The 57,359-nt window shown below is 61.9% G+C and carries 60 protein-coding genes (1 of these 60 only partly in view); 18 read left to right on the forward strand and 42 right to left on the reverse strand.

The genetic code is table 11. The annotated features are described in order from the left end of the window. The 4 genes in view from R4P64_RS12355 to R4P64_RS12370 are tightly spaced (at most 5 nt apart) and all read left to right on the forward strand, a layout consistent with a single transcriptional unit that may run on beyond the window. Window positions 1-238 carry the 3' end of an SDR family oxidoreductase gene (locus R4P64_RS12355; protein ID WP_317821000.1) on the forward strand. Its footprint begins 554 nt before the window's first position, so the window shows 238 of its 792 coding nt (coding positions 555-792); its start codon lies off the left edge, out of view; its stop codon occupies window positions 236-238. Between the two features lie 5 nt (window positions 239-243). Further along, on the forward strand, window positions 244-1,533 hold the full coding sequence (locus R4P64_RS12360; protein WP_317821002.1) for a sulfotransferase: 1,290 nt from the start codon (window positions 244-246) through the stop codon (window positions 1,531-1,533). Beyond that, window positions 1,530-2,828, forward strand: coding sequence for an alkyl sulfatase dimerization domain-containing protein (locus tag R4P64_RS12365; protein WP_317821004.1), 1,299 nt, complete (start codon window positions 1,530-1,532; stop codon window positions 2,826-2,828). The genes R4P64_RS12360 and R4P64_RS12365 overlap by 4 nt, the downstream gene beginning before the upstream one ends. Next, window positions 2,825-3,991 carry an NADH:flavin oxidoreductase gene (locus R4P64_RS12370; protein ID WP_116104157.1) on the forward strand — a complete coding sequence of 389 codons (1,167 nt, stop codon included), beginning with the start codon at window positions 2,825-2,827 and terminating at the stop codon, window positions 3,989-3,991. Before R4P64_RS12365 ends, R4P64_RS12370 begins: the two co-directional genes overlap by 4 nt. 49 nt (window positions 3,992-4,040) lie before the next feature. Here the strand turns inward: R4P64_RS12370 and R4P64_RS12375 are convergent, their stop codons facing one another. The 3 genes from R4P64_RS12375 to R4P64_RS12385 all read right to left on the reverse strand — a co-directional run bounded on the left by R4P64_RS12375 (window position 4,041) and on the right by R4P64_RS12385 (window position 6,644). Beyond that, window positions 4,041-4,670, reverse strand: a complete 630-nt coding sequence (locus R4P64_RS12375) for a DsbA family protein (RefSeq protein ID WP_245005902.1) — start codon at window positions 4,668-4,670, stop codon at window positions 4,041-4,043. A gap of 70 nt (window positions 4,671-4,740) precedes the next feature. After that, a complete protein-coding gene (locus R4P64_RS12380; protein WP_033236385.1) occupies window positions 4,741-5,394 on the reverse strand; it encodes a response regulator in 654 nt (217 codons plus the stop codon). 35 nt (window positions 5,395-5,429) lie between these two features. After that, entirely contained in the window at window positions 5,430-6,644 is a 1,215-nt protein-coding gene (locus R4P64_RS12385; protein ID WP_317821006.1) for a sensor histidine kinase, read from the reverse strand. A 165-nt stretch (window positions 6,645-6,809) separates the two neighbouring features. Between R4P64_RS12385 and R4P64_RS12390 the strand changes: the two genes are divergently transcribed. Both R4P64_RS12390 and R4P64_RS12395 read left to right on the forward strand, forming a co-directional pair. After that, window positions 6,810-7,325, forward strand: a complete 516-nt coding sequence (locus R4P64_RS12390) for a DUF4352 domain-containing protein (RefSeq protein ID WP_317542780.1) — start codon at window positions 6,810-6,812, stop codon at window positions 7,323-7,325. Next, window positions 7,322-7,798, forward strand: coding sequence for a hypothetical protein (locus R4P64_RS12395; RefSeq protein WP_045068321.1), 477 nt, complete (start codon window positions 7,322-7,324; stop codon window positions 7,796-7,798). Before R4P64_RS12390 ends, R4P64_RS12395 begins: the two co-directional genes overlap by 4 nt. Here the strand turns inward: R4P64_RS12395 and R4P64_RS12400 are convergent. Both R4P64_RS12400 and R4P64_RS12405 read right to left on the reverse strand, forming a co-directional pair. Next, entirely contained in the window at window positions 7,773-8,207 is a 435-nt protein-coding gene (locus R4P64_RS12400) for an OsmC family protein (RefSeq protein WP_317821009.1), read from the reverse strand. The two genes, R4P64_RS12395 and R4P64_RS12400, sit on opposite strands and share 26 nt — an antisense overlap. Window positions 8,208-8,270: 63 nt before the next feature. Next, the gene (locus tag R4P64_RS12405) at window positions 8,271-9,482 is read right to left on the reverse strand and encodes a TetR/AcrR family transcriptional regulator (RefSeq protein WP_317821011.1); all 1,212 of its coding nucleotides are present in this window, start codon (window positions 9,480-9,482) and stop codon (window positions 8,271-8,273) included. A gap of 242 nt (window positions 9,483-9,724) precedes the next feature. On the opposite strand from R4P64_RS12405, the gene R4P64_RS12410 reads away from it, so the two are divergent. Continuing rightward, entirely contained in the window at window positions 9,725-10,501 is a 777-nt protein-coding gene (locus R4P64_RS12410; protein WP_033236383.1) for an enoyl-CoA hydratase, read from the forward strand. Window positions 10,502-10,518: 17 nt separating this feature from the next. Continuing rightward, window positions 10,519-12,108: a fatty-acid--CoA ligase FadD5 gene (gene fadD5, locus R4P64_RS12415; protein ID WP_317821012.1), complete on the forward strand. Its 1,590-nt coding sequence runs from the start codon at window positions 10,519-10,521 to the stop codon at window positions 12,106-12,108. A gap of 68 nt (window positions 12,109-12,176) precedes the next feature. Here the strand turns inward: fadD5 and R4P64_RS12420 are convergent, their stop codons facing one another. The 8 genes from R4P64_RS12420 to R4P64_RS12455 form a co-directional block, all read right to left on the reverse strand. Further along, complete coding sequence (locus R4P64_RS12420; RefSeq protein ID WP_045068315.1) at window positions 12,177-12,656, reverse strand: nucleoside deaminase; 480 nt, start codon at window positions 12,654-12,656, stop codon at window positions 12,177-12,179. An 82-nt stretch (window positions 12,657-12,738) separates the two neighbouring features. Further along, complete coding sequence (locus tag R4P64_RS12425; protein WP_033236331.1) at window positions 12,739-15,282, reverse strand: ATP-dependent Clp protease ATP-binding subunit; 2,544 nt, start codon at window positions 15,280-15,282, stop codon at window positions 12,739-12,741. 308 nt (window positions 15,283-15,590) lie between these two features. Then, entirely contained in the window at window positions 15,591-16,499 is a 909-nt protein-coding gene (locus R4P64_RS12430) for an esterase/lipase family protein (RefSeq protein WP_317821015.1), read from the reverse strand. A gap of 20 nt (window positions 16,500-16,519) precedes the next feature. Next, window positions 16,520-17,461: an esterase/lipase family protein gene (locus R4P64_RS12435; RefSeq protein ID WP_045069608.1), complete on the reverse strand. Its 942-nt coding sequence runs from the start codon at window positions 17,459-17,461 to the stop codon at window positions 16,520-16,522. Between the two features lie 320 nt (window positions 17,462-17,781). Further along, the gene (locus R4P64_RS12440; protein ID WP_317821017.1) at window positions 17,782-17,985 is read right to left on the reverse strand and encodes a hypothetical protein; all 204 of its coding nucleotides are present in this window, start codon (window positions 17,983-17,985) and stop codon (window positions 17,782-17,784) included. Between the two features lie 231 nt (window positions 17,986-18,216). Continuing rightward, window positions 18,217-19,728 carry a lysine--tRNA ligase gene (gene lysS / locus R4P64_RS12445; RefSeq protein ID WP_033236329.1) on the reverse strand — a complete coding sequence of 504 codons (1,512 nt, stop codon included), beginning with the start codon at window positions 19,726-19,728 and terminating at the stop codon, window positions 18,217-18,219. 11 nt (window positions 19,729-19,739) lie between these two features. Continuing rightward, on the reverse strand, window positions 19,740-20,243 hold the full coding sequence (locus R4P64_RS12450; protein WP_317821020.1) for a DUF1772 domain-containing protein: 504 nt from the start codon (window positions 20,241-20,243) through the stop codon (window positions 19,740-19,742). Further along, window positions 20,240-21,073 carry an NAD(P)H-binding protein gene (locus R4P64_RS12455; protein WP_317821022.1) on the reverse strand — a complete coding sequence of 278 codons (834 nt, stop codon included), beginning with the start codon at window positions 21,071-21,073 and terminating at the stop codon, window positions 20,240-20,242. The genes R4P64_RS12450 and R4P64_RS12455 overlap by 4 nt, the downstream gene beginning before the upstream one ends. Window positions 21,074-21,153: 80 nt before the next feature. Here R4P64_RS12455 and R4P64_RS12460 point away from each other — a divergent pair, with 80 nt between their 5' ends. Beyond that, on the forward strand, window positions 21,154-22,131 hold the full coding sequence (locus R4P64_RS12460; protein WP_317821024.1) for an AraC family transcriptional regulator: 978 nt from the start codon (window positions 21,154-21,156) through the stop codon (window positions 22,129-22,131). On the opposite strand, the gene R4P64_RS12465 is transcribed toward R4P64_RS12460, so the two are convergent. The 6 genes from R4P64_RS12465 to R4P64_RS12490 all read right to left on the reverse strand — a co-directional run bounded on the left by R4P64_RS12465 (window position 22,092) and on the right by R4P64_RS12490 (window position 26,466). Beyond that, window positions 22,092-22,514, reverse strand: a complete 423-nt coding sequence (locus R4P64_RS12465; RefSeq protein WP_092806033.1) for a rhodanese-like domain-containing protein — start codon at window positions 22,512-22,514, stop codon at window positions 22,092-22,094. The two genes, R4P64_RS12460 and R4P64_RS12465, sit on opposite strands and share 40 nt — an antisense overlap. A gap of 2 nt (window positions 22,515-22,516) precedes the next feature. Then, window positions 22,517-23,029 (reverse strand): cysteine dioxygenase, encoded by a 513-nt coding sequence (locus tag R4P64_RS12470; protein ID WP_233364049.1) that lies wholly within the window; start codon window positions 23,027-23,029, stop codon window positions 22,517-22,519. Between the two features lie 277 nt (window positions 23,030-23,306). Next, window positions 23,307-24,122: a type III pantothenate kinase gene (locus R4P64_RS12475; RefSeq protein ID WP_033236325.1), complete on the reverse strand. Its 816-nt coding sequence runs from the start codon at window positions 24,120-24,122 to the stop codon at window positions 23,307-23,309. 2 nt (window positions 24,123-24,124) lie between these two features. Beyond that, window positions 24,125-24,571, reverse strand: a complete 447-nt coding sequence (panD, locus tag R4P64_RS12480; RefSeq protein WP_033236324.1) for an aspartate 1-decarboxylase — start codon at window positions 24,569-24,571, stop codon at window positions 24,125-24,127. 28 nt (window positions 24,572-24,599) lie between these two features. Then, a complete protein-coding gene (panC, locus tag R4P64_RS12485) occupies window positions 24,600-25,532 on the reverse strand; it encodes a pantoate--beta-alanine ligase (RefSeq protein WP_317542802.1) in 933 nt (310 codons plus the stop codon). Further along, window positions 25,525-26,466: a Rossmann-like and DUF2520 domain-containing protein gene (locus R4P64_RS12490; RefSeq protein ID WP_317821029.1), complete on the reverse strand. Its 942-nt coding sequence runs from the start codon at window positions 26,464-26,466 to the stop codon at window positions 25,525-25,527. Before R4P64_RS12490 ends, panC begins: the two co-directional genes overlap by 8 nt. On the opposite strand from R4P64_RS12490, the gene R4P64_RS12495 reads away from it, so the two are divergent. Beyond that, entirely contained in the window at window positions 26,447-26,572 is a 126-nt protein-coding gene (locus R4P64_RS12495) for a hypothetical protein (protein ID WP_255285245.1), read from the forward strand. The genes R4P64_RS12490 and R4P64_RS12495 overlap by 20 nt on opposite strands. A gap of 13 nt (window positions 26,573-26,585) precedes the next feature. Here the strand turns inward: R4P64_RS12495 and R4P64_RS12500 are convergent, their stop codons facing one another. From R4P64_RS12500 to dacB, 11 genes are all read right to left on the reverse strand, one after another. After that, window positions 26,586-27,767: a DUF6779 domain-containing protein gene (locus tag R4P64_RS12500; protein ID WP_317821031.1), complete on the reverse strand. Its 1,182-nt coding sequence runs from the start codon at window positions 27,765-27,767 to the stop codon at window positions 26,586-26,588. Between the two features lie 70 nt (window positions 27,768-27,837). Further along, the gene (locus R4P64_RS12505; RefSeq protein ID WP_033236378.1) at window positions 27,838-28,305 is read right to left on the reverse strand and encodes a DUF3180 domain-containing protein; all 468 of its coding nucleotides are present in this window, start codon (window positions 28,303-28,305) and stop codon (window positions 27,838-27,840) included. 17 nt (window positions 28,306-28,322) lie between these two features. Next, window positions 28,323-28,826 (reverse strand): 2-amino-4-hydroxy-6-hydroxymethyldihydropteridine diphosphokinase, encoded by a 504-nt coding sequence (gene folK, locus R4P64_RS12510; RefSeq protein ID WP_033236320.1) that lies wholly within the window; start codon window positions 28,824-28,826, stop codon window positions 28,323-28,325. Further along, window positions 28,823-29,188 (reverse strand): dihydroneopterin aldolase, encoded by a 366-nt coding sequence (gene folB, locus R4P64_RS12515; RefSeq protein WP_033236319.1) that lies wholly within the window; start codon window positions 29,186-29,188, stop codon window positions 28,823-28,825. The genes folK and folB overlap by 4 nt, the downstream gene beginning before the upstream one ends. Window position 29,189: 1 nt before the next feature. After that, a complete protein-coding gene (gene folP, locus R4P64_RS12520) occupies window positions 29,190-30,002 on the reverse strand; it encodes a dihydropteroate synthase (RefSeq protein WP_317821099.1) in 813 nt (270 codons plus the stop codon). A gap of 53 nt (window positions 30,003-30,055) precedes the next feature. Further along, window positions 30,056-30,673 carry a GTP cyclohydrolase I FolE gene (gene folE, locus R4P64_RS12525; RefSeq protein ID WP_033236318.1) on the reverse strand — a complete coding sequence of 206 codons (618 nt, stop codon included), beginning with the start codon at window positions 30,671-30,673 and terminating at the stop codon, window positions 30,056-30,058. Window positions 30,674-30,731: 58 nt separating this feature from the next. Continuing rightward, the gene (gene ftsH, locus R4P64_RS12530; protein WP_317821034.1) at window positions 30,732-33,341 is read right to left on the reverse strand and encodes an ATP-dependent zinc metalloprotease FtsH; all 2,610 of its coding nucleotides are present in this window, start codon (window positions 33,339-33,341) and stop codon (window positions 30,732-30,734) included. A 308-nt stretch (window positions 33,342-33,649) separates the two neighbouring features. Further along, window positions 33,650-34,204, reverse strand: a complete 555-nt coding sequence (hpt, locus tag R4P64_RS12535) for a hypoxanthine phosphoribosyltransferase (RefSeq protein WP_033236316.1) — start codon at window positions 34,202-34,204, stop codon at window positions 33,650-33,652. 3 nt (window positions 34,205-34,207) lie between these two features. Then, window positions 34,208-35,152 (reverse strand): tRNA lysidine(34) synthetase TilS, encoded by a 945-nt coding sequence (gene tilS / locus R4P64_RS12540; RefSeq protein ID WP_317821101.1) that lies wholly within the window; start codon window positions 35,150-35,152, stop codon window positions 34,208-34,210. A gap of 33 nt (window positions 35,153-35,185) precedes the next feature. Continuing rightward, the gene (locus R4P64_RS12545) at window positions 35,186-36,256 is read right to left on the reverse strand and encodes a zinc-dependent metalloprotease (protein ID WP_411742666.1); all 1,071 of its coding nucleotides are present in this window, start codon (window positions 36,254-36,256) and stop codon (window positions 35,186-35,188) included. Beyond that, window positions 36,247-37,656: a D-alanyl-D-alanine carboxypeptidase/D-alanyl-D-alanine-endopeptidase gene (gene dacB, locus R4P64_RS12550; RefSeq protein WP_116104164.1), complete on the reverse strand. Its 1,410-nt coding sequence runs from the start codon at window positions 37,654-37,656 to the stop codon at window positions 36,247-36,249. Before dacB ends, R4P64_RS12545 begins: the two co-directional genes overlap by 10 nt. Window positions 37,657-37,760: 104 nt before the next feature. Between dacB and R4P64_RS12555 the strand changes: the two genes are divergently transcribed. Then, on the forward strand, window positions 37,761-38,252 hold the full coding sequence (locus R4P64_RS12555) for an inorganic diphosphatase (protein ID WP_033236312.1): 492 nt from the start codon (window positions 37,761-37,763) through the stop codon (window positions 38,250-38,252). A 74-nt stretch (window positions 38,253-38,326) separates the two neighbouring features. On the opposite strand, the gene R4P64_RS12560 is transcribed toward R4P64_RS12555, so the two are convergent. Both R4P64_RS12560 and R4P64_RS12565 read right to left on the reverse strand, forming a co-directional pair. Continuing rightward, window positions 38,327-39,157 (reverse strand): crotonase/enoyl-CoA hydratase family protein, encoded by an 831-nt coding sequence (locus R4P64_RS12560; protein ID WP_095888142.1) that lies wholly within the window; start codon window positions 39,155-39,157, stop codon window positions 38,327-38,329. 26 nt (window positions 39,158-39,183) lie between these two features. Continuing rightward, complete coding sequence (locus tag R4P64_RS12565) at window positions 39,184-39,390, reverse strand: hypothetical protein (RefSeq protein WP_092806021.1); 207 nt, start codon at window positions 39,388-39,390, stop codon at window positions 39,184-39,186. A gap of 198 nt (window positions 39,391-39,588) precedes the next feature. On the opposite strand from R4P64_RS12565, the gene R4P64_RS12570 reads away from it, so the two are divergent. After that, complete coding sequence (locus R4P64_RS12570; RefSeq protein ID WP_095888140.1) at window positions 39,589-41,544, forward strand: amino acid permease; 1,956 nt, start codon at window positions 39,589-39,591, stop codon at window positions 41,542-41,544. Between the two features lie 150 nt (window positions 41,545-41,694). After that, window positions 41,695-42,216 carry a 2-oxo-4-hydroxy-4-carboxy-5-ureidoimidazoline decarboxylase gene (locus R4P64_RS12575; RefSeq protein ID WP_219110700.1) on the forward strand — a complete coding sequence of 174 codons (522 nt, stop codon included), beginning with the start codon at window positions 41,695-41,697 and terminating at the stop codon, window positions 42,214-42,216. 58 nt (window positions 42,217-42,274) lie between these two features. On the opposite strand, the gene R4P64_RS12580 is transcribed toward R4P64_RS12575, so the two are convergent. Continuing rightward, window positions 42,275-42,730, reverse strand: coding sequence for a tellurite resistance TerB family protein (locus tag R4P64_RS12580; protein WP_033236309.1), 456 nt, complete (start codon window positions 42,728-42,730; stop codon window positions 42,275-42,277). Between the two features lie 159 nt (window positions 42,731-42,889). Between R4P64_RS12580 and R4P64_RS12585 the strand changes: the two genes are divergently transcribed. Then, on the forward strand, window positions 42,890-43,153 hold the full coding sequence (locus R4P64_RS12585; protein WP_033236308.1) for a helix-turn-helix transcriptional regulator: 264 nt from the start codon (window positions 42,890-42,892) through the stop codon (window positions 43,151-43,153). Window positions 43,154-43,158: 5 nt separating this feature from the next. Here the strand turns inward: R4P64_RS12585 and R4P64_RS12590 are convergent, their stop codons facing one another. From R4P64_RS12590 to R4P64_RS12625, 8 genes are all read right to left on the reverse strand, one after another. Next, on the reverse strand, window positions 43,159-44,739 hold the full coding sequence (locus R4P64_RS12590; RefSeq protein ID WP_317821040.1) for a TerD family protein: 1,581 nt from the start codon (window positions 44,737-44,739) through the stop codon (window positions 43,159-43,161). A 9-nt stretch (window positions 44,740-44,748) separates the two neighbouring features. Beyond that, window positions 44,749-45,651, reverse strand: coding sequence for an SGNH/GDSL hydrolase family protein (locus R4P64_RS12595; RefSeq protein WP_033236306.1), 903 nt, complete (start codon window positions 45,649-45,651; stop codon window positions 44,749-44,751). A 43-nt stretch (window positions 45,652-45,694) separates the two neighbouring features. After that, complete coding sequence (locus R4P64_RS12600; protein WP_141486593.1) at window positions 45,695-47,050, reverse strand: TerD family protein; 1,356 nt, start codon at window positions 47,048-47,050, stop codon at window positions 45,695-45,697. Between the two features lie 28 nt (window positions 47,051-47,078). Then, entirely contained in the window at window positions 47,079-47,966 is an 888-nt protein-coding gene (locus R4P64_RS12605) for a haloacid dehalogenase (protein ID WP_033236304.1), read from the reverse strand. Beyond that, on the reverse strand, window positions 47,963-49,072 hold the full coding sequence (locus R4P64_RS12610; protein WP_317821041.1) for a cysteine protease StiP family protein: 1,110 nt from the start codon (window positions 49,070-49,072) through the stop codon (window positions 47,963-47,965). Before R4P64_RS12610 ends, R4P64_RS12605 begins: the two co-directional genes overlap by 4 nt. Next, entirely contained in the window at window positions 49,069-50,352 is a 1,284-nt protein-coding gene (locus R4P64_RS12615; protein ID WP_317821042.1) for a phosphoribosyltransferase family protein, read from the reverse strand. Before R4P64_RS12615 ends, R4P64_RS12610 begins: the two co-directional genes overlap by 4 nt. Next, on the reverse strand, window positions 50,349-51,506 hold the full coding sequence (locus tag R4P64_RS12620; RefSeq protein ID WP_141486596.1) for an HpcH/HpaI aldolase/citrate lyase family protein: 1,158 nt from the start codon (window positions 51,504-51,506) through the stop codon (window positions 50,349-50,351). Before R4P64_RS12620 ends, R4P64_RS12615 begins: the two co-directional genes overlap by 4 nt. A 112-nt stretch (window positions 51,507-51,618) precedes the next feature. Further along, the gene (locus R4P64_RS12625; RefSeq protein ID WP_033236375.1) at window positions 51,619-52,764 is read right to left on the reverse strand and encodes a hypothetical protein; all 1,146 of its coding nucleotides are present in this window, start codon (window positions 52,762-52,764) and stop codon (window positions 51,619-51,621) included. 243 nt (window positions 52,765-53,007) lie between these two features. Between R4P64_RS12625 and R4P64_RS12630 the strand changes: the two genes are divergently transcribed. After that, a complete protein-coding gene (locus R4P64_RS12630; RefSeq protein WP_033236300.1) occupies window positions 53,008-53,583 on the forward strand; it encodes a TerD family protein in 576 nt (191 codons plus the stop codon). 139 nt (window positions 53,584-53,722) lie between these two features. Further along, window positions 53,723-54,844 (forward strand): DUF475 domain-containing protein, encoded by a 1,122-nt coding sequence (locus tag R4P64_RS12635; RefSeq protein WP_095888135.1) that lies wholly within the window; start codon window positions 53,723-53,725, stop codon window positions 54,842-54,844. A 180-nt stretch (window positions 54,845-55,024) separates the two neighbouring features. Here the strand turns inward: R4P64_RS12635 and R4P64_RS12640 are convergent, their stop codons facing one another. Then, window positions 55,025-55,666 (reverse strand): TetR/AcrR family transcriptional regulator, encoded by a 642-nt coding sequence (locus R4P64_RS12640; protein WP_045068267.1) that lies wholly within the window; start codon window positions 55,664-55,666, stop codon window positions 55,025-55,027. A gap of 68 nt (window positions 55,667-55,734) precedes the next feature. Between R4P64_RS12640 and R4P64_RS12645 the strand changes: the two genes are divergently transcribed. Further along, window positions 55,735-56,838, forward strand: a complete 1,104-nt coding sequence (locus R4P64_RS12645) for a hypothetical protein (RefSeq protein WP_172935955.1) — start codon at window positions 55,735-55,737, stop codon at window positions 56,836-56,838. 16 nt (window positions 56,839-56,854) lie between these two features. After that, a complete protein-coding gene (locus R4P64_RS12650) occupies window positions 56,855-57,328 on the forward strand; it encodes a YbaK/EbsC family protein (protein ID WP_033236297.1) in 474 nt (157 codons plus the stop codon). The last annotated feature ends 31 nt before the right edge of the window (window positions 57,329-57,359 follow it).

Consider the following 57,359-nt stretch of genomic DNA (forward strand, 5'->3'; position numbering starts at 1 on the left):
CAAGGACGGAATTCGAGTCAACGCCATAGCTCCGGGATTGACCGCAACCAAGATGACGGCTGGACTCCAGCAGCGCCCTGAACACAGCAAACCGTCACTCGATCGCACCCCGATGGCCCGGTGGGCAGACCCGTCCGTGGACGTCGCTCCCGTCGTCCTGTTTCTTGCCAGCCCGGCCGCACAATTCGTCACCGGGCAGACCTTGCCTGTCGACGGCGGATTCTCGATCAGAGGATGACTTCGATGCCGTCGTCCACCGCGCAACCTGAAGCAACCTCACCGAAACGCGTGCGCATCACCGACCTCCGTTACCCCGTACTCACCGAATCCCAGCAACAGACGTGGGCCTACGCCGAAGCGAACCCGATAACCCTGTCCGTGGACAGCGTTCTCTCCGCCGCGCGAGAACAAACAGGCCTCGGCGATTTCGGTCCTGACGACTTCCGCGAGCGACTGGCGTTGTGGCTCGACGAGATCGACGCCGACCCCAATCGGTCACCGGTCTCCCGGATGGTTACCCACTCGGCATGCACCCGCTACGCGGCCAACCGACTTCGAGTACTGGATGTCCTGCGTCGCCACCCCGAGATTCACGACGAGGAGATCGTGGCTCCCATCATCGTTGTGGGACTGCCGCGTTCGGGTACCACGCATCTCCTGAACCTCATGTCGGCTGATTCCCGTTTCCGGTCGCTGCCGCTCTGGGAAAGTCAGGAACCCGTCCCCTTCGCGGGTGACGAACTCGGCGTGGACGGCGTCGACCCGAGATTGCTTCGGAGCCAAGAACGTTGGAACCAGATGCAGGCCAAGAGCCCTCTGGTGGCAGCAATGCATCCGATGACCCCGGAACATATTCACGAGGAACTCGAACTCGAAAGCCTCGATTTCTCGAGTTACAACTTCGAGTGGATGTCGTCGATGGCACCTCGCTGGCGCGACTACTACCTCGCCCACGATCAGCGTCCACACTACGACTTCATCAAGACGATGCTCAAACTCCTTCAGTGGCAACGTGGTCCGAACCGTTGGATCCTCAAGTGCCCGCAGCACCTCGAGCAACTCGGTCCACTCATGGACACCTTTCCCGATGCCACGGTCGTCATGACACACCGCGATCCTGTGTCGGTAGTCCAGTCTGCAGCGACGATGGTCGGCTACGGCGCCCGGATGAACTTCCTGAAAGTCGATCTGGATGCGGTGTGCGACTACTGGATCGACCGCGTCAGCCGGTTGCTCGATGCGGGAACCCGCGATCTCGCCCTGATCCCCGACGAGCGGCGAGTGGATGTGCACTTCGACCAATTCATGGCGAACGACATCGGAACTGTCGAGCACATCTACAACCGCGCCGGCCTCGAGATGACCGAGCAGGCGCGAGGAGAGATCAGCGCGTACATGTCCAGTCACAAACGCGGTTCGGGCGGTCAGGTTGTCTACGACCTGCGAGCAGACTTCGGCCGAGAACCGGCCGAACTGCGCACTCGATTTGCCAACTATTTTGACGCATTCCCAGTGAAAGTAGAGGTTCTGTGAACCAGCACATCTCCGACCAAGTCGACAATCTGATCGCACAACGACCGGGAAAGACCCTGCTCGAACCCGAGTACACCGACGAAGCGATCAAGATCAACGACTTCATCTACCGCAGCGGCGGCACCAGCTCGGCGTACATGATCGTCACACCGGCCGGCCGGATCATCGTCAACACCGGCTGCGGGTTCGAAGGACCGCATCATCGAAAGCTGTTCGACGACATCTACTCCGGGCCGACCAGGTACATCATCACCACCCAAGGCCATACCGACCACGTCGGTGGAGTGCACGCCTTTCGTGAGCCGGGCGCCGTCTACGTGGCAAACGAACTGAACCAGGCCGTACAACTCGACGATGCGCGCGTCATCAAGCGGATGCGTCAATGGGCACCCGTATGGTTCGGCCGGGACGCCGACACCGTCGCCCGCTTTGCCGCAGAATTCCCATCCGTGTCCAATGCACAGGACGAGCCGGTCCCGGATCTCACTTTCACAGACTGTCTCGACCTCACGGTCGGCGGACTGGATGTCGAATTACATTCCGGTGTAGGCGAAACAGTCGACGGCGCAATGGTGTGGCTTCCGCAGCATCGCATCGCGATGATCAGCAATCTGCTCGGCCCTCTCTTCGGCCACTTCCCCAATCTCAATACCGTTCGCGGACAACGATACCGCTTTGTCGAGCCGTACCTGAAGACAATTCGCACGCTGCGTGATCTGCGTCCGCAGACACTGATCACCGGCCGCGGCGAGCCCATCGAGGGCGAAGAACTCATCGACGCCGTCTTGAAACGGATGTACGACGCCGTCGACTACGTTCACCGCACGACGCTCTCCGGAATCAACGCGGGTAAGTCCGTCGAATCACTGATGCGCGAAATCGCCTTGCCGCCACACCTTTACGTTGGACAGGGCTACGGTCAGGTCAAGTGGGGAGTCAAGACCATCTGGGAAACCTACCTGGGATGGTTCCATCACGACTCCACCACAGCGCTCTACGATCTGCCCCGAACGAAGACTCTGGCTGATCTCGTCGAACTGGCCGGAGTGGAGCGTGCAATCGAACTCGCCGAAACGAGACTCGCCGAAGGAGCAGTGGTCGAGGCCACCGCGCTGTCCGAGGCTGCTCTCGCATTCGAGCCCGATAACGGACCTGCTACCCGCGTCCTCCTGGCCTGCCACCGGGAACTGCTGACACAGCCGTCCACCGAGGCGAACTTCTGGGAATCCGGGTGGCTGGCACACCAGATCAAGAAGCTCGAAGCAGCTGTCGCAGAGTTGGATACGAGCCGATGACCACGCTAGAGGCCTTCGCGCCTGCGAAGTTGGGACCGGCGACGCTCCGGAACCGAATCATCAAATCGGCCACGTTCGAGGGAATGACACCCAAAGGTGTGGTCACCGACGAACTGATCGACTTTCATCGCAAGTTCGCTGCCGGCGGCGTCGGTATGACAACAGTGGCCTACTGCGCCGTCGCACCGGAGGGTCGTACTTCCGCAGGGCAGCTTCAGTGGACCGAGGAAACCGCACCCGGGTTACGTCGGCTGACCGACGCGATTCACGCCGAAGGCGCGGCCGTCTCCGCACAGATCGGCCATGCGGGTGCCGTCGCAAACCCGAAATCAAACGGCCACAAGGCAATTACATCGAGTAGACACTTTCACCTGACAACCCTCAGCTTCGCCGAAGCCGCCTCCGAGGCAGACATCGATCGGATCGTCGAGGCCCACGCCCACGCTGCCAAAGCCGCCACCGAAGCAGGGTTCGACGCCATCGAACTGCATTTCGGTCACGGTTACCTCATCAGTTCATTCCTGAGCCCAAAACTGAACCACCGCAACGATTCCTACGGCGGAAGCCTGGAGAATCGGGCACGCTTCGCGCGTCGAACCGCACGCGCCGTCCGAGACGCGGTCGGTACGAAAATCGCCGTGATCGCCAAGGTCAGCATGGATGACGGCGTGCCTGGTGGATTCTGGCTCGAAGAGGCAATCACAGTTGTGCGCTGGCTCGAAGAAGATGGAACCCTGGACGGGGTGGTCCTCACAGCCGGAAGCTCACTCGAGAACCCCCTCTACACGTTCCGAGGTGACGCACCGCTACGGGAATTCGGGGCACTCATGCCGCAGCCACAGAAGCTGGGAATCAAACTGGTGGGAAAGCACTTCCTGCGCACCTACCCGTACACCGACGCCTACCTACTCGATCACGCGCGCCAGATCCGCGACGCAGTAGACCTCCCGCTGGTGTTGCTCGGCGGAATCACGGGCAAGGAATCGATCGACCTCGCCATGCGTGAGGGATTCGAGTTCGTCCAAATGGGCCGCGCACTGCTCAGCGACCCGAACTTGATCAAGACGATCGAGGAAGAAGGTCACGGGCAGACGCTCTGCATTCACTGCAACAAATGTATTACCACGATCTACGGGGGAACTCGCTGCGTATTGCGGCCGTGACCCATCCCTGACAGCGCCTCTGCGCACGCGCTGTCAGGGATGTTCGCTGTCAGGCCGGCTCGGAAGCCTGCGTGAGCAGCTGCAGGAACACCTCTTCGGGCTGAGCGCCGGACACAGCGACCGCACGGTTGGCGACGAAGAACGGAACGCCGCTGACCTGGAGCTGGCGGGCCATGGACAGATCCTCGCGCACTGACTCGGCGGCGGCATCGGAGTTGAGCTGCTCACGCACGGTGTCCGCGTCGAGGCCGACGCTCACAGCCAGATCTACCAGCACCTCACGATCGTCGATCACCTTTCCGTCGCTGAAGTGAGCCTTGAACAGTGCTTCGAGGAGTTCGTTCTGTCGCTCACCGGCGAGATGTAGCAGTCTGTGCGCATCAAAAGTGTTGGCGGCGATCACGGTGTCGAAGTCCAGGGTCAATCCGACCTCGGCGGCCGTCGCGCTCACATGCGAGAACATCTGGCGTACCTGATCAGGCGCCATTCCCTTCATCTCGACCAAGGCGTCGAGTTCCGTGCGGCCCTCTCCCACCGGAGTCTCCGGTGCAAGCTGGTACGAGCGCCAGATGACGTTGACGCGGTCCTTGTTCTCGAAACGATCCAGGGCCGAGAGGAACCTGGTCTTTCCGATGTAGCACCACGGACAAGCAACGTCCGACCACACTTCGATGGTCACGTCTTGGTCAATCACGATTTGATCAGTCACCGAAGGTGCAACAACAGCAGCGGCGAGATTAGTCCTTACATCACACGACGAGACCGCACCGGTACGCAACCAACGATGCACGCACCCGATTGTTCACTCCGAGTTTCGAGAACAACGACGAGACGTGCGATTTGATCGTTGTTTCACCGAGGTACATACGCTCCGCGATTTCACCGTTTCCCAGACCTGTGGCCAACTGCACCAGAACTTCGCGCTCACGGTCGGTGAGCACCGCCAACGCCGTCTGGTCCCGAACAGGTTCACGGGGAGTGGACTCGGCGATAGCCCGCAGAGAATCCCGGCTGAACAGCGCATGGTCGGATGCAACGACGCGCACGGCCTGCTGAAAGGCTTCGGGTGCAGCATCTTTCCGCATGAAGCTGTGCGCGCCGGCCTCGACCGCCTCGATCACCAGGCCGTCGACGTCGAAAGCCGTCATTGCGATGACCTTGGGAGGGTTGGGCATCAACATCAACTGGCGAGTTGCTTCCAAGCCCCCGACGCGGACCATTTTGAGGTCCATCAGTACGACGTGGGGACGAAATCGAGTGACCTTGGCTGGCACTTGGTCGCCGTCCTCGGCCTCTGCAACCACCACGATGTCGGGTGTGGCTTCGAGGATGTCCTTCATCCCGCGCCTCACCCAGGCGTCGTTGTCGACAATCAGCGTCGTCACCCGCGAGTCTGTGTTCATGGTGGGCTGAACACTACCGAGCGCCACCGACAAAATTATGCGAACCAGGGCACCCAGCAACTGACGAGGAAGTCCTCCCCCAGCGCGCCGGCCTCGACCTTGCCGCCGATCTCGCGTGCCTGCTCGGCCAATCCGCGGAGCCCCGAACGCGAACCGATCGACGTCATCGGAGGCAGATCGCTGAGCTTGTTGCGTGCCAGAATGCGAATTCCGTCATGCGGTGATCCAGTGACGGAAATGACGAGCATTTGATCGCTCGCGTATTTCTGAACATTGGTGAGCGCTTCCTGCACTACGCGATAACACACGTGACCAGCCAACATTCCCACGTCGCCCGGAAGCAGTTCCGATTCCAGACGGCAGTGAATGCCGGCCGCACGAGCACCGTTGACCAGATCACCGATCGCATCGATTCCCTGGTGCCCACCGTGCTCACGACGATCACCACTTCCCCTGAGCACTCCGACGATGCCCTTCAATTCGTCCAAAGCCTCGTGTGCGGTGGTTCGGATCATGGCTGCGGTATTGACGACCTTCTCCGGATTGTCTGCAGCACTGACTTGCAACCCGCCGGCAAACAACGAAATTCGACTCAAGCTGGCCGCGATAGTGTCGTGCATGTCGCGGGCGATCCGAGTGCGTTCCTCGGTGCGAATCATCTCGTCGCGCATCGCATCGGTCTGTTCCGTCGCCAGATCCCGCACGTGCTCGGCCTCGACGAGTTCGGTTTTGGTACGAACGAGAAGCGAGAGCGCCACCACGACGGCGACCATGACGGCTGCGACCAGCCATGGAATCCACAGCGCCAGGTCGTACTGCGCGAGCTCTGTGCCGTCCTTCGGCGCAGCAGTTCCGATCGTCAGCACCGAAAACTCGCGATCCCGAAAGGCGTCGTAGGTCAACGAGATTCCACATGCGACGTACACGACGGCGCCCGCGACCGCCAATTGATTTCCGCGGGCGATTCGAGCAACTGCAAACAAAGCGATGAGCGCCGCCGTGGCATCTGTCGGAAAAAACAGAGGACCGACCAGCGTGATCGCCAGAACTGCCCAGGGACGTTGACGCCGCCACACCAGCGATATCCCACCAGCCGCGCCGAGAACAAAGCCGATTCCGACCAGCACCGGTGGCACATTTCCCGACGAGCCGGCGATAGTCGCCGTCATGATCGAGCAGAAAATGCTGAATGCGACGGCGACGGTTGTCCATACGCGTCGTCGCACTGCAGTTCCTCGGGTGGTGATCACCGAGTAAGCGTATAGACCACCACCGACTCCTCGAATCAGCCGATTGGACCACCACGCGTGCAAACAACGACCGAAAGGAGGAGATCACCCGATCTTTCGGCTGACGCGAAAGGCATCCCGGACATCGTTGACTAGTGCCATACCCGCTCTCGAAAGGCACCCATCATGCGATCACTCCGCACTCCCCTCGCCGTCCTCGCCGTCGGCGCAGCCCTGTTCGCAACCATCGCGTCAGGCGAAACCGATGAAGCGAAGAAGGTCGACGACAACGGTTCGTCCGCCGCACCCGCTGCCGCTTTCGGTATCGGTGACGTCGTCGAACTCGGTGACTGGCGCGTTCAGGTACACGGCGTTGTCGATCCGTACGTCTCGACCAATCAGTTCATCACCGCTGATCCCGGAAACCGCTACGTCGTGGTTGACACCGAGGTCACCAACAACAGTGACAAGCCCGCCGCGGTGTCGTCGATGATGTGCTTCGAACTGCAGGACTCCGCAAACAAGTCGTACAACATCACGTTCACCGACAGCAGCACGTCGAGCGTCGACGGAGAGCTAGCGCCGGGTGCGGCCAAGCGCGGTGAATTGTCGTACGAGGTCCCCGAAGCCGCCACCGGTCTGCGTTTGCAGTTCAAGTGCGATCTGTTCTCGTCCGGCTCGGCAACCATCAACCTGTCGTGAGGCGTCCGGGCGATCTGCTGCTGAGTCCGTGGGCCCTGGTTTCGGTGGCGATCATTCTGATCAACGACCACGTGCTCAAGGACGCCTTCGGAAACACGATGACGGGCAAGCTGTCCGACATAGCCGGTGTGTTCCTGTTTCCACTGCTTCTGCTCTCGGTTCTCGAGGTGCCCAGACGCAGCCTGGTGGGGCGAGCAGCGATCGCCTGGTCCATCGCAGTCACGGGAATTGGCTTTGCCGCCGTGAAAATGGTTGCGCCGGTTGGCGACGCGTACGAGTGGGTGATCGGCTTTCTCCGTTGGGCCGCAGCAGGATTACGCGGAAACCTCTTGCCGATCCTCGTCGTCCGCGATCCTTCGGATCTGTGGGTGCTCCCGATACTGCTCGCGAGCTACCTGGTGATCAGAGGTGCTCGAGCGCCGAAAACGGCGCCCGAGCACGAGAAGATCAGTCCAGCGCTGCATCCAATGTGATGTCGACGCCTGTCAAAGCCTTACTGACCGGGCATGTTTCCTTTGCGGCCTGGGCCACCTTGGCAAAACCGTCGGCGTCGAGGCCGTCGACCTCGGCGCGAACGGTGAGCTTGATTCCGGTCAGCTTGAAGCCGACCGTGTCAGGGCCCAACGAGACATCCGCCGTGATGTCGAGGCTCTGCGGAGTTCCCCCGGCCTCGGCGATGAGCGCTGACAACTGCATCGCGTAGCAGGACGAATGTGCCGCGGCGATCAGTTCTTCTGGGCTGGTGGTTCCGCCGGCTTCCTCAGCTGCTCGTTTGGGGAACGACACGTCGAATGTCGCGACTCCGGAACTGGTGAGTTCCACCTGCCCCGATCCGGATTCCAAGGTGCCGTTCCAGGCAGTGCGTGCGGTACGATTTGGCATTGGGTGTCCCTACTTCCGTCTGCGGATTGTGTGAAACGCCTTGCCACTCGAACTTACCCGCGACTATCCGAGAAGTGTCACCGACAGAAGTGCCGCGACGCGTTCGGCTTCCGAGAATCGGACGACGCGGCCGACATCGAGAACCAGTCCCAGCGCCGCGTGAACAAGAAATCGAGCCGACGCGACAGTGAGCTCGGGCCGGGCGTCGACGCACAGGTGCGCCCACTCCTCGACATTGCGTCGCTGAATCTTTCGTAGTTCCTTGCCTGCATCGGCAGGGAGATTTCCGACTTCCGCGAAATAGACGGCAAGCAACTCACTCTGAGCAAAGAAGACGGCAACGTACAGCTCAGCAAGTGTGTGCACAGCCTGGCGCGGAGTCTCGGATTCTGCCAGGGCGGAGCCCAACGTGACGGTCAATTGTTCGGACGCCCGATGAAAGGCTGCGGCCAGTAGATCTGCCTTGCTCGGAAAATGCCGGTACACACTCGATGCGGTGATCCCGGCGGCGGCTCCGATTTCCTCGATGCTGACCTCGTGATACCCACGTTCATGGAAAAGCAGCACCGCTTCGTGAAGCAGCACTTCACGTTTCGATGTACGTTCGAGTCCTGGAATCGTATTGCCGCCTTGCAAAGGCGCTACCGACGAGACTCGCCGCGGGAGTTCCATATCGATCACAGACCAGCAGACGGAGAGCATCAAGGACTCGATCTGCTTGGGAGGCAACGCCGATCGATGCCCCGTGACACTACCGATCACACTCAGAATCGCGGCCGTGACGAGGTCGAGATCGGCACGACCGAGCTCCGGGCGGACCGCAGCCAACGGCTCTGACACCCGCAGGCGCAACGCCACCACCTCCAGGCGCAGGTTCTCGCGATCCACCTTCTCGAGGTAGCGGCCTTCCCAACGATAGAGCCCGCCCCGACGCCGATTCTCGAGGGTGACACCGATGACCGCGACCATGACGGCTTGCAACTGTTGCCGTGGATCGTCGCTCTCGCAGTGCGCGGAATCGGCCGCATCGAGCAGTGCCCGAGACAAGTTTTCGACCGCGTGAACGAACAGTGCGTATTTGGTGGGGAAATGGCGGTACAGCGCGGGGCCGGACACGCCGACGGCAGACGCTATGTCGTCGATACCCACCGCGTGGTACCCGCGCTCACTGAACGCCTCGGCTGCAACCGCCGCGATCTGAGCCTTGCGATTCTTCGGCCGCGTACGCGAAGTGGATTCATCGCCACGTGCGACGACGCGTGTCCGTCCGGGCATGAATCCCTCCATTCGTTTCACAGCTACCGTATCGGATTCTCCGAACACCCTTGACACTGCCACTCGAGGTGTTATGTTAACCGCTATTCGCACAATCTCGCAGATAGATTCACCACTGAAGAGACCCTCCTGCGGCACGAGTTACGGCCTACGCCAAGGGAACACATTTCGCCAGATCAACCGTGAGAAGGAAGCTGTGTGCTGATGATTCGCATGTGTTGTACCGTTTCCCCGAGTTCGTCATGACCTCGTCCACAGCGGGTCTCCTGACGGAACTCGACAACGGCATTCTGCGTTTGACCTTCAACCGCCCCGAACGCATGAACGCAGCCGACTTCGAGACCATGAAAAGTCTCATCGACGCTGTTACCGACGCCGGCGACAACCCGGATGTGCGCACCATCGTCATCACCGGAGCAGGCCGCGCCTTCTGTACGGGAGCAGACCTCGCAGCTATCACAACCAATCCGACAGATCCCCAGATCGTCATGGACACCGCAAACACCGTGATTCGCGCCATCACCAGCACCTCCGTGCCCGTGATCGCCGCAGTCAACGGGCCTGCCGCAGGTGTAGGCGTCTCCATCGCCCTCGCCGCAGACCTGACCTATGCTGCCGAAAGTGCCTACTTCCTCATGTCTTTCGTCAACATCGGACTGATGTCCGACGGCGGCGCCAGCGCATTGATTCCGGCAGCGATCGGCCGGGCGCGTGCAGCCGAGATGCTTCTGCTGGGTGAGCGTCTATCCGCCACAGATGCAGCGCAATTCGGGCTCGTCTCCAAAACCCTTCCCGACGATCAGTTCGCTGCACACATCGAGTCCGTCGCGAAGCGCACCAGCGCAGCGCCCCGTCGTGCTCTCCAACTCACCAAAGCCGCACTGAACGCCGCAACACTCGATCGCATCGACTCCGCTCTGGAACTCGAAAAGACCGGTCAAGCAGAACTTCTTGTCGGAGCCGACTTCGCCGAAGGCGCGACCGCAATGCTTCAGAAACGCGCACCCCACTTCAAGTGATTGAGAGGAAACAGTAGATGCCCTCCACCGATACAGCGTCCGAGGTACAGCGCCTGCGACGCACCAACTGGAACAATCAGGTTGCCCGCCACGCGCAGATGATCCCGGACCGCATCGCGCTGCGATTCCAGGGCGATTCCATCACCTGGAGCACGCTGAACGAGCGCGTCGAAAAACTGGCAGACGCGCTCTCCCGGCGCGGCGTCAGTTTTGGTGACCGCGTTCTGATCCTGATGCTCAACCGCCCCGAGTACCTCGAGATTGTTCTCGCGACCAATGCGTTGGGCGCGATCGCTGTCCCGGTGAACTTCCGACTGACCCCACCTGAGGTCGCCTACCTTGTCAACGACTCGGGCTCCAAAGTCATTGTCGCGGAGGGCCCGTTGGCTCCGTTGGCCGCCGCAGCCCGCGCAGCGTCCGAGGGCATCGACATCTCCATCACGGTGGGCGCACCCGCTGAGGGCGACAGCTTGAACTACGAGGACTTGATCAGCGAACCGGGTGAACCTCATGCATTGATCGACATCCCGGACGACACACCGGCTCTCATCATGTACACCTCGGGAACCACAGGACGCCCCAAAGGTTCCGTGCTCTCGCATTCCAATCTCTCGTCACAAGCGTTGACCTGCATTCGTGCCTTCCACCTGTTCAACGAGGATTCCATCGGCTTCTGTGCGTCGCCGATGTTCCACATCGCTGCCCTCGGTTCCATCGCCCCAAGCCTGCAACTGGGCACTACCACGGTGATCCACCCGGTTGGCGCATTCGACCCGGGTCAGCTTCTCGATATCCTCGAAGCCGAGAAGGTCACCAGCTTGTTCCTCGTGCCCGTGCAGTGGCAGGCGGTGTGTGCAGTTCAGAAAGCCCAACCTCGAGCCCTCTCGCTCAAGAACATTTCCTGGGGTGCCGCCCCGTCGTCGGACACGATCTTGCGGGCAATGGCCGAAACCTTCCCTGATGCGTTCAACGTCGCAGTCTTCGGGCAAACCGAAATGTCTCCCATCACTTGCGTACTCGACGGCGATGACGCCATCCGTAAGCTCGGTTCAGTCGGCCGGGTCATCCCCACCATCTCGGCTCGCATCGTCGACGAGAACATGGATGACGTGGCACCCGGCGAAATCGGGGAAATTGTCTACCGCGGACCCACAATGATGAGTGAGTACTGGAATAACCCCCAGGCCACCGCAGATGCCTTCCACGGCGGGTGGTTTCACTCCGGCGACCTGGTCCGCGTCGACGACGAAGGATTTGTGTACGTCGTCGACCGCAAGAAGGACATGATCATCTCCGGCGGTGAGAACATCTACTGCGCCGAGGTCGAGAACGTTCTGTACGAACACGAATTGATAGTCGAAGCCGCAGTCGTCGGGCGTCCCGACGCCAAGTGGGGCGAGGTACCGGTAGCGATCATCGCGATGACGCCAGGTTCAACCGTGGACCTGACCATCGAGGAGCTGAGCACCTTCCTCAATGATCGCCTGGCACGGTACAAGCACCCCAAGGACATCATCGTCGTGGAAGCCTTGCCGCGCAATGCAAGTGGCAAGGTAGTCAAGGGTGAACTGCGTGAACAGGCTCGGGCTGTAGACGTAGTGTCCTGAACGTCATGTCCTGAACGCCATAGAGCGGGCGGCATCTCGATCGTGAGGTGCCGCCCGTTTGCGTGTCGTCAGGCGCCGCGTGAGTGCAGCATGCGGTGCAGTTCGCGAACCTCATCGACCAGCTCCGGAACCGGCCCTTCCACCGGAAGATTCGGCGCAACCTCGTTGATCGAGAGGGATCGTACCGGCCCCGAGGCCACTCCCCACTCCGTAAGCCATTCACTCAACTGCGCAGACGAACACACGTACACGATCCGGCCCAATCCCACCCAGGCATGAGCAGCCGAACACATCGGACAATGCTCGCCGGAGGTGAATACCGTTGCCGTAGAGCGCTCTTCCGTCGTCAGATACTGCGCAGCCCACCGCGCCAACTCGAATTCCGGATGTCGTGTGCTGTCGCCTCCCGCAATTCGGTTTCGATCTTCCGCGAGGAAAGTCCCGTCAGCGGCAGCAAGTACCGATCCAAACGGTTCGTCGCCTTCGTCCAAGGCCTCTCGCGCCAATTCGACACAACGACGCAGATGGCCCATCTCGATCTCGTTCATGAATATGCTCTCTCCCCGTGATACACAAAACGGGCGGCACCGGTAAGGGTGCCGCCCGTTTTCGTTTACAGCTCTGTACTACTTACTCTGCGGCGCTTTCGCTCTCGCCTGCCTTGGACAGTTCGATCGGCGGCGCGTCCGGCACGTCGATCGGCTTCTTCGTAGGCGTGAACGTGAACTTCGCGTCCTCGCCCGAGCCTTCGCCGTCCCAGCCTTCGACGTCGACGAGCACGATGTGTCCCGGTCCGATCTCTCCGAAGAGGATCTTCTCGGACATCTGGTCCTCGATCTCGCGCTGGATGGTGCGACGCAGCGGCCGCGCACCCAGTACCGGATCGAATCCGCGCTTGGCCAGAAGCGACTTGGCCTTGTCGGTGACCTCCATGGCCATGTCCTTGTTCTTGAGTGCCTTCTCGACGCGAGCAAGCATCAGGTCCACCATCTGAACGATCTGCTCGTTCGTGAGCTGATGGAACACGACGATGTCGTCGATACGGTTCAAGAACTCGGGACGGAAGTGCTTCTTCAGCTCATCGTGCACCTTGAGCTTCATCCGCTCGTAGTTCGAGCCGGTGCCCGTTCCCGAGCTGAAGCCCAGGCCGACAGCCTTGGAGATATCCGACGTACCGAGGTTGGACGTGAAGATCAGCACCGTGTTCTTGAAGTCGACGGTACGACCCTGACCGTCGGTGAGACGGCCGTCCTCGAGCACCTGCAGGAGGGTGTTGTAGATCTCCTGGTGTGCCTTCTCGATCTCGTCGAACAGCACGACGCTGAACGGCTTGCGACGGACCTTCTCGGTGAGCTGGCCGCCCTCTTCGTATCCGACGTACCCGGGAGGGGCACCGAACAGACGCGAAGCGGTGAAGCGGTCGTGGAACTCGCCCATGTCGATCTGGATCAGAGCGTCGTCGTCGCCGAACAGGAAGTTGGCGAGCGACTTCGCGAGCTCCGTCTTACCGACACCGGACGGGCCGGCGAAGATGAAGGAGCCCGAGGGACGCTTGGGATCCTTCAGACCTGCACGCGTACGACGGATCGCCTTCGAGACGGACTTGACCGCCTCTTCCTGGCCGATGATCCGCTTGTGCAGTTCCTCTTCCATACGGAGCAGACGAGTGGTCTCCTCCTCCGTGAGCTTGAAGACGGGGATGCCGGTCCAGTTGCCCAGAACCTCGGCGATCTGCTCGTCGTCGACCTCGGCGATGACGTCCAGGTCGCCCGCACGCCACTGCTTCTCACGCTCAGCGCGCTGAGCAACGAGGGTCTTTTCCTTGTCACGCAGGTTCGCGGCCTTCTCGAAGTCCTGCGCGTCGATCGCGGACTCCTTCTCGCGACGCGCGTCGGCGATGCGATCGTCGAATTCGCGCAGGTCCGGCGGTGCAGTCATCCGACGGATGCGCATTCGCGCGCCCGCCTCGTCGATGAGGTCGATCGCCTTGTCCGGCAAGAAGCGGTCGTTGATGTAGCGGTCGGCCAGCGTCGCAGCTGCCACGAGAGCACCGTCCGTGATGGACACGCGGTGGTGAGCCTCGTAGCGGTCACGAAGACCCTTGAGGATCTCGATGGTGTGCTCGACGGTGGGCTCGCCCACCTGAACGGGCTGGAAACGACGCTCGAGTGCGGCATCCTTCTCGATGTACTTGCGGTACTCGTCGAGAGTGGTGGCACCGATGGTCTGCAGCTCACCGCGGGCAAGCTTGGGCTTGAGGATGGAGGCCGCGTCGATAGCGCCCTCAGCCGCGCCCGCACCCACGAGAGTGTGCAGCTCGTCGATGAACAGGATGATGTCGCCGCGGGTGTTGATCTCCTTGAGAACCTTCTTCAGGCGCTCTTCGAAGTCACCGCGGTAACGGCTGCCGGCCACGAGCGACCCGAGGTCGAGCGTGTACAGCTGCTTGTCCTTGAGGGTCTCGGGGACCTCACCGTTGACGATTGCCTGAGCCAGGCCCTCGACAACAGCGGTCTTACCGACACCGGGTTCACCGATGAGGACCGGGTTGTTCTTGGTACGACGCGAGAGAACCTGCATGACACGCTCGATTTCCTTCGAGCGGCCGATGACCGGGTCCAGCTTGCCTTCGAGGGCAGCTTGCGTCAGGTTGCGACCGAACTGGTCGAGCACGAGCGAGGTGGACGGCGTGCCGGCCTCTCCGCGAGTGCCACCGGTTTCGGTGGGCTCTTTGCCCTGGTAGCCCGACAGCAGCTGGATGACCTGCTGGCGGACACGGTTGAGATCGGCACCGAGCTTGACCAGAACCTGGGCTGCAACGCCCTCACCCTCGCGGATGAGACCGAGCAGGATGTGCTCCGTACCGATGTAGTTGTGTCCGAGCTGCAGCGCTTCGCGCAGACTCAGCTCGAGGACTTTCTTGGCGCGCGGTGTGAAGGGGATGTGACCGGACGGAGCCTGCTGGCCCTGGCCGATGATCTCCTCGACCTGGCTGCGGACTCCCTCGAGGGAGATACCCAACGACTCCAACGACTTGGCGGCAACACCTTCGCCCTCGTGAATGAGGCCGAGGAGGATGTGCTCCGTACCGATGTAGTTGTGGTTGAGCATCCTGGCTTCTTCTTGAGCCAGGACAACAACGCGCCGCGCGCGATCGGTGAACCTCTCGAACATCGCTCTCCCTCACACTCTCCGGCGGGCAGGTTCGAGACCGGATGTCTCGTCCCTGGTCGCCGCGTTTCGCTCCGGCACTACAGACTGATCGCCTCGCCGGTCAGCAGACATGGCGTCTACGAATCGACTGAGGTTGCACGACCCCACTTATTACTCTAGAGGGCGCGAAGTCCACCTGCTGCTCCTCCACCCGATTGGCAGGGGATACCGGCTTACTTACATCTCACAACGTCGCAGCTCCGGCAATCGTTTCCCACTTCCTGTACGCCTGAAGCGAACAGGTACGTATATCGAGTTCGGCGCTGAGATCAGCCGATAATCGGGAGCACTCGATCACACGGGATTTCACGGGTCGCCGACGGATCGAGTGCCGCCAGCGTCAACGCTGCCGTTCTCTGTGACGCCACCACGGCAATGTGGTCCGACCGGTCCTGCGGGCAACCATCCTGCACCACAACGTTGGACGCATTCGACGCCGCGAGTATTCCGCTGGTGTACGGAACCACTACTTGGTCGTAGCGAGTCACGATATTGGAGTACTCGACGGTGTCCGCGTACACGCCGGCGTCACGCAGCTCGGACACAAAGCTCACGTTGTCGAAATCCGGACCGCCGACGCCTTTCGGCGGACCGACGTCGGAACCGTTCCACAGCGGGGCTATCGACACGATCTTCGAGACCTTGTCGTCACCGCCTGAGAACTTGGCGTAGTACCCACTGACGGTCGTCCCCTGCGAATGTCCGACGAGATCGACTTTCGAGGCACCCGTCGCCTCCAATACTCCGTCGACGAAGTCCGACAACTGCTGTGCACTCTCCGGCAGCGGCGCGAGGCCACCTGCAGCCGACAACGGCCATGGCAGGTCGAATCGGTTCCCGAACGTGAGTGCAAAAACGCAATAACCCTCGTTCGCGAGAACCGGCGCAAGTACCGCCCAGTTGGTCTGACGGTTTGCCGCGGTTCCGTGGACGAGGACCACGGGATCCGGATGCGCCACCGAAGGCGTGCACGAGTAGTTGTTGGTTCCCGGCACTGATCCCCCGGGGTCGAGCGCTTCCAGCGCAATCCCGCTGGCGAAACCGAACGGAACAGGCAGTGTTGAAGTGACAGACGGTGTAGTCACGGGCGGCGTATCCGCCGACGCACGTTCCGGCGCGGCAGCAGCCCCCAGTACTGCTGCCGCAACCGCCGCGCAGGCTAGTGCCCGTATGCCCATCGCACGCCTCCATGCTCTGCTCAACCCACGATGGGCCACACCGGATGACACGGTACCGGTCGCGGGTGCGATGGATCGAGCGCATTGAGAGCAAATGTCGCAGCGCGCAGCGATGCCGCGATGGCGAGGTGATCGGAGATGTCTTGCTCACAACCGTCCTGGACAACAATGTTGGTGGCGTTCAGCCCAGGCTCGAGACCATTTGTGTACGGAAGAACCAGCTCGTCGTATCGCGTCGTGATGTTCGTGTAGTGAACACCCGACGCGTAGACGCCACCGGCACGAAGATTCTCGATGAACTCCGATCCCGCGCCCATGTTCAAGCAGGCTTTACAGATCGGGAATCCGGCCTGCGCTGCCTCGGACACCCCGAGATCACGCATGGTGCGCCCGATGCTGACCTGCTCGTTTCCGAGCGTTCCCTTCCACAGCGGCGCAACCGAGATGATGTTGTCCACTTTGTCGGCGCCACCGAGGAACTTCGCGTAATACCCGTTGATGATCGTGCCCTGCGAATGTCCGATCAGATCTACCGACGACGCTCCGGTAGCACCAAGAACCTGATCGACAAAACTCGACAATTGCGCTGCACTGGAAGGTATTTCCTGCATCCCACCGATCGCCGACAGCGGCCACGGCTGTTCCGGAAAATTGCCGTAGGTCAGCGCGAAAACGCAGTAACCCTCATTGGCGAGCAATGGCGAATAGGTAGCCCAGTTGGTCGCCCGGTTGCCGGCCGTACCATGCACGAGCACAACGGGATTCGGATGTTCAGCAGTCGGCTTACACGAAAAGTCGTTGGATCCGGGAGCCGAACCACCAGGATTCCCCAACTCCTGGGGAACGCCGGCAAGAAACGCACTGGGAACGGGCAACGGTGCCTGCGCCGACGCCGTCGACCCCATCCCGACGAGGATCGCCGCCGCGAGTACAACTCCCCCGAAAATCCCAGTTCTGCGCACGATCGACTCCTCTGACGGCAGATACAAACCGTGCAGACGCTAACAAACTAGAACGCGTTATCAATCGCTTTTCGGAAAACGTGCCCACAATGTGCTGATTCAACCCTCTGGATCGGCCACCACCGAAGATCGATGTGGAACGCGGCCAACCTCAACCTATCGCCACCAAATTCGGTCTCACCTATGACATTCCACCCGATTGGCGAAATAGCTCAGACTCAGTCGCCGGGTGGACCACCACTGAGGACACCATTATCTTTGGCGCACTTGGGGACTACAAGTACAACTACTGCAGCAAGTCGGACGGCAGCACCCTTGCCCTAACCGGCGCAACCGGTCGCAACGGCGTCGACATCGACACCGTCGCACAAGAATGGGTCCACAAAGCCGATCTCATTTTTTCCGACAAGCACGGCACCCACGCCACCATCGCCTACAGCGAACCAACTCACTTCACCATTTCCGGACGCCACCAACATCCCCCCAGACAACGAATGCGACCCGTCATCAGCAACATTCGACATCGTCGCCACACCTGGATACGCCACGGCGGAAGTGATGATCTTCCTGATCCAGTCAGATCAGGGTCACCCCAAGTCCCTCGACAAGGCAGCGATCGACCAGATCATCTCGACGATCCGAAAGTCGGAGACCACGGACGCAACAGTTCGTTGAACTGGCGGGCCCGAATCCGTCGGGGAACAGAAAAAGGGTTCGACCACAACAGTGTGCGGTCGAACCCTTTTCAGGAAAATCTAGCGAGCAGACGGACGCACGATCGGGAACAGGATCGTCTCGCGGATTCCGAGGCCGGTGAGCGCCATCAGCAGTCGGTCGATACCCATGCCGGTTCCCGTGGTGGGCGGCATACCCTGCTCCATTGCCGCGAGGAATTCCTCGTCCAGCACCATTGCTTCGTCATCGCCGGCCGACGCGAGGCGCGCCTGATCGACAAAACGCTCACGCTGGATGACCGGGTCGACCAGCTCGGAGTAGCCTGTCGCCAGCTCGAATCCGCGAATGTAGAGGTCCCACTTCTCGGTGACACCCTTCTTACTGCGGTGATCACGAGTCAGGGGCGACGTCTCGACCGGGAAGTCCCGCACGAACGTCGGCACGTACAGCTGATCGCCGCACTGGTGCTCCCACAGCTCCTCGACAAGCTTGCCGTGGCCATAGCCCTTGTCCTTGGGAACCTCGAGGCCGACCTTCTCCGCCAAGGCGAGAAGCTCGTCGACCGTCGTATCCGGCGTGACCTCGGTGCCGATGGCAGCCGACAGCGACGGGTACATCTCGAGAACCTGCCACTCGCCACTGACGTCGTACTCGGAACCGTCGGCGAGGGTGAGGACCTGCGTGCCGAATGCTTCCTGCGCAACTTCCTGGACGAGCTCACGAATCATCTTCGCGGAATCGTCGTACGTGCCGTAGGCCTCGTACGTCTCGAGCATCGCGAACTCGGGCGAGTGAGTGGAGTCGACGCCCTCGTTGCGGAAGTTGCGGTTGATCTCGAAGACCTTCTCGATACCGCCGACGACGCAACGCTTGAGGAACAGTTCCGGTGCGATACGCAGGTACAGGTCGATGTCGAGGGCGTTGGAGTGCGTGACGAACGGGCGAGCTGCCGCGCCGCCGTGCAGCGTCTGCAGCATCGGCGTCTCGACCTCGAGGAAGCCGCGGCTCTCGAGCGCATTACGCAGCGCACGGACAACAGCGACACGCTTGCGGGCGTTGTCCCGAGCCTCGGGCCGAACGATCAGGTCCGCGTAGCGCTGACGCACCCGGGACTCTTCACTCATTTCCTTGTGAGCGACCGGCAGGGGACGCAGCGCCTTGGACGCGATCTGCCACGCGTCGGCCATCACGCTGAGCTCACCCCGACGGGAGCTGATGACCTCACCGTGGATGAAGACGAAGTCGCCGAGGTCGACGTCGGACTTCCAGGCGGCCAATGCCTCTTCGCCGACGCCGGCGAGGCTGATCATGGCCTGCAGCTGGGTACCGTCGCCCTCCTGCAAAGTCGCGAAGCACAGCTTGCCGGTGTTGCGCATGAAGATGACGCGGCCGACGACGCCGACAATCACGCCGGTAGCGGTGTCAGCTTCGAGTTCCGGGAACTCGGCACGGATCTGCGCCAAAGTATGCGTGCGATCAACCGAGACCGGGTACGCCTCCTGCCCCTGCGCCAGGATCCGCTCACGCTTCTCGCGCCGGATACGGAGCTGCTCGGGGGTGTCGTCGACTGGCTGGGCTTCTACATCACTCACGGGGTACAAGACTACTGGGCCGTGTCCACCGCGTTTGTTGCTGGTAGCACCGCGGCCACCGCGAGCACGATTCCCGACAACAGGTACAGGCCAACCCTGACGTGATTCCACATCGTCCAACCGGCCTCGTACGACGACCATGCGCCTGCTTCGGTAGCCCTGACCGAGGCAAAAGCGTCGTTGTGAGGGACGTGATAGATCGCCGTCACCGCTAACGCCGCGAGGACGCCGACGCAACCGACAACAGCGAGCACCCAACCGTCCGGTCTCGAGATCGATGCCCAGATTCCGGCGGCGATCGCGGTGAGCGCCGATCCGACGAGGGGCAGCATCAAGGCACTCCGCGGTGCTTCCACGTTGAACGCCTGCATCGACGTAATCGCGGTATGTGCATCCACCGAGCGCAGGGCCGGCATCACGAAGGCGGAGAATGCGAACAGCGCACCGCCGGCGACCAGCGCACCGAACGCAGTCACGCCGACCAGCAACTCCAGAAGGATCTCGGATTTCTTCACGACCAGACCCCCGTTCGAGCAGCATCGGCGGCAAAAGTGGTGAAATCTCGAGCGGGTCGTTCCAGGACCTCTTCGACGACGCCCGTCACACTTTGATTTCGTCCGTCGAGAACCTCGGCAAACAGATACGTGAGCAACTCGACGACATCACTCGGGACGCCAACTTCTGCCATGCCGTCGGAAAACTGTTGCAGTCCAATCGTTTCGAATGACACCGCACGCCCCGACGCCGCCGAAATCGCCTCAACGGCCTCCGCGAAGGTGAGCAACTCCGGACCCGTCACCTCGAGAACTCGGCCGAGGAGGTCGGTTCGAGTCAATGCGGCCACCGCCACATCGGCGAGATCGTCGACGTCGATGAACGGCTCCCCCACCTCGCCTACCGGAAGTTCCAGGTGACCTTCCCGAATCGGATCGAGTAGATACCCCTCACTGAAGTTCTGGGCAAACCAACTGGCCCGCACCACAGCCCATTCCAGACCGCTGTCGGCCAGAACCTGCTCGGCTTTCTGCGCCGCCGGTTCACCGCGCCCGGACAGGAGCACCATGCGACGAACCCCTTCGCGGTACGCAAGCTCCGCAAGTTCCTCGATGTGGGTGCTCGATTCCGGCACTGCGAGGTCCGGCGCATAGGTCACGTATGCCGCTTCGACACCGGACATCGCGGGCTGCCACGTCGTCTGATCGTTCCAGTCGAAACGCGTCCCGGATGTTCTCGACGCGATTCGGGTACGGATTCCCACCGCCGTCAGCCTCTGCGCAACGCGCGCACCGGTCTTGCCGGTACCACCGATCACCACTGCCGATTGAATGTCGCTTGTTGTAGTCATGAACTCATTCGATCGCGCGGCGGCAATACGATCCATAGCTGAAGGTCGCAAAAACATACGTCAGCGTCTACCGTCGAAACATGGATGCATTGTCGATGATGCTGGCCGGATCGCGGGCGGAGGGCGCTTTTCTGCTGCGCTCGCTGCTCGATCCGCCCTGGTCATTACGTATCGAGGACCACGCACCCGTCACCGTGCTGATTCTGGTTCGCGGTACGGCAGTCGTCGTCTCGGACACCGGACAGACCGAGAACCTCGAGGCCGGCGACATTGCACTCCTGCGCGGCCCCGATCCCTATACGGTCGCCGATAACCTAAGCACCCCGATCCACGTACTCATCGACGAGGCACAAAACTGCGCCGCAGTCGACGGATCACCACTCGAGGACATGTCGGTTCTCGGCGTTCGCACGTGGGGCAACTCGACCAGCGGCCAGACCGTCATGCTCACGGGCACATACCGTTTGGACTCTTACGTCAGCGGGCAGATTCTCGACAGCCTGACACCCGTCGCGGTAGTCCGTCGCAGCATGGAAACCACGCCGATGACGACGCTTCTGGAACAACAAATCGCCGCGGACGGGCCAGGACAGGAAGTGTTGTTGGACAGGCTCCTCGACCTGGTTCTGATCTCGGCGGTCCGTACCTGGTTCGCGGCGAACCCGGATCGATCACCGCGATGGATCAAGGCCTACGAGGATCCCATCATCGGGCATGCCTTGCGGCTCATGCACAATCGGCCGGAACACCCCTGGACGGTCGCGGCTTTGGCCCAGGAAGCCGGCTGTTCGCGAGCCGCCTTCGCGCGCCGGTTCACCGGTCTCATGGGGATCGGACCGGTTGGCTACCTGACCGAGTGGCGCTTGTCGGTGGCGGCAGATCTGCTCGCAGACCCGGCACGAACGGTGTCGTCGATCGCGCGAGAAGTGGGTTACTCGAGCCCCTTTGCCCTCACAACCGCCTTCACCCGACATCACGGGGTGAGCCCGAAGGCGTTCCGGCAAACCCGCCGGCCGCCTCAGTGGGCGGAAACCGCCGCCAACTCACGGGTGCAATGACGCACTCCGCTGAGCGCACCGAGCAAGCCCGCAGCCTTGATCGCCTTGTATCCGCCAACCAGATCGGTGGCGTTACGCAGGCCGAGTTGCTGCAACGACGCAGCGGCCAGGCTGGAGGTGTAGCCCTCGGAGCAGACGATCACCCACTCGACGTCGTGGTCGGTGGCTAACGCGAGGTGTGCGCTGCTGGTGGGGTCGAGTCGCCACTCGAGAACGTTCCGCTCGATCGCGAGTGCGCCGGGAAGAGTTCCCTCGATGGCGCGCTGCGCCTGCGGGCGAATGTCGACGAAGATCGCCCCGCGATGAAAGGCTTCGGTGAGCTGGAAGACGTACATACGATCGATCTGTGCGCGAGCGTCGTCGAGCATTTGGTCGATAGTCATTTTCAAACTCCCTCGGGCTGGTCGGTCAGCTCGGTACGTGTGCGACGAAGTGTGTTGTTGTCCGTGACTTCGTAGTAGGACATGGCCGTCAATGGCGGCGAGTAGGCGTGGACGCTCAAAGTCGGTGAATCAGAACTGATTTCGGTCTTCGATCCGGGCTGCGGCGGTGTCCATACGACATCGTGAACCCAACCGAGCTGGAATGCCGCCTGATCGCCGGCGTCGAGCTGACGCTCCACCAATTCTTCACCTGCCCAGCGATACTCGGTGAGCGAACCACTGAGAACCGTGAGGGCCCCGAAAGAACCTGCGTGGTCATGTAATTCGGTGTTACGTTCCGGAACCCAGCTGATGAGCCAGACGTCGACGTCGTCGTCGGCATACAAGCGAGTGGACCACCGCTCGACGGTCGGGAACGCCTCGGGAATGAGGTGATCGAAACGTCCGTCGAGAACACCGTTTGCCCCCTCGTCGGTGAGGCGCAGAAGATCAGCGGGACGCAAGCGGGTGGGCAACGAAGCCCGGTTCTGACGTCGTCCGGACGAACCGCGATTAGCACCGTTACCTGCGGAAACACCACGACCAGATGCAAGAGTAGGGGTCAAAACAGAGAGATCTGCAGAATATGTGGGTAGCACGAGCTAGCTCCAAGGAGATGTGAATTGGTCAAGGCAGCGGTCAGCCTCGACAACACTCCTGAGCACTCATGCAGCGATTCACGTTGACCATTGTGGCACAACTTCTGCGATCGCGAAACCTGTGGAGAGAATTCCCTACGTCACACATGGACGGTCACGCTATCGGCCGTCGACCCGATCCCCTACGCGCCTGATTGCGCTCGAACACCAACCGCAACCCCTCGAGCGTGAGATCCCGTTCGAGGTGCTCGATGGTGGCGGACTCCGGAATGATCAGCGGTGCACTGTCTCCCGTGGCGATCACCGCGACGTCCAAGCCACCGAACTCCGGCAACTCCTCGCGAACGCGTCGTACCAATCCGTCTACAAGACCGGCAAAGCCGAACACCGCTCCTGACTGCATGCACTCCACGGTGTTCTTTCCGACCACCGAACGCGGACGCACCAATTCCACTTTCCGCAGTGCGGCAGACTGCGACGCCAAGGCGTCGGTCGAGATCTCGAGGCCCGGCGCAATACAGCCGCCCAGAAACTCACCCTTGCCCGACACGACGTCGATACACGTCGACGTTCCGAAATCGACAACGATGCAGGGGCTCTCGTAAAGATAATGCGCCGCAAGGCTGTTCACGATCCTGTCGGCGCCCACCTCTTTGGGATTGTCCACCAGCAGCGGCACTCCGGTTCGCACACCTGGTTCAACCACAACGTGCGGAACATGTCCCCAGTACCGCCCGAGCATCACGCGAATCTCACGCAGCACCGACGGTACCGTCGACAACGCCGCGACACCGGTGATCTGATCGACGTGCTGCCCCAGCAGCCCGCGGAACGTCAACGCCAATTCATCAGCCGTCATCCGCGGATCGGTACGCATCCGCCAGTCCTGCAACAACTTCGAATACTCACCAACCCCGGAGAACAATCCCAGAACGATGTTGGTGTTCCGCACGTCGACCGTGAGCAGCACGGTTAGACCAGACTGGATTCGCGCTCGGCGTCCAGGGTCGACAGCATACGAGGAGTGATCAGACCGGAACCTTCGGGTGCGTGTGCCGGGTCGGAACCAAGTTCCACCTGGTTGTTGTCGGCGTCGACGAACACGACTCGCGGGTTGTACTCCTTGACTTCCTGCGCGTTCATCACGCCGTACGCAATGAGGATCACGAGATCGCCAGGCTTGACCAGATGCGCTGCCGCACCGTTGATTCCGATGACACCGCTGCCGCGCTCACCCGCAATGACGTAGGTCTCGAGGCGGGCACCGTTGTCGATGTCCACGATGCACACCTGCTCACCTTCGAGCAGATCGGCGGCATCCATCAGATCCTCGTCGACCGTGACCGAGCCGACGTAATGCAGATCGGCATGAGTCACCGTCGCGCGGTGGATCTTCGACTTCATCATGGTGCGAAACATATCCAAGGTCCTTTACTCGTGAGGGGGCTCAGTGAGACAGCAGGTCGTCAACAGCGTCGGCGGAAGGATCGGTGTCACGTTCGAGGAATCCGGTTCCCACCGCGACTCCCACGTTGTCGATCAACCGGGTGGAACCGAGCTTGGCGGCCACCAACAGTCGGCCGTCACCTCGCTCCGGGGCCGGTCCGAGATCAACACCACGAACTTCGAGATAGTCGACCTCGATCTCGGGCACTGCGGCCAGAACGGCGCGCGCAGTCTCGAGGATCGCTTCTGCACCACCGGCGGCAGCATGAGCGCCGGCGATCAGCGCCGCCGACAGTGCCACGGCCGCGGTCCGCTGGCTCTCGTCGAGATAACGGTTGCGGGAGGACAATGCAAGTCCGTCGAACTCGCGGACCGTCGGAACACCGATGATCTGCACGTCGAAGTTGAGATCCCACACCATCTGACGGATCAGCGTCAGCTGCTGGTAGTCCTTTTCCCCGAAGTACGCGTGGTTGGGAGCCACGATCTGCAGCAGCTTCGCCACCACCGTCAGCATGCCTGCGAAGTGCGTCGGGCGGGCGCCGCCTTCGAGTTCGCTGCCCAACGGACCCGGCATTACTGTCGTGCGCTGACCGCGCGGGTACATCGTCTTCGCGCTCGGCGCGAACACCAACTCGACTCCCTCGGCCCGAAGCAGATCCAGGTCCGCGTCGAGAGTGCGCGGGTACGCGTCCAGGTCCTCGCCGGCACTGAACTGCAGCGGATTCACGAAGATGGAGACGACGACAACCGCTCCCGTGATCTTGGCCTGACGAACCAACTCGATGTGCCCCGCGTGGAGAGCGCCCATCGTCGGAACCAACGCCACCTGGCGACCCACTCCGCGCAAGGCCTTCGACACGCGCCGAATCATGTCCGGCTCGTGATGCACTGTCAGTTCGCCGCGCTTGTATCCGCCCTGCAAATCACTCACGACGGTCACCTCCCGTTTCAGTCAAGATGTCGAACAATGTGGTGGGGGCGCCCACCCGCTGGGCCGATCGCAAGGACATAGCTCGATATCCGGCTGCAATTTCCGGGTCGAGATCCGTCAGTACTCGTAAATGTGTCTCGACGGCCGCGGCATCACCGCGAGCCACCGGACCCGTCAATGCCGACGGGCCGCGTCGTAATGCGTTGTCCAAGGCAGCGGAGAGAAGTGGCTGCAAAACCCGCTCTGCAACTCCCCCTGGATCGCCGTCGATCAACTGCTGACCGAGCAACTCATCACCCTGCAACGACGCGCGCAGCGCCTCGACGGCATCCACCACCAGCGTGACGAGGTGATTACTGCCGTGCGCCAATGCAGCGTGGTACAGCGCACGGTTCTCCTCGCGGACCCGAACCGGTTCGCCGCCGATCTCGAGGACCAGCGATTGAGCGATCGCGTACCCGATGTCATCTGCAGCGGTGATCCCGAAGCACGCCGACGACAACCGTGCGGTGTCCTCGTCATGCCCGGTGAACGTCATCGCCGGATGGATAGCCAATGGCAGCGCGCCCAGTTCCGTCAACGGAGCCAGGATCGAAATCCCGTTGGCACCGGATGTGTGGGCCACAAGTGTCCCTGGCTTGACTGCGTTCGTAGCTGCCAGGCCCATGACCAGATCCGCCAGTTGATCGTCCGGAACTGCAAGGATCAACAATTCCGAACGAGCTGCAACATCGGCGGCAGGCAGGATCTCGGAATCGGGCAGTCGTTTAGCCGCCCGCGCAACTGATGCCGCAGAGACAGCAGAGCATGCGCCGACAATGTGTCCAGCGCGCTCGAGTGCGGCGCCTATCGCAGTTCCGACCCGCCCTGCCGAGACAATTCCAACCGTCAATCGCGCAGGCACAGGTCCGTTAGTGATCCCGAAGGAAGTCACCGGATTCCTCTCGTTCGTTCCAGTCCCGCTCTGCGGGTACCAGACGTTCTTCGACGAGGATATCCCCCGCGCCAGACGCGACGCTATGGACGAGCGAGTGATCTAGGACTCAACGGCTCTCAATCTTCACGGCGCCGACGACGCCCTGAGCCTTCCGCCGGATTCGCAGAACTGAGGTTTGCCATGATCTCGGCCACCGTCAAACCGTTGGAGTGAGCACCGCTGTCGGCACTGTCCGGGACTGCGCGACGCCGACGACGTGGTTCCTCCGTGGGTTCGTTTGTTGGCTCAGGAGCACTGCTTGCAGGTGTGACAATTGGCTCAGGAGCACTGCTTGCAGGTGTGACAATTGGCTCAGGAGCACTGCTTGCAGGTGTGACCACTGGCTCTTCGACTACTTCGGCGACCACTGGCTCTTCGACTACTTCGGCGACTACCTCGACCACTTCTTCGACTACTGGCTCGTCAACGACCGGCTTGGCGACAGGCTTGACGGTCTCAGGCTTCACAACTACAGGCTTCGCGATCGGCGGCGTGACAACCACAGGCTTCGCTGCGGCAACAGCAGGCTCACGGTTTTCGCCGCGCTGCGCGCCTTGCGCCTGCTGCGAATTGCGTTTGACCTGAGCATCTTTGGCAGCCGCATTCTTCGCAGCTGCCTCGCGCCACGCGACTTCCTCGAACACGACGGTGGTTTCGGCGGTGACCGGACCGTCGTTCGGCGACGCCAACCCACCTACCTGGGGGCTCGGGGAATTGGTGGCGTTCTGACCGGCACCGGGTACGTACAGGCCCGATGCTGCGGGTTGATATGCGCTGTAGGAACCGCCGCCGAGTTCTCCGACGCGCGTCGAGTCGGCCTTCAAAGCCGGGCGTTCGGGGAGCAATCCACCTTCGAAGAGCGCTTCGAGATTGCGTCGCAGCGCCACCAATTCTTCGCGAAGTGCCGACAGTTCTGCCGAGTCGGTGCCGACTTCGCGGCGGATACGACTTTCGACACTCAACTCGTATTCGCGTCGAGCGGAAATCTCACGCTCCAGCTGCAGCTCGTACACGGTCTGCAAATCCGCGACCTTTGCTTTGTCGAGCGCTGATTCGCGGCGGTACTTCGTCATCGCGATCGCACCCAGCGTGGCTGCCCAGAGCGCCACCACCAGTCCGACACGAAGGAGTTGAACACTGTTACTGAAGATCAGAAACAGTGATGCAATGACGGCGAGAGCAAGAAGACCGGCAACGATCATCTGGCTCGCGCTGCGCTTGCTACGGCGCGCAGACTTCGATCGACCAGAATTCGTCATGGTTGCCAGGGTACTTGTCGAGAGCGCAGGTGCCATGGACCTTACCCATGCGATTCGCCTACCGCAGCGCTCAGTGCGCCGGTTCGTCTGGTGTATCTTCTGGCGTCTTACAACAGTGTTCGAGCCACAGCGCGGCTGCTACCAGCGCAATTGCTGCACCAAGTCCGACCCACGCCCCCGGCGTGTCCTCGGCGGCAGCTTTCAAAACGGATCGTTGTGGGATCAGATACACCAGTGCCCCGATCCACACCCCGGTGGTAGCTGAACCGACCAGTACTGACGCTTTTGCGAGCGCGAGGGCCCGTGCCGCAGCGATCGGGTGCAGTTGTCGATAACCGTCGCCGATCTGGCTTCCCTTGATCCGGGACCGAATGACAAACGCGAGGATCACCTCGGCGATCGCGGCCAGATACAGCGACGCGCCCGCGTACACCGGGATGGGCGGCATCGAACCGTAGAACACACGAATCAGAATCCAGGTGGCAACCGCGGCCACCCCGGTCAAAACCAGTAGTTCGCTGATTTTTGTCGGTTTCATGCCCCGATCCTGTTCGGTCACCGAATCAGAACCGAATCCGTGACGCGCACTCCGTCGCGCTCCGAGCGATCGAGGTTCGCGAGCACCTGCGCAACAGCCCGAACCTCCTGATCGACCATCAGGGTTGCACCTGGTTCGACGTCAAGCCAGGGAATGAGTACAAAGGCCCGCAGATGTGCCCGCGGGTGCGGCAGCGTCAGCTCCGGATCAGCACTGACAATTCCTTCACAATCCACCACGTCGACGTCCAAGCTCCGCGGACCCCATCGCTGATCACGCACCCGATCGGCGTCTTCCTCGAGTTTGCGCGACCGCAGCAGCCAGTCGTAGCTTCCGGCCGTCGGATCGTCCACGAGTAGGACGGCGTTGAGAAAATCCTGCTGTTCGACGCCACCCCACGGCGCGGTCGAATACACCGGTGACACAGCCACTACGGCGTCTCCGAGACCGTCGACCGCAGATTGCAAATGGGCCAGGCTATCGCCGATGTTCGAGCCGATCGACAGAACGGCCCGCGTCATTTCTGCCTCGTCCGATGAGCAACGACGGCAACGTCTGCGAACACGAGTGGGATCGGTGCCGACGGCTTGTGGACAACAACTTCGACGCTCTGCACCCGCGTATCCGTCATGACGTTGTCGGCGATCTCGGCAGCAACGGTTTCGATGAGATCGCGTGACGGTCCACCGACAATCGCTGCGGCAGCCTCGGCCAACTCGCCGTAGTGCAGCGTGTGTTCGAGATTGTCCGACGCGGCGGCCGGGGCCAAGTCCATCCACACCGTGATGTCGATGAAGAAGTCCTGACCGTCACGCTTCTCATGGTCGAAAACACCATGATTGCCACGGACTTTCAGTCCTCGTAACTCGATCCGATCGCCCATGTCAGTCCCTTTCCCGTCCACGAGACCACGCTTCCACAACAGCGATAGCGTCGAGTGACGCCTGGGCGTCGTGAACACGAACACCCCACGCGCCATCACGTGCAGCAAGCGCGGAGACCACCGCCGTCGCAGTTTCACGGCCGGCCGGCGGCCGCGGCGTCCCGTCGGAATCGCTGAGCAGCGACCCGAGGAAACGCTTACGCGACGCCCCCACCAGAACAGGAAAACCCAACGCCGTGAACTTCGGCAACGCCCGCAGCAGTGCCCAGTTGTGGTCGGCGTTCTTCGCGAACCCCAGGCCCGGATCGAGGATGATGGCAGAGGAATCGACACCCGCTTTCAGCGCGAGGTCGACCTGAGTCAGGAGTTCGTCACGAACGTCGGCGACAACGTCGTCGTAGTGATCGGCGCTGCCGCGGTGAACGTAGTCACTCGCCGAGCGCCAGTGCATCAAAACCCACGGAATCCCGGCATCGGCAACCACCGACGCCATGTCGGCATCTGCGCGACCGCCGGATACGTCGTTGACGATGTCGACGCCGGCTTCGATCGCGGCAGCGGCAACCGATGCGCGCATGGTGTCGACGCTGACGCGAATGCCCGCGGCCACCAACTCCTCGATGACCGGCGCTACCCGTGCCGCTTCCACTTTCGGATCAACCCTCGAGGCTCCCGGCCGGGTCGATTCGCCACCGACATCGACGATGTCTACGCCCAGAGCTTTCAGTTCCAGTCCGCGGGCAAGCGCCGCATCTCGATCGAGGAACTGGCCACCGTCCGAGAATGAATCAGCGGTGACGTTGAGGACCCCCATCACCAGCGTCCGACCCGGATCCGTCGACACGCCGCCCGCCGAGTTCACTGCGCTCACTTACGAAGAATGAGGTCCAGAGCCTCGGAACGCGAGGCCGCGCTGGACTGCAGGAGCCCACGAACAGCCGAGGTCGTCGTGTTCGCACCGGGCTTGCGGATACCACGCATCGCCATGCACAGATGCTCGGCCTCGATGACCACGATGGCACCGCGCGGATCGAGCTTGCGCATCAACGCATCGGCGATCTGACTTGTCAGCCGTTCTTGGACCTGCGGCCGCTTCGCGTACAGATCGACAACTCGCGCCAACTTGGACAGTCCGGTGACCTTGCCGGATTTACCCGGGATATAGCCGACATGTGCCACTCCGTGGAACGAGACCAAGTGGTGCTCGCAGGTCGAGTACATCGGAATGTCTCGCACGAGCACCAGTTCCTGGTGTCCTTCGTCGAACGTGGTGTTGAGTGCCTGATCCGGTTCGGAGTACAGCCCGGCAAAGATCTCCTTGTACGACCGAGCCACCCGTGCGGGTGTGTCGAGCAAACCGGGACGGTCCGGATCCTCGCCCACCGCGATCAACAGTTCACGAACCGCTGCTTCTGCACGGGCCTGATCGAACGGCCGCCCTGTTTCAACCGATACCAGTTCACTGACCACTTCATTCACCGACAACCGAACGCTCCTCGAGAGTTTGTTTCATACCCCGCCGCATGAGCCTAACGGCGGTTGGTCAGCGAGATCCGTCCGGTCCGTCCCAGCGCATGGTGCTCGGTCCGTCGTCGCTCGACGCGGCGTTGGGATCCGACTCCGGCGCCAGCCACTGATCCTGACCCTCGACGCCCGTGTTGCCACCGGCATTTCCACGGTTCGGATCGGCAAACGGCCCACCGTCCGGGTACTGCACCGGGTAGCTCGGTTGACCCTGTTGACCCGTGTAATGCTGGGTCGGGTACTGAGGCTGGCCCTGGTACTGCTGGCCCGGATTCTGCTGCTGGCCCGGATTCTGCTGACCATAGGCCTGCTCACCCGGATGGCTCTGCGGCTGACCGTACTGACCGGGTGCGGGCTGGCTGTACTGACCCGGTGCCGGCTGGCTGTACTGACCCGGTGCCGGCTGACCGTACTGGCCCGGCGCAGGCTGTGCCTGGTTGGGCGTGCCCTGGTATCCGCCGGTCTGCTGGCCGGGGTACGCCTGCGTCTCGTTCTCGCGCGGCGGCCAACCCGGAGCCGACCAACCGGCCGGTGCTCCGTAGTCGGGAGTACCCGGCGCGGGTGCGGGTTGCTGGGGGGCCGCAGGCTGCTGCTGCGGAGCATTGGGCTGCGCGTAACCGTTGGAACCGCCGATGCTCGAGGCAGCGGGCGCACCCGACTTCACGAGTACGGGCGCCGGAGCCGGCTCCGGCCACGTCTCGCCACGCTCGATCGCCAATTCGCGAGGCGTCTTGACCGGCGGACGATCCGACGGCGTGCGGCCACCGAAATCATTGAACGCCGTGATGCGCGGCCGCTTTTCGACGCCGGCAAGAATCTTCTCGAGATCCTTGCGGGTCAACGTCTCACGCTCGAGCAGTTCGCTGGCAATGAGGTCGAGGGCGTCACGGTACTCGCTGAGAATTGCCCACGCTTCGGTGTGCGCGGCCTCGATGAGGTTGCGCACCTCCTCGTCGATCTCTCGGGCGATCTCATGCGAGTAGTCGGACTGCACGCCCATCGAACGGCCGAGGAACGGATCGCCGCCCTCCTGCCCGTAGCGGACTGCACCGAGCTTGGCGCTCATGCCGTATTCGGTGACCATCGCGCGAGCGATCTTGGTGGCCATGTCGATATCCGACGACGCTCCGGTGGTGGGCTCGTGGAAGACCAATTCCTCCGCGGCGCGTCCACCCATCGCCATCACGAGACGCGCGATCATCTCGGAGCGCGTCATCAAACCCTTGTCGTCCTCTGGCACCGTCATCGCGTGGCCGCCGGTGCGACCGCGAGCGAGAATGGTGACCTTGTAGACGGGCTCGATGTCGGGCATCGCCCACGCCGCGAGTGTGTGTCCACCCTCGTGGTATGCGGTGATCTTCTTCTCGTGCTCGCTGATGATGCGGCTCTTGCGACGCGGTCCACCGACAACGCGGTCGACGGATTCCTCCAGTGCGGCTTCCGTGATGACGGTGCCGTTCTCGCGCGCCGTGAGCAGTGCGGCCTCGTTGATGACGTTGGCCAGATCAGCGCCCGACATACCGACGGTCCGCTTGGCGAGACCCTCGAGGTCTGCGTTGGGATCGATCGGCTTGCCCTGCGAATGAACACGCAGGATGGCGCGTCGGCCGGCGAGGTCGGGGGCACCGACGGGAATCTGGCGGTCGAAGCGGCCCGGACGGAGCAGAGCCGGGTCGAGAATGTCTGGGCGGTTGGTTGCGGCGATCAGGATGATGCCGGTGCGGTCACCGAAACCGTCCATCTCGACGAGCAACTGGTTAAGAGTCTGTTCACGTTCGTCGTGCCCGCCGCCGAGGCCTGCGCCACGCTGACGACCGACGGCGTCGATCTCGTCGACAAAGATGATGCAAGGGCTGTTCTGCTTGGCCTGCTCGAACATGTCACGAACACGCGACGCGCCGACACCGACAAACATCTCGACAAAATCGGAACCGGAGATGGTGAAGAACGGGACACCGGCTTCGCCTGCAACAGCGCGAGCGAGCAGCGTCTTACCGGTACCGGGAGGCCCGTACAGCAGAACACCGCGCGGGATCTTGGCACCGAGGGCCTGGTAACGCGTCGGATTCTGGAGGAAGTCCTTGATTTCGTACAGCTCTTCGACAGCTTCGTCCGCACCGGCGACATCGGCGAACGTGGTCTTGGGCATGTCCTTGGACAGCTGCTTGGCCTTCGACTTACCGAAGCCCATCACACCGCCACGTCCCCCGCCGCCCTGCATGCGGTTCATGACGAAGAAGAAGATGCCGAACAGAATGATCATCGGCAGGACGAACAACAGAATCGACGTCAGCCAACTCTGAGTGGTGACGGTGGTGTTGAACTTCTCGAGCCCGGCACCCTCGATGTCCTGGAAGATCTGCTGGGACGCACTCTCGGGGTACTTCGCCAAGATCTGCGTCTGGCCACCAGTCGCGTCGTTACCTTCCTTGAGCCACAGGCGAACCTGCTGCTCACGGTCGTCGATCTGCGCAGACGTGACGTTTTTAGCGTCTATCTGGGAGATCGCGACCGACGTATCGACGGTCTTGAAGCCACGGGTGTCGTTACCGAAGTAGCTGAAGGCGTAGATCACCATCAGCACGACGGCTACGAGTAGCACGTTACGGAACACAGTCTTACGGTTCATACAGGTCGGCCGAAGTGGCCGGTCCTTTCGGGAGTGCGGGTCTGCCGGTCGCCGCCGGCTGTCAACCGGACACCTGCAGGTTACCGTGGTCGGTCCTGTCTGTGCCCGTCAGCAGCCGTCGAGGTCGATCGAAACGATCGTCTGCAATTTCAACGACGACCAGGACCACGAGGTTCCCGAGCAATCACAGCGCATAGTTCCCTGTAAGCGAACACGCACTCCAAAGTCGTGCTCAGCGTCCGAACACACACTCCAAAGTCGTGCTCAGCGACCGAACACACACTCCTACCTCACGCGAGGCAGCGAGTTCAGCCGCCGTAGACCTCGGGATCCAGCAATCCGATGTACGGCAGATCGCGGTAACGCTCGGCGTAGTCGAGTCCGTAACCGACGACAAATTCGTTGGGAATGTCGAAGCCCACGTCACGAACGTCGACGTCGATCTTCACGGCGTCGGGCTTGCGGAGCAGCGTGACGACCTCGAGCGACGCGGGGTTCCGGGTCTTGAGGTTGCGCATCAGCCAGGAAAGCGTGAGACCGGAGTCGATGATGTCCTCGACGATCAGCACGTGGCGGCCGGCGATGTCCTTGTCGAGGTCCTTGAGAATGCGGACGACGCCCGAAGACGAGGTCGAGGACCCGTAAGAGCTGACGGCCATGAACTCCATCTGAGACGGAATCGGGAGAGCCCGGGCAAAGTCCGTCATGAAGAAGACTGCGCCTTTGAGAACACCGATCAGAAGCAGGTCACCCTCGGGCGCACCGACGGGGTAACGCGCCGCGATCTCCTCCGCGAGTTCGGCCGTTCGCTGACGAATCTGTTCCTCGGTAATCAGTACCGATGCGATGTCACCCTCGTACACGCGTCAAACCCTTCGTCGGTCTTCGAATCCGACGGTCAGCCTGCCACGTCGACGAACCACCACCAACCTCGACTCCGGGGTTCCGCCACCGATCGCGACACCACCTTGCCCCCGCCAATCGGCAATCAAGGCATCGACGGCTCGTAACTGCTTGTCCGTCAACGCTTTTGCGCCACTATCGAGAAGCCAGCTCCGGAGAACGCGCCGCCGGATCGCGCCGGCCGATTCGGCAAGTGTGTCCACTTCCACTTCCCCGTCGACAACAACGCGAAGCAGTACGGCGCCGGCAAGCGCGTCGAGAACCTGCCCGTCCTCACGTAATTGTGTGGCAGTGCGGGCCAGTGCTTCGGCAACTCCGCCCGCAAGAATTTCTTCGAGTAGCGGCAGGGCCTCGTGCCGCAATCGAACCCTCGTGAACTCGTCGTTGGTGTTGTGCGGGTCCTCCCACGGCGTGATCGCCAGGTCCTCACAGGCGGCTCGGGTCACGCCGCGTCGCACGCCGAGCAGCGGCCGGCCCCACGGATCGTCGAAGGCCTGCATTCCCTGAATGGATCGACCACCGGATCCGCGGGCGAGTCCGAGAAGAACCGTTTCGGCCTGGTCGTCGAGGGTGTGTCCGAGCAGAACCGGTGCATCTCCCCGGCTGCCGTCCAGTGCCTCGTAGCGCGCATCACGGGCGGCGGCCTCCAGGCTGCCGTTGCCGTGGACGTCGACAGTGAGTACCCGCGCCGAGCGAACTCCCAGAGCCAGTGCCTGATCAGCGGCGGCGCGAGCGACGACGTCCGAGCCCTCCTGCAGACGATGGTCGACGATCAGCGCGTCCACCGACTCCGCTTCGGCCACCGCAGCGGCAGTGAGCGCCAAGGAATCAGCACCACCGGACAGCGCCACACACACCCGGCCGTGGGAGTGGTAGCAACGCAGCCACCCCCGCAGCGCCAGCCGCATTTCCAGCAGTGACGCAGTTTCAGGCAGCACCGTCTAACCGAGCACGCGTGTCACCCACGCGTCGGGATGGTCGATGTCGTCGAGCAACGGCAATGTTTCCGGGCCGGTCCAGATGGTGTTGAACTGCTCCATCCCGACTTTGAGAACCACGGCGTCGACAAACGCCTTGCCTCGGACGTACTGCGCCATCTTGGCGTCCATGCCGAGCAGCATCTTGATGATGCGCTGGACCGGATTGGACTTGCGTTGCCGGCGCTTGTCGAAGGCGGCGCGAATCGTAGCGACGGACGGCACCACAGCTGGCCCGACCGCGTCCATCACATGATCGGCGTGACCTTCGAGCAGAGTGCCGAGAACCAGCATGCGATCAAGTGCTTCGCGTTGCGGCTCCGCCTGCGACGCACGCAGCAGCCCGATGATTCCGCCGGGGGTGGCGTCGTCACCGTCGGCTGCAGGGTTCTTCCTGGACCGCAGTTCGGCGGTGAGACGCCCAACGACATCCGTCATCGACTCGTCGACGCTCGCGCTCAATGTTTCGACGGATTCCTTCATGTAATCCGCCAACCACGGAGACGACGAGAATTGCACGCGGTGCGTCACTTCGTGCAGGCAGACCCATAGCCGGAAATCACTCGGGTTGAGTCGGAGCGAACGCTCGACGGACACGATGTTCGGCGTGACCAGAAGCAGTGTGCCGTTTTCGCCGGTGAAGGGGTCGTACTGCCCGAGAATCGCCGACGACAGGTAGGCGAGCATCGCACCTGCCTGCAAACCCGCGGGTTTGCCGACCAGCAGATTTCCGTTGCCGTCCGGATCGGCGCCGGTGAGATGGGCCATCGACCGCGACGCCGCAGTGATCCAGCCGGCGCGGTCGAGAACGTCCGCTGCCGGGACGGGCAGGCCGTCGGCCAGACCGGTGACATCGCGCACCGGCAGTTCGGCACGCTTCGACGCGTCAGCCAGCTCTGCGGTGGCGGTTTCGGCGGTGTAGCGCGACATGGCCGGACCACCGCGCGCCAATTTGATGCCGGCTTTGGTCGCGAGACTCCAGTCGACCGCTCCACCCAGAGTTGTCGAGTCGTTCTCTGCTGCCACTATTGGCACCCGCAATTCCTCAATGCACCGGCGATGGCGTCCAAAGCCGGACGGCTGACTTCCGGTGGCCGATCGTTGGACATGAGCGCAAAGGTGAGCACTCGTCCGTTTTGATCCACCACAAAACCTGACAACGCACTAGCCGTCGACAGAGTTCCCGTCTTGGCACGCACCCAGCCTGCGCCGGTTCGGTTGCCCGACGCATATCGGTCGGACAAGCTGCCGGTTCCACCGGCAACCGGCAGGTAGTCGAGCAACGGCCGCAGCTTCGGGTCGCCGTCTCCCGCTGCGGCGGTCATCACTCGATCGAGAACCTCCGCGGGAATGAGATCGTCGACGGAGAGTCCGCTGGAGTCGAACAGCGTCACACCGGTGTAATCGAAGCCGGCGGCGCGCAGAGTCTTGGCGGTTCCCTCCACTGCCCCAGCGAACGACGCTTCGGTGCCTGACGCAATCGCCACCTCGCGCCCGATGGTCTCGGCGAGCACGTTGTCGGAATGTTCCATCATCTGGATCAGACGGTCACTGAGCGGTGCGGACTGCACGCTCGCGATCGCCTTGGCGCCGGCGGGCGCAGTTCCTGCCGAGACTTTGGCCACGTCGACGCCCAGTGCCTGTGCCAGAACCTTCCCCGCGTCCAATGCGGGAGTTTCCGAACGCGGTGATTCGTCCATGGAGCCGTCGAATCGACCGCCCTCGATCATCACCGATTCGATGGGTGTGATGTATCCCGCAGCGATATCGGCCGGGAACCATCCCTTCGCCATGGTGTCACCTTTGAACAGACCACTGTCGACGACGATGCTGTCCACCGGCGTTCCCGACGCTTTGATCTGATCGACAAGATCGGCAATATGCGCAGCGTTTGCGTAGTACCCGCTCTGCCCCTTCGGCGTTGCGGTCAATGTCGGGTCACCGCCACCGACCAGCACCAACTGCCCCGGCGCAGCACCCTGGACCACTGTCGTCGACAGTCGATGATCGAGCGGCAATGCCAGCAGCGCAGCAGCTGCGGTCAGCACTTTGGTGGTGGATGCCGGTGTCATGGGCGTCGACGGGTCGGCGCTCCACAGAACCTGCCCGGTGAGCGCATCAGCGACAACGCCGGTGAATTTCCCCAGGTCGGGGTTCGCGACAGCCGGTCCGATAGCCGCGGCAATTCCAGCCTCCGACGGTATCGGCGCGTCTGCCGGAACAGGAACTACCTGCGGCGACGGCGTCACCGGGCTCGGTTGTGGCGATGTCGTGACAATCGCGTTCTGCGTGGGTTCTTCGGAAGTTCCCAGTGCGACAACCAGCACTGCCGCGATCGCGACTACCGCGACCACACACACCGCCAGCAGAATGCGCACTGTGCGTCGTTTGCGCTCTTCCAACGAGCCGATCTTTTTCTTTCCCTGGCCCGCCAACGCCCCTCCGTCTGTGCTCGCCCTGCTGGGTGGTCAGCCAACCTTATCCTTGACCCGATATCCTTCCGGACGAATCATTACCGACACGACAGCGAGGAATCGGCGTGGAGTTCGACGTCACCATCGAGATCCCCAAGGGTCAGCGCAACAAGTACGAGGTCGACCACGTGACCGGCCGCGTCAAGCTGGACCGTTACCTCTACACCGCCTTCGGCTACCCGGCTGACTACGGATACATCGAGAACACCCTCGGCGAGGACGGCGATCCTCTGGACGCCATGGTTCTGCTGCCCGAGTCGGTGTACCCCGGCGTAATCGTCGAAGCTCGTCCCGTTGCCATGTTCAAAATGGTCGACGAAGCCGGCGGAGACGACAAGGTCCTGTGCGTTCCTGCAGGTGATCCGCGTTGGGATCACATCCAGGACCTCAGCGACATTTCGCAGTTCGAGCTTGACGCGATCAAGCACTTCTTCGTCCACTACAAGGACTTGGAGCCGAACAAGCACGTCGAGGCTGCAAACTGGGTCGGCCGCGCCGAGGCAGAGGCCGAGGTCGAGGCTTCGATCAAGCGTCTCGCTGCCAACGGCGGTCACTGAAAGATCTGCGCACAAAAAAATCCCCGCTCACCTTCCGGTGCGCGGGGATTTTCGTTTGCCTACTCCCCGTTGACCTACTCCCCGGTGAAGACCGGAGGGCGCTTCTGGAAGACCGAGGTGATGGCTTCCGTCAGGTCCTGCGACGGCAGGAACGCCGCGTTCCAGGCTGCGACGTAGCGCAGGCTGTCGTCGACGCTCGCGCTGCGCGAGTGATCGAGCACGTCCTTGATGCCGTGGACGACGAGCGGCGGGTTGAGCGCAATTTCCTGGGCAGTTGCGCGGGCTGCGGCAAGCACGGCGTCTGCGTCGTCGAACACGTCGTTGACGAGGCCGATCTTCTCGGCGCGCGCAGCGTCGATGTCCTTTCCGGTCAACGCGAGTTCGCGCAGGTGTCCGTCGCCGATGATCGCAGGCAGACGGGCGAGGCTGCCCATGTCCGCAACGATGGCGACCTTGACCTCACGGATGCTGAACTTGGCGTCGGCGCTTGCGTAGCGAATGTCTGCTGCCGTGATGAGGTCGACGCCGCCGCCGATGCACCAACCCTGAACTGCGGCAATCACGGGCTTGCGGCAATCCGCGACTGCATTGATGCCGGACTGCATGCGCTTGATCATGTCGTGGAACTTGGTTCGCGGACCGGCCTGAGCCTTGTCCGCGAGGACAGCACCGAATTCACCGCTCATCGCCGGCAGATCAAGACCGAACGAGAAGTGCTTGCCGGAACCGGCGATGACGACAGCGCGCACATCGGGATCGGCGTCGAGGTCCGCAAAGATCTCGGGAAGTTCACTCCAGAAATCCGGACCCATCGCGTTGCCCTTGCCAGGGCCGATCAACGTGACCTGGGCAATGTGGTCTTCGCGCTCTACGGTGAACGCATTCCAGCTCTTCTGTTCGCTCATTACTCAAGAGTAACCTCGAGTTGCGATCAGCCGAAGAGCCCGGCCTCATCCAGCACCAAGATCACAAGCGACACTGCAATCAGCGCCCACATCGTCTGCATCGCGATCCGCGCGGCGCGTTCGCTCGTCGGAGGAAATACCCGCACCGTCGGGTGCTCTTCGATGTACTGAGCCAGCGGGACGGTCCGCACGCTCGAACTTCTCGGATTCCTGGTCTCCACAGTGGTAGCCATTACACGATCCTCTCGACTCCGCATTCTCGTCGCAGGTTCCAAAAGTCAAGCCTGCGGCGAAGTTCGACTACTTCAATGTAGACCCGCTTCCCGAAGAATTCAGCTCGAGATTCCTGCGAATCCGCTGAGAACCGGAAATGCTGAGAACCGGAAAACGGGTACCCGGTTGATCGAGCCTGCGCACGAGGAGCGATCACTATGGCGACGACCGCCGAACCGAACACTCCTAGACGTCGGCTGAGGTCGTGGATGCTCTCAGACATCACCGAAGAACCCGGCGGACACCTGGGTCCACACCGCATCACGTCAAAGCAGGAACATCGCCACCCGTGGTGGAAAGTCATGTGCCTGACCGGGGTCGATTACTTCTCCACGCTCGGGTACCAACCTGGGATCGCCGCCCTCGCAGCCGGCACCTTGGCCCCGCTGGCAACGGTTGTGCTCATCCTTCTCACCCTGTTCGGCGCACTACCCGTCTACCGACGCGTGGCGCGGGAAAGTCCGCACGGCGAAGGTTCGATTGCAATGCTCGAACGACTGCTTCCGAAGTGGCGCGGCAAGATATTCGTCTTGGTGTTACTGGGATTTGCCGCAACGGACTTCATGATCACGATGACGCTCTCGGCTGCGGATGCAACCGCCCACCTCGTCGAAAATCCTTTTGCGCCAACATTTCTCTCCGGACAGACCGTTGTCATCACGCTGGTTCTCCTGGCACTGCTGTCAGCGGTGTTCCTTCGCGGTTTCACCGAGGCCATCGGCATCGCGGTCGGACTCGTCGCGGTGTACCTGACGCTGAATCTCGTGGTGATCGGCGTGAGCCTGTGGCACATCGTGAGCGCGCCCGCATTGGTCACCGATTGGACCCGAGCCATGTCGACGGAACACGGCAATCCCGCGATGATGATCCTGATCGCTCTGATCGTATTCCCGAAACTTGCTCTGGGCCTTTCGGGTTTCGAGACCGGTGTTGCCGTGATGCCGCAGATCGAAGGCGGGCCACGCGACACCGAAGCGCAGCCGGAGGGCCGTATCCGCGGCACTAAACATCTACTCACCGCGGCCGCCTTGATCATGAGTGGGTTCTTGCTGACGTCGAGCCTGGTGACAACAATTCTCATCCCGGAGAACGAGTTTCAGCCGGGTGGCGCTGCAAATGGGCGTGCCTTGGCGTTTCTTGCTCACGACTATCTCGGGCAGATATTCGGCACCGTCTACGACCTCAGCACGATCCTCATCCTGTGGTTTGCCGGCGCTTCCGCGATGGCCGGTCTCCTCAATCTTGTTCCCCGATATCTCCCCCGGTACGGAATGGCCCCGTCGTGGGCTCGCGCGGTCCGCCCACTCGTGCTCGTGTTCAGCGTCATCGCGATCACCGTGACGTTCTACTTCGATGCAAGCGTCGACGCCCAGAGTTCCGCGTACGCAACCGGCGTGTTGGTTCTCATCTCCTCCGCGGCGGTGGCAGTCACCCTGTCCGTGCGCAGACGTGGAAATCGAAAACTGTTCGTAGCCTTCAGTTTTGTTGCAGCTCTCTTTGTCTACACAACCATCGCCAATATCATCGAACGACCGGACGGGGTGAAAGTTGCATCGTTCTTCATCGCTGCAATCATGGTCGTATCCCTCCTGTCGAGGGTGACGCGCGCGTTCGAGCTGCGCGCTAAATCCGTCGAATTCGACGACACCGCTGTGCAATTCATCAACGAAGCCACGCACCGGGGCTATCTCGCAATTGTCGCGCACGACGCCGCCCACCTCAGCGAAAAGGAGTACCGAGTCAAGGAACTCCAGCAACGAGTGCACAGCAACATCCCCAGAGGTGAATCGATCATCTTCATGGAAGTCAATGTCACCGACTCCTCCGATTTCAGCACTGATCTTGTTGTCCACGGCCGACGCCGCGGCAGACACCGCGTCCTGCGAGTGGACAGTCCGGCAGTGCCGAACACCATCGCAGCCGTTCTCCTGAAGGCTCGCGATCTCACTGGCGTGATCCCGGATGTCTACTTCGAATGGTCCGAGGGAAATCCTCTGACCAACCTGCTTCGTTTCCTGTTCATCGGCGAAGGCGAAACCGCTCCGGTAACCCGCGAAGTGCTGCGCCGCGCCGAACGTCGACGCTCCCGCCGGCCCCATGTTCACGTCGGTTGAACGGATTTCCCACGTGTTAAGAACCTGAAAATTCGAGCTGGCAAACCTTCCCATTCGCAGGTAAAGGTCGGATCATCGATGGTGATCGCACATCTGGCTAACCCGTGGCAGGACGCCCAACACTGCCTCAGGAACCGACCGGGAGGGCACATGCTGCTACATCAGTCGATCGGGTTGGAACGCTTCAACGAACTGCCCCGCCCGAAGGCAATCCATGCGCTGTACGAATGCTGTTGCTCGATGACGTGGGCTGGATGGGTCAGCGACGGTCGCCCGTTTGCCAGTTACGCGGAGATCCTGGCCCGAGCGGAGAACGCACTGCTCAACCTGTCCGACGCAGATGTCGAAAATGCCCTGCACTGCCATCCGCCCGTCGGCGTCCGCGCCCAAAGTGTGCCATCCCACCTCGAACAATGCGCGATCTGGGATTCCGACGAGTCACTGATGGCCACCATCCGCCGAGCCGGTGAGGAATACGAGTCGACCTTCGGGTTCCGATACATCTGGTGCTCACACGGGCACGATGCCCAGGATCTCCTCGAGAACATCCGCGTCCGCCTGACTAATCCGGCATCCGTGGAACGCAAGATCTGCGTCGACGAGTTGGCAAAGATCACATGTACCCGGATCGAGCGCATGCTCGGCCCCGAGGACGGTTACCCGGAGTACTGACGAGACAAAAGCGGGTGCGGTGCCAGTGGCACCGCACCCGCTTTCTGCAAGAGAACTATCAGAGATCGAATTCCGAGGGAGCAATTCCGACCGCAAAACACATGTCCCGCACTACTGCGCGCTCATGCTGATCGAAGTTGCCGTCGGCGCCGCCGATGATGATGCCGATCTGAATGACCGCGCGAGCCTGATCCTGCTTGGACTTGAGCTTGGAAATTGCCGCGGTTGCCTCTAGCTTTCCGAACTCGAAGTCCGACGTCAGCTTGCTGCAGTACCAATCGAACTGCTGACTCAGCTCTGCCGGCGGGAAGACCGCCAGCGACTCGTTGCTCATGATCAATGCCGACGTCTTCTGACGCTCCGCCGGGTCGATCGAGCCGTCTGCGGCCGCGATCAACGCGCACATCGCCATACTTGCGTTCTTGAACTCCTTGTTCTGGAACTGGCTCGTCTTGGTCTTGAGCTGGCTGTTCATTTCCTGAGCCTTAGCCTTCAGCTGATCCCAGAATGCCATGAGTCTCCTCGGGTAGAGCCGCCACGCACCGCGCGTAGTCGTACCAACCACTTTGCCTGGGAGCCCCGAATTTTGCCATCCACCCCTGCAATTAAAACCTTCCGGTAGGTTCTTATATGCTTGCGGCCCTGCAATCAGTCAAGATCGAGGAGCACTTCCGTGACCGGGTCGCCCGAACAACCCGCTGCGCCGCCACGCGATCCCGGTCTCTCCAGCCGTGAAATCGAAGTGCTCCGGCACTGGCTCAAATCCGACAGTAAGACCGTCGTGTCCGCGCAGCTGCTCATCTCGATCGGGACAATCAACACACATCTGATGCGAATTCGAGGGAAATACGCGGCCGTCGGTCGGCGAGCCCCCACGAAGATGAGCCTGCTTGCACGTGCATTGCAGGACGGGATTATTACGCTCGACGAACTCTGATCGAGTCAGAGTTCGTCGAACGCGGCAAAGAGTTGCGGTTGCGTGGCCGGATTGAGGGTGTCCGGGACCAAGACCCAGTGCGAGCCCGTCCACGGATCGTGGACGTCGATCTCACCGGCCGCCGGAACGTGGCGGCACCCATGTGCCAAGGCCACGATGCTCTCCTCGGTCGAGCTCGACTCGTCATCTCCGACAAGCAGTATCGACAATCCGATCATCGGTCCGTGCTCGGCGAGAAACATGATCGCCTCGGCGTCCTGCGCCGAATACCCATGCGGGAAGTCGCCGAGTATCAGTAGTCGTGGAGTGCTCGGGCCGGCGTCGTGAGACATCGCGAACTCCTGGCCGCTGTTTCTTGCCAGCCCCGCCAAATCCACAGCTTGGGCCAACTCCGTCAACCGCGCAGAAATCTCCTGATGCGTGCGAATTACCGGCCCGGCCAACTGCGCGGACAAACGATCCGTCAGCAACGTGTACGACCCGGTCAGATCGACGACGTCAAGCAATGGCATCGGCCCGGCAGCCATGATTCGCAGCGTCAACGCACTGACCACAGCGACCGCCGCTGCCCCGGAGGTGCTGTCCACCCAGATCGGCCGTGGCAGTGGGAGCGGCATGCAGTAGGGCACACTCAGTGAACTTCGGTCAGGTGCGGACAACATGCCAAGTCGCACACCATCACTCGACGTCAGAGATTCCCTCGCCGAACCCGCCGCCCATACCGGTGATTCCCAGGACGCCATCGCCCGCGGAATCACCGAATCCACGACGGTCAGCTCATGGGCCAATTGCGCGGAATCTCGCGTATGGCTCTCGCGGGCTGTCGCCACCAGTTCGTCGTGACGGTTCTGCGCAGCTTCACGGGCGGCAATACCGGCCGGCGAGTTGCGGGTGCTCGCGTCAGCTACCGCTACCGACAGTTCCTCGTCCAACCTAGTCATCGCGTACTCGCTGCTCGATATCAGCGACGCCGCCGACCTCGATGCGTCTTCGAAGATCATCCACATACGTTCGAGTGCGCGGCCCTCTTCGACGGGCTCCACAACCTGATCGTCGCGCACCGGCGCAGTAGGGCTTCCCGCGTTTGCCGGTGCGTCGTCTACCTCGACTCCGTGAACGCCGATGAGTTCGGCCAAACCGCCCGCATAGCCTTGTCCGACTGCTCGAACCTTCCACGCGCCGTTTCGCCGGTACAACTCCCAGCAGATGACTGCGGTCTCCGAACCTGCGGTGGGAATGTCGAATTCGCCGAGTACCGAACCGGATTCATCGCTCAGCCGCGCAGACAAACCGGCAACCCGAAAGGCCCCGGCTGCGGCGGCACTCGGATCGACGCTCACGATGCACAGCACCGCTGCCGCATCGGGGTGAAGACGATCGAGATCGACCCGGACGCCGTCGCCTGTCAGCTGCACGCCGGCCGTCGACGGCTGGTTGTAGAAGACAAAAGCGTCGGACGACAGGGCCTGCAGGCGCGTATCCGTCACCATCGCAGACACGTCGAACGGCGTCTGGCTGGACGCACGAAACGTCACGACGGATGTTTGCAGCGGCGCATTCTGTCCAGGAACGAACTCCACAGTCACAGCCGAGAACTATGCCACGCCGATGGGGTTCGCTCGCAGATCTGCCACAATTCGGCCTGCAACTTCGGTCATTCCGCTCGCTGTGAAGTGCAGTCGTTGCGCCGTCGACTCCGAGAACATGCCCTCGAACCATCGCTGCTCCGGCGCAGCACAGGCGTCGTGTCCACCCGCTACCGCGTCCGTGGCGATGTCGATGACGTGAACGCCGTACCGGCCGGCGATCGCGGCAAATTGTGTGTTGAAACGCGCGTAGTAGTTCATGAACCACGCCGCGTCACCGTCAGAGAACGGAACGTTGGGCCAGCACGCCCTGGCACCGATCATCCCGCCTGCCCCGACCATGTAGATCCGCGCCTGCGGAGCCCGCTGCGTCAGCGCAGCCAGAGTCTTGTCGAGCGAATCGGCAGCCTGATCGATGCCGGACTGCGCAAGGGACTCGGTGAGCGGATCGTTGCGACATCCGCGATCGACGCCCGGTGCGGGAGCAGCACACAGTGCCCCCACGATCAGGGTGTTCGAGTCGTTGCCCCCGACCGAGAGGGTGATCAGATTCGTGTCCGGGTGTACTGCATCCAATTGGACCGGCCACTGCGTCGGAATCAGTTGGGGTGTGGAGATGATGTTCTCGCTACGAGCAGCACTGCATGACACGTCCGCGAACTCCGAGGTTCCGAGTTCGCGCGATATCTTGCCCGCAAAGTTCTCGTACGACCGCGAGCACCCGTCGGGGTACATCGGTTCCAAGCGCGGTCCCGACGCCCGGGAGTCTCCGAGAGCGGTGTACTTGATGCCTGCGTTCTCTCCGGAGTCCACGGGAACCGACGCGTGTGCGGCGCCGGCACCCGCCAACGTCAGAACCAGTCCCACCACGGTGGCCGCAACTGAACCGAACCGAATCCCACGATTAATCATCTACCGAGCCAAGCCCTTTCACACCCCAACCGAATTTCACTCACTACGCCATCAGGAAACGGCCCAGCTGTGGTGCGGCTTCGCCGGCGTGCTTTGCCTGGATGCCCTCGCCGATCGCCTGCAGCTTCCATTCACCGTTCTGCCGGTACACCTTTGCCATCACCATTCCGGTGAACGCCATACCGCCCTGCATCGTGTACCGAGCCAATTCGGAGTTGGTGGTGCTGTCGACCAAACGGCAGAACGCATTCTGCACCTGCTCGAAAGTGTGCCCGCGGTACGACGTAACCGTGAAGATCACCGCGTTGACGTGCGCGGGCACGCGTTGGAGATCGACCGTCATCACTTCGTCGTCACCATCACCGTCGCCGGTCAGGTTGTCACCCATGTGACGCACCGACCCGTCCTTCGACGTGAGCTGTCCGTAGTAGCAGACGTCGACCAGATTGCCGTCGGCGTACAGGAGCGCCGACGCATCGAGGTCGACATTGGCCGTGCGGCTGCCGAACATGCCGCTCTTCTTGATCGGGTCCCAGCCCAACCCCATCTGGATCAGAGTGAGTGCAACGCCGCCCTCCTTGCGGAGCGTGACCTTCTGCCCCTTGGTGAGGCTGACGGGGCGACCCTTCACCAGGCTCACCTCAGCCGGTGCGGCAGGAGGTTGGTTGTACACCGGCGGCGCGGGCGGGGCCGGCGGCGCGTTGTACGAGGGCTGCTGTTGCGGCGGCTGGTTGTACACCGGCTGCTGCTGCGGCGGCTGGTTGTACACCGGCTGCTGCTGCGGCGGCTGGTTGTAGGCCGGCTGCTGCTGGGGAGGCTGGTTGTACACCGGCTGCTGCTGCGGCGGCGGGCTGTAGGCCGGTTGCGGGGGTGCGGCCTGGGCAGCGGGTGCTGGTGCGTCGTCGACGGAGACACCGTGATCCGTCACCAACGCTGCAAATCCACCGGCATAGCCCTGCCCGACGGCGCGGACCTTCCACGCGCCCTGACGTCGGTACACCTCGAGCGCGATGACGATGGACTCGCTGGACAGCCCGTCGATCACGTACTCGTACAGCACGTTTCCGGCGGCATCCGATACCCGAGCCGTCGGCGCCGCGGTGCGCCCGAAATTCGAGGAAGTGTCATCGAGAGTGATCACCGCACGAACCTGCTCGATGTCGGCAGGCACACCGGCCAGCGAAACCTTGAGCGACGCGATGCCACCCGGGTTGGGAACCAACTGCACGCCTGGCCCGGTGGGCTGATTGAAGAAGACGAAGTCCGCGTCGGAGCGCACTTTGCCGTTGCCGGCCACGAGCAGTGCGGAGAGGTCAGCGGCGGCGGCCAACTGCACTGAGACAATCACCTCCGGCACATCCAACGGACCGTTCTGACCTTTGGCAAGCGATACAGACAACTACATCTCCTTCATTTCAGAGCGTGCATTACTTAGAGAGCTGCTCGGACTCTTGCGGTGTTCCGACCGTCATCGCAGCAACATGGGCGGAGAACCAACGCACAATCTCCGCACTCGCCGCGATACCGGATCCTTCTGTCACAGTAACGGTCGGCCGTTGCCAGTTGAGTTCTTCCAGCTCACCGTGCCGGGGCCGAATCGCGAAGTCCGCATATTCGAGCATGTCCGCATCGAGTGCTCCGTCTCCGGCCGACAGGACAGTGGCGTCCGGCGTGAGTTCGCCCGCGTCGACGAGGCGGGCTCGCACCTCGGCGAGGGCTCGAGATTTCGAGACCGCGTCCGGCATCGTGTAGATCTTCCGGCCTTGTCGCGAGACGTTCCATCCGCGTGAGGTGCACCAGGCACTCCAGTCCGCTTCGAAATCGGCCGGGATGGTCGACAAGTCCACTACCAAGTACGGGAACAGCTCGTCTGCCACCCGCATGGAACTGACCCAGCTGACGTCGATGCGGGTTTCCAGTTCACTGTGAACGTGCGCCAGCTCCATCCCGGCAGTGCGGGTCGATCGGTCGATCTCGCTGCGCCAGCGGAGATCGGGCTTTCCGTCCACCAGGATGTTGCCGCCGTTGCTCGTGATCGCGTATTTCCACGGAGCGCCCGGCAGGTCGATGCGCTGGAACTGCGCGATAGTCCGGGTGGTTGTGGGAATCACCGGCGTTGCCGCGCTGAGCGCCCGGAGCTGATCGATGGTCTCGGTGCTCATGTGGGACAGCGGACCGCCGTCGTAGTACTCGACGCACACGTAGTGCTGTGCCGAGGTCAGATCGGTGCCCGTGGGATCCCCGCCGATCGCGTTTTTCGAATAGATCATCGTGCGATCCAGATCGGTCGCAACCAGTACCGGTGACGCACTCATGTGATGTCCTTGATCAATCCGACGCAGGAGTACGCAAGATCGGGTACTTCCTCGACCGGGACGCCGCGAGCTTCGGCCAGCAGCCGGATGTGTGCGTGTTCGGGCGCGGCCCTCTGACGTACGAGTACCTTCCACGGCAGACGACGAAGCAGCACGCGGGTGGTCTCGCCGACACCCGGTTTCACGAAGTTCACGGTCGAAATCCCGTATTCCGCCTGCACCTTCTCCACCGATTCCCAGCCGGCCCAGGTCGGTGTCCGATCCGAAGCGCGCACAGCGGCAAGTGAATCCGCGACATCGCTCCGTACGTTGTCGAATTCCGCTGAGACGACGTCGAGTAGACGGTTGGACACATCGACATCGGCCAGATCGGCGTAGAACTTCGCGCCGTGAAAGTCCCCGGGTCCGATGAGGGTGTCGTTGAGAACCGTCCGTGAGACCAGACCGGACACAGTCGAATTGAGGCACGCCGACGCGATCAGGAAATCGTCTCGGGTGCCGTAGGTCCGAACGCAGTATCCGGGATCCGCGAGAACAGCGAGGTCCGGATTGAATTCGGCGCCGCCCGCCGCATGATATTCGGCGAGAGCGGCCTCGAGTTCCCGGGCAATAGCACCCTTGCCCGTCCAGCCGTCGACAAAGACGATGTTCGACGCATCATGATGGCGCGCAAGATAATCGAGCGCGACAGAATCGATGCCTTTACCCCGCACGATGGACACGGCGTAGTGCGGCAAGGTCAATCCGTGAACGTGCTGCGCCCACCGACGCATCAAAATTCCGACCGGAGTACCCGCACGGGCGAGGGACACCAATACGACGTCGGAGCCGCGCTCGGCCAGCACCAGGTCTGTAACCGTTCCGACCGCACGCGCCAACCTGGGCGCACTCTCCGACAACACGGTTTCGAACAGTTCGCGATACGCGGCATCGGGCTGGTACTCGATGGGAAGGGATTCGGCATAATGTGCTTCACCCGACTGAATACGTTTCTCCCGCAGCGCAACATCCGCTTCGAGGTCCACGTGAGACAGATCCTTGAGCAACCACGTCACTTCGTCGGGTGCATACGAACCGAACTCCGGTCCGACCAGAGGCGTCGTCATCGGCCTTCACCTTCTCTCGAATCCCGCAACATCGACGGGTCCGCGCCGCGCACCGTTGCCACGACAACATCGGTCCCGGCATTTCTCAGTGCCTCCACGACACCGCCGGACGCCATCAGGCGATCGGTGTCGGCAGGTTCGTCCACGATCAGCACGACAAGTGCGTCGACGGCCTCGTCCGGCCACTGCGCGTTGTACAGAAAGCGCGGCTCGTTCTCGCCGGATTCCGGTGCGACAAAGGTGAATCCACGACGCAGCGGGTAGCCAACATGGTCCATGACGTATGCCGGAGACCGCGTGGTCGTCTGGTACCGCACCTGGCGGCCGCCGCGTTCGAGACCGCTCGCAATGCGAAGAGGGAGATACATCAACTCTTCGTGACCGACCACGATCAGTGCACGGTCTGGCGCCACCGTCGAATCCAGAACCCTGACAGCGGCTTCGACCGCGCTGTCGAAACCTGCCGAATCCGCGTCGAGGAATCCGTGACGGCCTCCGTCCGGCACTGCCGCCGGCCACGGAATGTCCACTCTGGTGACCGAACCGCGATCGGTACCGGCAATATTGAGAGTGGGAGCATCCAGCGCCGTCACTCGTTCCGTCAGACCGAGCGGCAGAACAGTGGAACCCGATGCGAGACTGACGTAATCGATAGCCACTCCCAATTCTGCCGCGGCATCCTCACTGGCCGCGCGATGCTCGTCGGTTCTCATGTCCACCAGCGAGGCCACGACGTACCGCTCGCGCGGGCACTGGCCGTGCAGTGCGCGAATGGCATCGATAGCTGTTGCACCGGTAGATATTTCGTCGTCTACCAACACCAGGGGCAAATTGTTCTCGAACAGTTCCGCCGACGTCGGTTGCATCAGGTGACTTGTCGCATGCGAGTGCCCCTCCTCGAACCCGGCCAACGTAGTAGCCCCTGGTACGTCGCGGCGCGTCGAATGCAAGTAGCAGTGAGCATGCAGGCGGGCTGCAACACAATGGCCCAAACCTGTTGCAGTTTCGGCAAATCCGAGCACAACAACGTCAACGCCGACGCCCAGGCGCTCGCGCACCAGATCACCCAGATCGTCGGCGGCCCCGATGACGACCGATGGCGGCGTCGGGATGTGCTTGCCGAGTACCGTCGATACCAACAGGTGCGCGCGGCGCGGATTGCGACGCAGTCCGGGAATCACCAACTCCGGCACCGTCCGTCCGACAGCGGAGTCGCCGTGTACAAGATCCAATCCGAATTCTTCTGTGGCCCAGGGAACCGATCCCACGCTGCTGGTCATCGATCGACCAACGCCGTCAGCAGTTCGACAAACGTGATCCCCTTGTTGGTCACGCCGAAAACACGTGCGCGCAAAGCCGTCTGCCTAGCCCAGTTGCGATGCGGCTTCATCTCGTTCATCTTGTTCCGATAGCCGGACGCCTGCACCCCACCCACCTCGACGCCCAGAATGTCGAGAGCGTCGTGGTACTCCTCATGCGTGACTGCGGACAATGCATTGACCGCGGCAACGTGCGACGGGTGGATAACCGTCTTACCTTGAATGCCGTTGGCCCGATCCAAAGCGATTTCCCGCAACAAACCGTCCAGGTCGCGGCTCACCAAGTGCTGCCGGAACCGCACCGCGTCGTGCTCCTCGAACGGCGTCGCACGCAGCATCGGGCGGAACATACGCTCGTGGTCCGCGAAGTACTCCCACACCGGCCCGGTGATGACAAAACCCGAACCATCGGCTCGGCCAAGGTAATTGACGATGTCGGCGATGACATCGACAACTACACGTACGTCGTAGATCGTCAAGTCGCGGTCACGGCGGATACCGAACGTGCTGCACATGTCGGTGGCACCGATGCGAACCGCGAGAATGCGATCCCGATGACGAGTAAGAAGTTCCTGGACACTGCGCAATTCATGATCGCGGGTATCACGGTGTACCAGTTCCGGCGATTCGAGTACGGGCATGGCGTACAGATGCTTTCCGAGCGCTTCGGACGCGTCAGCGATGGCATCGAGGAATGACTCGCCGGATTCACTCCCGAATTTCGGGATGACAAATCCGGTCAGCGCAGCGCGCCCAATCGTCAGCGATTGTGCGATGTCCGCGATGTCGGACACTTCACGGACCCGGACGAAGAGCAACATGCCGACCGCATCCGTTGCCGCGATCTTGTCGAGCGCGGCCACGGCATTGGCCCGCGCAGTTTCCACCTCGTCGTCCGCGACGGCGTCCTCGAGATCGAGAACCATCGAACTGACACCTTCGCCAGCGCGCTTCTCCACGATCTCGGCCAACCCTGCCCGCGTGGCGGGAACGTAGAGAGTCGCGCCCAAAGCGATCGCCAGCAGGTCTCGCTCGTCGGAGTCGCTGAAGGTCCGGGGAGCATGCAGGAACAATTGCTCCCGCACATCATCCTCGAGGTGTTGAAAGTGCTGCATGTCTCTTCTCTCTATGACCGATGGCAATTCCACGTTTCATGCCCCCCACTTGATTTTTCGGGTGTCCATCCCGATCCCCCGATCGGCCCCGACCTGCATATTCAGTTCTTGGTCAGCGTCTTCCTGCTTGCGTTCGCATCTTTTCGACGACTTCGGCGATGAACGCCGAAACCGAATCCAACTGCATGACATACGACCAGTAGTCCGGATGAGTTCCCGTCAGTGACGCAGCCGCCCGTTCGATCCGCGCCAACTGCGCATCGAGCACGGACCCCCATTCCGCCACCAAACCGTGATTGACGGCAAACATCTGCGCGTCTTTCAAACGAAAACGGACCTGACGCTCTTTTTCTGTCGGATCTGCCCGAACTGCCCGAAGTGTTGTCAAACGATCCGTCACAGCATCGACGCAGGCTTCCGCCTCGGCAAGATGAAGCCGCGCATCTGCCATCAACGCCAACGCATGTTCCGGATTGCCCACATCCAAAGCCTGCATTGCCTCGTTCAAATCGGCAGCGGCGTTATCGATATGTTCACGACTCCGACTGCTGTTGTTGACCAGATCTGCTGAACTCGCGGCATTGAACTCCCGGAGCAATGCCGAATACGCAGGGTCGAGGCGGTCCACCCGCGTTCGCACCGCAGCCAGCCTCGTCGACACGGCCGACACCGTCGTCTGCGCATGTCGCTGTGTGGACGGTGCCTGGGCCAATGCTTCCGTGAGTGCTGCTGCCGCGGCGTTGACCCGCTCGGCTTCGACCCGGATTTCGTCTGCCCGCTCACCGTGTTCCGCCCGAGCGAGCGCGGCAACGGACGCGTCCAGATGCTCCGACGACGCAACTACCGACGGGTACTCGCAATAGCGCCGATCGGTATCACTCAACGCGCGGCGAGCGGCCTCGGCAGCCGTGCGCGCCTGCTGACCGAGAACCGGAATCGTGGACATCGTCGCCGTGGCCTGCTCGAGGTGGCTTCGATTGCCGTTGTAGAAAGCATCAATGCTTTGAGCAGCGGATACCAGTTCGGCCACCGACTTCTCGAAGGCCGCAGTGGCAGTGCGCGCATCACGATGGAGAGCTTGGTCGTTCCCGTACTGCTCGCTCGTGGACAGGTAGTTCGACACCGCCACGTAGCACTTGTCCCTCACCGGTTTCCAGGCCTCGCCCAGACCACGCTCGGGGAAGAGCTCGGTCGACGCTTTGACAGCAGCGGAAGCAATCGTCTGACGCTTGTCCATGTCGAGAAACGCCGAGACCATCGCAGTCTGCGCCTCCCGCGCACGACTGATCGACTCCTCCACGCTCACCCCCCGATTGAAGCGCTCCGACCATCTGCCTACCACGATTGAATCCTACGGGGCCGACTGCTTGCGCTTCCGTTTCGATTTCCACTGTTACCGCAGCCACACCCGAAGTGCCGTTAGGGTGGAGGAGGTAAACACATTCCCAAGACGGCCAATCGTCGTCGCGGGCCATGTCTCTTCTCTTGAAAGGACCCCTGAATGGGCGTCAGCTTGACCAAAGGCGGCAATGTCTCTCTCACGAAGGAGGCCCCGAACCTGACCGCAGTGGTTGTCGGCCTGGGCTGGGACGCACGTTCCACCACCGGCGCAGCCTTCGACCTCGACGCCAGCGCAATCGGCGCAGGTGCAGACAAGAAGGTCGTCTCCGACCAGCACTTCATCTTCTTCAACAACCTGCGTTCGCCCGACGGCTCGATCGAGCACAAGGGTGACAACACCGACGGTGAAGGCGAAGGCGACGACGAGCAGATCGACGTGAACCTCGCCGCTGTTCCGGCCAACATCGAGAGCGTCGTCTTCCCCGTCTCGATCTACGACGCAGAAGCACGCTCGCAGTCCTTCGGACAGGTCCGCAACGCGTACATCCGCGTTGTCGACAAGTCCAACGGCAACGAACTTGCCCGCTACGACCTGTCCGAGGATGCCTCCACCGAGACCGCCATGGTCTTCGGCGAGCTGTACCGCAACGGCGCAGAGTGGAAGTTCCGCGCTATCGGCCAGGGCTACGCCTCGGGCCTCGCGGGCATCGCACGCGACTACGGCGTCAACGTCTGATAGTCGACCTACCGTCGAGCTGACCAAAGGGAGAGTTCCGCAGTACGCTGTGGAACTCTCCCCGGCTTCGTATCGATTGCGGTGAGATAACCGCTGCAGTAACCACTGCGCACTGACCAACTAGAAAGGGCCACGCTCCGTGGTACTGCGAATATTCGGTTTATCGATCGGCATTTCGATCATCGCGATGATCGTCGCGTTCATCTACGGCGGACCCGAGGCTCTGTTCCTCGTTGTCATCCTGTCAATTCTGGAAATTTCGCTTTCCTTCGACAACGCCGTCATCAATGCCACCGTTCTGCGAAGAATGAGTGATTTCTGGCAGAAGATCTTCCTCACCGTCGGCATCGTCATCGCGGTGTTCGGTATGCGTCTGGTGTTCCCGCTTGTCATCGTGTGGGCGGCATCGGGCCTGGGTCCGATCGCGGCACTCGACCTCGCGCTGAACCCGCCGGCCGACGACGCCGCCTACTTCCCCAACGGCGATCCGAGCTACGAAACACTGATCACCGACGCTCACCCGACCATCGCCGCCTTCGGTGGCATGTTCCTGCTGATGCTGTTCCTCGGCTTCATCTTCGAAGAGCGTGAGATCACCTGGCTGTCCTGGCTCGAGAAGCCCCTTGCGCGGATCGGCAAGCTGGATCAGCTCGCAGTTGTCGTCGCCGGCCTCACACTGGTTCTGGCAGGTTCCTTCCTCGCTGCAGACGACAAGGTCACGACGGTCATGATCTCCGGCGTGCTCGGCATGATCACGTACATCGCCGTCAACGGGTTGGGTGAACTATTCAACCTTCCCGAAGAGGACGAAGACGAAGAGACCGTCAAGTCAGGCGGACCCACCGAGCTGGCCAAGGCAACAGGTAAGGCCGGATTCTTCCTGTTCCTGTACCTCGAGGTCCTCGACGCGTCCTTCTCCTTCGACGGCGTCATCGGCGCATTTGCGATCACCTCGGACCCGATCATCATCGCTCTCGGCCTCGGCTTTGTCGGCGCGATGTTCGTCCGCTCCATCACCGTCTTCCTCGTCCGCAAGGGCACGCTGTCCGATTACGTCTACCTCGAGCACGGCGCTCACTGGGCCATCGGCGCTCTGGCCGTCATCCTGATGGTGTCCATCGGTGTTCACATCAACGAGATCATCACCGGCCTTGTTGGTGTCTTCTTGATCGGCGCGGCCTTTATCAGCAGCGTTATCCGAAACAAGCGGATCGCGAACGAAGATCCGAAACTCGACGAGAACACTCCAGCAACAGTCTGAGTTTCTTTGCTCGAACGCCCGCGGCCGATTCCGGTCGCGGGCGTTTTGTTTGCTATGTCGGAATTGATGCGGTTGCCGCGCGGCTAATGTTCAGCCGCGCGGCTAGTTGTCCCTGCGGGCACACAATTGGCGCGCGGCACCGAATATCCGCGACTGCGACGCCACCCAGACGCCAATTCGTTAGCTGGTAGGCAAACCGGCCCGCGCGACTGCGCCTGCAAATAGAGCGGTCACTGCGGCGCCCATTGCTTGTTGATCGACTTCTTCCGGGTCCACGGAGTGTTCGAGAACCAATCCGGATATCAAGGCCATCAAGGAGATTGCGGTAGTCCGCACATCGAAGGCATCCTCGACGCCCCATTCCCGGGCTCGCGCTCCGATCAATTCCACCAGTTGACTACGTAGGTGCCGACGCTCTCGGAGGTACGCCTGGGCGATCTGGGGGTCACGTCCGGCGAGGACCCCGAATTCGAGGACGAGCAGCAACCACCCGGGGTTGCCCGCCATCCACGACGCGATTGCCTCGCCGCTTTTGCCGGCGGCATCGGTGGGGCTCATGCCCGCGATCTCGGCGAGCACCCTCCCGGCAAGTTCGAGTGACCGTTGCGCAAATAGTTCGGCAAACAGGTCTTGCTTGGACTCGAAGTTGGAGTAGACGGCGCCCTTCGTGAAGCCCGCTCGGCGGGCCACTTCGGTGAGACGTGCAGCACTGAATCCTTGCTCCCCAAATTCTTCCGCCGCAGCGTCGAGCAGTCTTTGCCGCACAACGTCGCGTCCGGGGCGGGTTACCGGTACGAAGTCCGGTTGACGGGATTCAGTCACGATACCTAGAGTATTCAATACCTAGGGTATTGACAAGCTCTTTACTTTCGACAAGATCAGGACTCATCGTGACCACAACGCATCCGGCACACGCCGCACCGGAAACACCCACGCCGCAGCACGAACACCCCAGCGACAACTTGCTGGCCAAATACGGCGCCCCGAAAGTCATGGTCGCGCTGTTCGTCGGCATGATCCTGCTCCAGATGGGCTTCATCCTCAGCTATGTCGCCGCGTTCCATCAGCCGACGCCACGTGACATCGAGATTGTGGTCATCGCAGATCAGGGCACACCGGCCGGCATGGATCAGCAGGTCGCCGACAAGCTCAACGCCATCGACGGCAGCCCGCTCGACGCGCGCGTTGGCGACAACACCGCCGCAGCGCGTCGGATGCTCCACGATCGCGAAATCCAGGGTGCGTTTGTCATCAATCCGGCGGGAGCCGACACCCTGATCACCGCCAGCGCGGGCGGTAGCTCCATTGCAACGTCACTCGAATCGATCTTTGCCCAGGTCGAGAGCAGCCAGAACCGCGAGTTCGTGGTGCGCGACGAGATCCCGGTGGGCGCTCACGACAACCGCGGCCTGTCCGGCTTCTACCTCTCGATCGGCTGGGTTGTGGGCGGCTACCTCTTTGCCGCAGCAATCGGCCTGTTCATCGGTGCACCGAAGACGCTTCGCCAGGCAGCTGCGCATACCGGTGTGATCGCCGTGTACTCGGTGATTTCCGGGGCGTTTGGCGCACTCATCACGTCGCATGTTCTCGGGACCTTTGCCGGGCACTGGCTCCCGCTCTCACTGCTGGGAAGTGCCGTCGTGTTCGGTACGGCAATGTTCACGGTCGGACTCCGCGCGGCAATCGGCGTTCTCGCCGTCCCGTTGGCGATCGCAGTGTTTGTCATCCTCGGCAATCCCAGTGCCGGAGGCGCTTTCGGCTCGAATGTGCTCCCGTCGTTCTATGCCGCGATCGGCCGGTGGATCACTCCGGGCGCCGGCACCGAGGGTGTTCGAAGCATCGTGTACTTCGGCAACGTCGGAGTCGGCCAGCCCGTGCTGACGCTTTTCCTGTACGCCGTGGTCGGCGCCGCCATGTTGTTCGGATTTACAATCAGGAAGAACCGAAAGTCCGCCGACACAGTGCCAACTCCGGCTGTGACAATCGCCGACTAGTCCTACTCTTGAATTCATGACGAGCCTCCTCCACCCCAACGCCTCGCACGTCGCCGAAACCCTGATCGCTCGCGGTCATCACGGCGTCATCGTCACGCAAGCCGACGCGACGCACACTGCCGAAGAAGCAGCGGCAGCTGTCGGGGTGGAGGTAGGCGCGATCACCAAGTCACTTGTCTTCCTACTCGACGACGATCCAGTGTTGTTGCTGGTCTCAGGCGCGCACCAGGTGAATCTGCAGGCAACGGGTGAGCGCCTCGAAGGCAAACTGACCCGCGCTCCTCTGGAGATGGCCAAGGCCGCAACGGGTCAACCCATCGGCGGAGTAGCGCCGCTCGGGCACCCCACCAACCTGCCGACGTACGTCGACACCGCGCTCGAGCAGTATCCGATCCTGTGGGCCGCGGCGGGCCATCCGAACACAGTCTTCCGCACGACGTATCCGGAACTGCTGCGCATCACGGCCGGCCTTGCCGTGGATATGGACTAAGGACGGTCAGACGCGCGCTTATAGTGGGTCG

The organism is Rhodococcus sp. IEGM 1366, assembly GCF_033142425.1.
GTDB classification, from domain to species: Bacteria; Actinomycetota; Actinomycetes; order Mycobacteriales; family Mycobacteriaceae; genus Rhodococcus_F; species Rhodococcus_F globerula.

Excerpts from the sequence above, each read along its gene's own strand:
- ftsH (WP_317821034.1), bottom strand. The coding sequence starts at position 33,341 with ATGAACCGTAAGACTGTGTTCCGTAACGTGCTACTCGTAGCCGTCGTG.
- R4P64_RS12500 (WP_317821031.1), bottom strand. The coding sequence starts at position 27,767 with ATGACGAATTCTGGTCGATCGAAGTCTGCGCGCCGTAGCAAGCGCAGC.
- R4P64_RS12425 (WP_033236331.1), bottom strand. The coding sequence starts at position 15,282 with ATGTTCGAGAGGTTCACCGATCGCGCGCGGCGCGTTGTTGTCCTGGCT.
- R4P64_RS12625 (WP_033236375.1), bottom strand. The coding sequence starts at position 52,764 with ATGGTCTCGGCGTTTCTCGACATGGACAAGCGTCAGACGATTGCTTCC.
- folB (WP_033236319.1), bottom strand. The coding sequence starts at position 29,188 with ATGGGCGATCGGATCGAGTTACGAGGACTGAAAGTCCGTGGCAATCAT.
- R4P64_RS12380 (WP_033236385.1), bottom strand. The coding sequence starts at position 5,394 with ATGAACACAGACTCGCGGGTGACGACGCTGATTGTCGACAACGACGCC.
- R4P64_RS12465 (WP_092806033.1), bottom strand. The coding sequence starts at position 22,514 with ATGACTATCGACCAAATGCTCGACGACGCTCGCGCACAGATCGATCGT.
- fadD5 (WP_317821012.1), top strand. The coding sequence starts at position 10,519 with ATGCCCTCCACCGATACAGCGTCCGAGGTACAGCGCCTGCGACGCACC.
- R4P64_RS12390 (WP_317542780.1), top strand. The coding sequence starts at position 6,810 with ATGCGATCACTCCGCACTCCCCTCGCCGTCCTCGCCGTCGGCGCAGCC.
- R4P64_RS12605 (WP_033236304.1), bottom strand. The coding sequence starts at position 47,966 with ATGAGTGCGTCACCGGTACTGGTTGCGACCGATCTGGATCGCACGATG.
- R4P64_RS12580 (WP_033236309.1), bottom strand. The coding sequence starts at position 42,730 with ATGGCATTCTGGGATCAGCTGAAGGCTAAGGCTCAGGAAATGAACAGC.
- tilS (WP_317821101.1), bottom strand. The coding sequence starts at position 35,152 with ATGCGGCTGGCGCTGCGGGGGTGGCTGCGTTGCTACCACTCCCACGGC.
- folK (WP_033236320.1), bottom strand. The coding sequence starts at position 28,826 with ATGACGCGGGCCGTTCTGTCGATCGGCTCGAACATCGGCGATAGCCTG.
- R4P64_RS12650 (WP_033236297.1), top strand. The coding sequence starts at position 56,855 with ATGACGAGCCTCCTCCACCCCAACGCCTCGCACGTCGCCGAAACCCTG.
- R4P64_RS12595 (WP_033236306.1), bottom strand. The coding sequence starts at position 45,651 with ATGATTAATCGTGGGATTCGGTTCGGTTCAGTTGCGGCCACCGTGGTG.
- R4P64_RS12610 (WP_317821041.1), bottom strand. The coding sequence starts at position 49,072 with ATGACGACGCCTCTGGTCGGACCGGAGTTCGGTTCGTATGCACCCGAC.
- R4P64_RS12430 (WP_317821015.1), bottom strand. The coding sequence starts at position 16,499 with ATGGGCATACGGGCACTAGCCTGCGCGGCGGTTGCGGCAGCAGTACTG.
- R4P64_RS12420 (WP_045068315.1), bottom strand. The coding sequence starts at position 12,656 with ATGAACGAGATCGAGATGGGCCATCTGCGTCGTTGTGTCGAATTGGCG.
- R4P64_RS12575 (WP_219110700.1), top strand. The coding sequence starts at position 41,695 with ATGCTGCTACATCAGTCGATCGGGTTGGAACGCTTCAACGAACTGCCC.
- R4P64_RS12440 (WP_317821017.1), bottom strand. The coding sequence starts at position 17,985 with ATGTCGAATGTTGCTGATGACGGGTCGCATTCGTTGTCTGGGGGGATG.
- R4P64_RS12405 (WP_317821011.1), bottom strand. The coding sequence starts at position 9,482 with ATGCCCGGACGGACACGCGTCGTCGCACGTGGCGATGAATCCACTTCG.
- R4P64_RS12505 (WP_033236378.1), bottom strand. The coding sequence starts at position 28,305 with ATGAAACCGACAAAAATCAGCGAACTACTGGTTTTGACCGGGGTGGCC.
- R4P64_RS12460 (WP_317821024.1), top strand. The coding sequence starts at position 21,154 with ATGGATGCATTGTCGATGATGCTGGCCGGATCGCGGGCGGAGGGCGCT.
- R4P64_RS12370 (WP_116104157.1), top strand. The coding sequence starts at position 2,825 with ATGACCACGCTAGAGGCCTTCGCGCCTGCGAAGTTGGGACCGGCGACG.
- R4P64_RS12620 (WP_141486596.1), bottom strand. The coding sequence starts at position 51,506 with ATGCAGCACTTTCAACACCTCGAGGATGATGTGCGGGAGCAATTGTTC.
- R4P64_RS12560 (WP_095888142.1), bottom strand. The coding sequence starts at position 39,157 with ATGAGCGAACAGAAGAGCTGGAATGCGTTCACCGTAGAGCGCGAAGAC.
- R4P64_RS12455 (WP_317821022.1), bottom strand. The coding sequence starts at position 21,073 with ATGACTACAACAAGCGACATTCAATCGGCAGTGGTGATCGGTGGTACC.
- folP (WP_317821099.1), bottom strand. The coding sequence starts at position 30,002 with ATGGGGGTCCTCAACGTCACCGCTGATTCATTCTCGGACGGTGGCCAG.
- R4P64_RS12410 (WP_033236383.1), top strand. The coding sequence starts at position 9,725 with ATGACCTCGTCCACAGCGGGTCTCCTGACGGAACTCGACAACGGCATT.
- R4P64_RS12570 (WP_095888140.1), top strand. The coding sequence starts at position 39,589 with ATGGCGACGACCGCCGAACCGAACACTCCTAGACGTCGGCTGAGGTCG.
- R4P64_RS12565 (WP_092806021.1), bottom strand. The coding sequence starts at position 39,390 with ATGGCTACCACTGTGGAGACCAGGAATCCGAGAAGTTCGAGCGTGCGG.
- R4P64_RS12615 (WP_317821042.1), bottom strand. The coding sequence starts at position 50,352 with ATGACCAGCAGCGTGGGATCGGTTCCCTGGGCCACAGAAGAATTCGGA.
- panD (WP_033236324.1), bottom strand. The coding sequence starts at position 24,571 with ATGTTTCGCACCATGATGAAGTCGAAGATCCACCGCGCGACGGTGACT.
- R4P64_RS12360 (WP_317821002.1), top strand. The coding sequence starts at position 244 with ATGCCGTCGTCCACCGCGCAACCTGAAGCAACCTCACCGAAACGCGTG.
- R4P64_RS12400 (WP_317821009.1), bottom strand. The coding sequence starts at position 8,207 with ATGCCAAATCGTACCGCACGCACTGCCTGGAACGGCACCTTGGAATCC.
- R4P64_RS12630 (WP_033236300.1), top strand. The coding sequence starts at position 53,008 with ATGGGCGTCAGCTTGACCAAAGGCGGCAATGTCTCTCTCACGAAGGAG.